This window comes from Microbacterium sp. ZW T5_56 (assembly GCF_044987425.1).
Classification (GTDB): domain Bacteria; phylum Actinomycetota; class Actinomycetes; order Actinomycetales; family Microbacteriaceae; genus Microbacterium.
The window spans coordinates 57,672-113,387 of record NZ_JBJDRI010000001.1 but is presented as its reverse complement, the minus strand read 5'-3'; the positions used below and the strand labels follow the sequence as shown (position 1 = coordinate 113,387).

Here is a 55,716-nt window from a genome sequence, read left to right as displayed (position 1 = left end):
GGTACCACAAGATCGTACTGATGGCCGATGCCGACGTCGACGGTCAGCACATCACCACGCTGCTGCTGACCATGCTGTTCCGCTTCATGCGCGGACTCATCGAGGCGGGCTTCGTGTACCTTGCGATGCCGCCGCTGTACCGCCTGAAGTGGACCCAGGGCGAGCACGAGTACGTGTTCAGCGATGAGGAGCGCGACGCTCGTACGGCCGCGGGATACGCCGACGGTCGGAAGCTCCCGAAGGACGCCGGCATCCAGCGGTACAAGGGTCTCGGCGAGATGAACCCGAGCGAGCTGTGGGAAACCACCATGAACCACTCCACGCGCACGTTGCGACAGGTGACCATCGAGGACGCCGCCGCCGCCGACGAGATCTTCTCGGTGCTGATGGGCGAGGACGTCGAGTCCCGCCGAGACTTCATCCAGCGAAACGCCAAGGACGTCCGCTTCCTGGACATCTGATCCGGAAGCCCACGACGCCCTGCCCACGACGCAGAACTGACGAACGAAGAGAACGAACATGACGGACGAGAACGGCGAGAACATCGTCGACGGGCACGACCACGGCAAGATCGACCAGGTCGACCTGCAGCTGGAGATGCAGCGCAGCTACCTGGACTACGCGATGGCGGTCATCATCGGTCGCGCGCTGCCGGACGTCCGTGACGGCCTGAAGCCGGTGCACCGTCGCGTGATCTACGCGATGTATGACGGCGGCTACCGTCCGGACAAGAAGTTCTCCAAGTGCGCCCGCGTCGTCGGCGAGGTGATGGGTCAGTACCACCCGCACGGTGACTCGGCCATCTACGACGCTCTGGTCCGTCTCGTCCAGCCGTGGTCGCTGCGCTACCCGCTCGCGCTGGGTCAGGGCAACTTCGGCTCGCCCGGCAACATGGGTGCGGCCGCTCCGCGGTACACCGAGACCAAGATGGCGCCGCTCGCGCTGGAGATGGTCCGAGACATCGAAGAAGACACCGTCGACTTCACCGAGAACTACGACGGTGAGACCCAGGAGCCCACGGTCCTTCCGGCCCGGTTCCCGAACCTGCTGGTCAACGGCTCCGTCGGCATCGCCGTGGGTATGGCCACGAACATCCCGCCACACAACCTCCGCGAGGTCGCGGCTGGTGCGCAGTGGGTGCTCGCCAACCCCGAAGCTACGCGCGAGGAGACGCTGGACGCGCTCATGGAGCGCATCCCCGGTCCGGATTTCCCGACCGGTGCGCAGATTCTCGGTACCAAGGGCATCAAGGAGGCGTACCGCACCGGTCGCGGTTCCATCACGATGCGTGCCGTGGTCAACATCGAGGAGATCCAGGGTCGCACCTGCCTCGTGATCACCGAGCTGCCGTACCAGGTGAACCCCGACAACCTCGCGGTGAAGGTCGGCGACCTGGCCCGCGAAGGCAAGATCACCGGCATCGCGGACATCCGCGACGAGACCTCGGACCGCACCGGTCAGCGCCTCGTGATCGTGCTCAAGCGCGATGCCGTGGCGAAGGTCGTGCTCAACAATCTCTACAAGCACACGTCGCTGCAGGAGAACTTCGGCGCCAACATGCTGGCGATCGTCGACGGCGTTCCTCGTACGCTGCCGCTGGATGGCTTCGTCACGCTGTGGGTGGCGCACCAGATGGATGTCATCCGTCGCCGCACCGCATACCGTCTGGCGCAGGCTGAGAAGCGCATGCACATCCTCGATGGCCTCCTCAAAGCGCTCGACGCTCTGGACGAGGTCATCGCCCTGATTCGTCGTTCGTCGACCACCGCCGAGGCGAATGAGGGTCTGCAGGCGCTGCTGGACATCGATGATCTCCAGGCTGACGCCATTCTGCAGCTGCAGCTGCGTCGTCTCGCGGCGCTCGAGCGCCAGAAGATAATCGACGAGGCCAACGAGCTGCGTGCGAAGATCGCGGACTATAAGGACATCCTCGCCTCAGACGCGCGTCAGCGAACAATCGTGTCGGAGGAGCTCACCGCGATCGTCGACAAGTTCGGCGATGAGCGTCGCACGCACATCCTGCACGGCTATGACGGCGACATGAGCGTCGAGGATCTGATCCCCGAGGAGGAGATGGTCATCACCGTCACCCGCGGCGGATACATCAAGCGGACGCGCAGCGACAACTACCGCCAGCAGCACCGCGGCGGCAAGGGCGTGAAGGGTGCACAGCTGCGTGCCGACGACGTGGTGGAGCACTTCTTCGTCACGACCACGCACCACTGGCTGCTGATCTTCACCGACAAGGGCCGGGTGTACCGCACCAAGGCGTACGAGATCCCGGAGGCCGGTCGTGACGCGAAGGGCTCGCACATCGCGAACCTCCTCGCCATGCAGCCGGACGAGCAGATCCGTCAGATCCTCGACCTGCGCGACTACACGTCGGCCGAGTACCTGGTGCTCGCCACGCGTCAGGGCCGCATCAAGAAGACGGCGCTCAGCGACTACGACACCAACCGTCAGGCCGGTGTCATCGCCATCCGTCTGCGTGAGGACGATGAGGTCGTCTCGGCGCTCGCGGTGAACGGCGATGACGACATCCTGCTGATCTCGCGCCACGGCATGTCGGTCCGCTTCACGGCGGACGACGACACGCTGCGTCCGATGGGCCGCACCACAGAGGGCGTCGGCGGCATGAAGTTCCGTGGGGACGACAGCCTCCTGTCCGCCTCGGTCGTGGCATCGGAGAGCTTCGTGTTCGTGGTCACCGAGGGTGGCTACGCGAAGCGGACCGCTGTGAGCGAATATCGGGTCCAGGGACGCAACGGTTTGGGCATCAAGGTGGCCAAGCTGAACGATGACCGTGGAGAACTTGCGGGCGGCCTGATCGTCGCCGAGGACGACGAGGTTCTCGTGGTTCTTGCCAGTGGCAAGGTGGTACGCTCTGCCGTGGCCGAGGTCCCGGCGAAGGGCCGTGACACCATGGGTGTGGTCTTCGCCCGGCTGGGCAAGGACGATCGGATTCTCGCCATCGCTCGCAACAGCGAGCGGGGTCTCGGCGATGAAGAAGACGAATCGAACACCGAGTCGTCCGAGACGTCCGGAGAGGGTGCTGAATGAGCACGGTAGCTGACAAGCTCGCCAAGAAGTCGAGCAACAAGTCCAGCACGAAGCAGGTGCGCCTGCGGCTGGTCTACATCGACTTCTGGTCTGCGGTGAAGCTCTCGTTCCTGGCGGCCGTCGCGGTCGCGGTCGTGACTGTCGTGATGTTCTTCCTGATCTACACGGTGGTCTCCACCACCGGTGTGGTGGACACGGTCTCCTCGCTGATTGCGAGCCTGAGCCCGTCGTTCGTGCTGAAGAGCTACCTGGGCCTGCCGCAGGTGATGGCCTTCGGTGCGGTGGTCGCGATCATCAACCTGATCGTGGTGACAGTGCTCGGCGCCATCGCCGCCGCTGTCTACAACCTCGCGGTCAAGGTGACCGGCGGCCTCCTGGTCGGCTTCACCTCCAACTGACACGAACGAAGCGCCCCTTCCCGCCGCCGCGGGAAGGGGCGCTTCGGCGTTGTCAGAACAGCCCCGTCGTGCCCAGCAGGGTGCCGATGAGCCACGTGGCGAGCAGAGCCAGCGCACCACCGAACACCAGTCGCAGCACCGAGCGCCCGGGTGCGCTGCCGCCGATGCGCGCGGCGATGGTTCCCGTCGTCGCGAGGGCCAGCAGGACCACGGCGAATGTCACCGGGATTCGCCACTCGATGGGCGCCAGCAGGATCGCGAGCAGCGGCAGCAGCGCACCGATCGTGAAGGCGAGAGCGGACGACAGCGCCGCATGCCAGGGATTGACGAGGTCGTCTTGATCGATGTGCAACTCCACCTCGAGGTGCGCGGCGAGAGCGTCGTGCGCGGTCAGCTCCGTCGCCACTTGGTGCGCCGTCTGGTCGGTGAGCCCGCGGTCTCGATAGAGCTGGACCAGCTCCGCGAACTCCTCCTCCGGCATTGTCGCGAGCTCGCGTCGCTCCTTCGCGATGAGTGCACGCTCGCTGTCGCGTTGGCTGCTGACCGACACATACTCGCCGAGTGCCATGGAGATCGCCCCGCCGACGAGCCCGGCGACGCCGGCCGTGACCAGCGCCCCCACGTCGGCGGTGGCGCCGGCGACGCCGACAACGAGGGTGGCGACCGACACGATGCCGTCATTGGCGCCGAGAACGCCTGCGCGCAGCCAGTTCAATCGCTGGCTGAGGCGGGCGTCGTGGGCTTCTCCGGGATGGGGCATGGGGGCGCTCATATCCTCAGTGAACCGCACCGCGCCACGCCCGGGCAACGGGAAACGGCCGTGCAAACTCGACCGATTTCGCGTTGCATCGATCTGTGGGCTAAACTCGTAGGGTTGCCGAGCGCAAGCTCGGGGGTATAGCTCAGGCGGTTAGAGCGCTTCACTGATAATGAAGAGGTCCCAGGTTCAAGTCCTGGTACCCCCACTCCCTCATCTCGGGGCCTTAGCTCAGTTGGTAGAGCGCTTGCTTTGCAAGCAAGATGTCAGGAGTTCGAATCTCCTAGGCTCCACAGTCACACAGATGCCTGGTCAGAAACAGTCTGACCAGGCATCTGTCATTCTGTCGGGTGATCGGAGATCACCACGGTGCACACCTGAGGCCAGCGGGCTTATGCTCGTGCCCAGGGGGAGAACGTGAGTGAAGCAGGAGTACCCGGAGCACCACGGGCGCGGGTGTATGCCTGGGTATCGGTCGTGGGCGGGCTCGCGGGGTTCGCATGGTGGTTCACACAGGACGAGGTCGGCGAGCCGCAGGTCTTCTTGATCTTTCCGTCGCTCGTCGTTTCGATCGTGTCGTTGGTGCTGGGGATCAAGGCGTTTCGTCGCACGCGGCCGCGCCGGGATCGTGCGGTGGCCATCGTGGGCATTGTGCTCGGCGGTGTGGGAACGGCGGTCAGCGGGCTCTACGCCCTCATGTTCGTGGGGATGATGCTGGTGTGGATGGGCGCATCGGCCTAGCGCGTCGACTGAGCGCGCGGGTCAGCGGATCTCGGTGATCGGCTGCGAGATGTCTGCCACCGTCGCTCCGTACGCGGCGATGAGCGCGTCAGCGTCCACGAAGAGGCTGTGGCCGTGTGCTCCGGCACCCATGGCGATGCGGCGTCCGACGATCGACTCGTCGGCGTAGATCGGCCAGTCGGTGCTGCTGCCGATGGGGACGATTGTGCCGCGCTCATAGCCGGTGGCGGCGAGGGCGAGCTCGGGCGAGGGGAGCTTGAGCTTGTTCACTCCCACCACGGCGCGCAGCTTCGGCCACGAGATGGCCTTGTCGCCGGGGATCAGCGCGAACAGGTACGTGTCGTCGGCTCGCTTGACCACGAGGGTCTTGATGATGTCCGCCGGCTGGAGACCGAGAAGTGCGGCCGCTTCCTCCAGCGATCCTGCTTGCGGACGCTCGCGAACATCGACATCGAGGCCGCGCAGACGCGCGGCCTCGATGACTCGATCAGTGGGTTGTGTCACGCGTCGGGCGCAGACAGCGGGTCATCGGCGACCCAGAGCTCATCGTCGGCACGCAGGGTCTGCCAGGCGGCGTACAGCACGCCGATGGCGGCCGCTGCTCCCAGGATGATGGCGATCACGCCACCAGCCCCGACGCCCTTCTTGGCAGGTGCAACCGGCTCGACAGCACGAGCGAACGCACGCTGCACACCGGTGGTGTTGATGCGGTGGCGGGTGTTGTTCGCCGCGTCCCAGGCGGACAGGGCGGTGCCGATGGCCCCACCCACGACGGGGACGACGCGGTGGTCGACGAATTCGCGACTGGCCTTCACACTGCGATCCACAACCGGGCCAACACGCGACTCGTACGCGTGCTGCACGGTGGGAACGACCTGCTCACGGCCGAAGTTTCCGAGCTGGCGACTGGCCTCACGGGCGAGTTCGGCGGCATCGCCTGCGAGGTCCTGCTGGTGGGCCCACAGCTGGTTGGCCGTGTCCTGGAGCTTGCGGAGCTCCTTCTTGCGCTTGCGGCTGAGGTTCATGTGACCCCTCCCTATCAGAACGAACGTCCCCATCTTGCCAGACCAGGCCCGGGAATCGACCCCCTTGACGAGGCTTTCGACCGGTCTCACGGCCAACTCTGCGAGAATCGGCACATGGCTCTTCACTCCGCAGTCGCAACCATCCACACCAACCACGGCGACATCGTGGTCAACCTGTTCGGTGACCATGCACCCGTCACCGTCAAGAACTTCATCGGCCTTGCTGACGGCACCGGTGAGTGGACCGACCCCGCCACCGGCAAGCCGGGCGAGGGTCCCCTCTACACGGACGTCATCTTCCACCGCATCATCCCCAACTTCATGATCCAGGGTGGCGACCCCCTCGGTCAGGGCGTGGGCGGTCCCGGCTACAACTTCAACGATGAGATCCACCCCGAGCTGGACTTCGGCAAGCCTTACCTGCTGGCCATGGCCAACGCCGGCCTGCGTCGCAACGCGATCACAGGCGAGCTCGAGGGCACCAACGGCTCGCAGTTCTTCATCACCACCGACCCCACCCCGTGGCTCACGGGCAAGCACACCATCTTCGGTGAGGTCGCCGACGACGCGTCGCGCAAGGTCGTCGACGAGATCGGTGCTGTGCGCACGGGTGCCGGCGACCGTCCGGTCGAGCCCGTCGTGATCTCCTCGATCGACATCGCAGCGGTCTGACACACGTGACGTCCGCCGAGGTCACCCGCAACAGGGACAACTTCTGCTACCGCCATCCGGATCGGATGAGCTTCGTGCTGTGCCAGAAGTGCATGCGCACGATCTGCCCTGAGTGCCAGACGCAGGGCGCCGTCGGCGTCATCTGCCCGGAGTGCATGAAGCAGCAGGCAGCTCAGCGAACCGCGGCGCAGAAGAAGGCGGAACGTCGATGGGGTCGCGGGAGCGGAGCGGTTGTCACCGCCTCCGCCTCCCGCGCCCCGAATGTGACCTACGTGATCATGGCGGTGACGATCGTCATCTCCCTGGTCCAGATGATTCCGGGGCCGATCGGAGATGCGGTGGGCAACGCGTTGACGTTCGTCGGCTACTACATCTCCCCCGAGCTCGGATCGCGCATGCAACCGTGGCGAGCACTCACCGTGGCGCTGGTGCACGGCAGCTTCCTGCACCTGTTCTTCAACATGCTGTCGCTGTGGATGATGGGCCGGATTCTGGAGCCGCTGCTCGGGCGTTCGCGCTTCCTCGCGCTCTACCTGATCTCCGGGCTGGCGGGATCCATCGTCATGGCGCTCATCGCACCGGGAACGGCCGTCGTCGGCGCCTCGGGCGCGATCTTCGGCACGTTCGGCGCCCTGATCGTGATCACCCGACGCCTCGGCGGTGACATCACGCAGATTCTCGTCATCGTAGGCATCAACCTGCTGATCGGCTTCATTCCTGGCTTCAACGTCGCCTGGCAGGCACACCTCGGCGGGTTGATCGGCGGACTGGCGGTGGGGGCGATCTACGCGGCCACGCGACAGCGATCGCAGCGCGGATTGCAGATCGGCTTGTTGGCCGCTCTCGTGGTCGTGCTGTGCGCCTCCGCGTTCCTCATCCCGGTGCTGCATCCGCTCAGCGCGAGCTGACACGCCCGACCTCGATCGGGTTGTCCACGGCTCGCCCGGGCTTCTACACACGTTGTCCACAGAGTTATCCACAGCCTGGGGATGAAAATCACATCCGTGTGATTTCGTCGACATGGCGGCCCAAATCGTCAGATCCGGCAACGCTCGATAGGATGTCGACATGGCACGACGAGGAACGCCGGAAGAGCGCGAGAACGTACACCCCGACGCGACCCCGAATCCGGTGTGGTTCAAGCCGGTCATGGTCGGCTTTCTGCTGATCGGTCTCGCGTGGATCCTCGTGTTCTACCTGAGCGACCAGCAGTTCCCCATTCCGGGTATCTACGGCTGGAACCTCGCTATCGGCTTCGGAATCGCGCTCATCGGATTCCTGATGACGATGCGGTGGCGTTGATTCCACCACGTGTGGATTCTTCCCAGAGTGTCTGACTAGGCTCGCGCTGTGACCACCGAGCTTCCCACGCGCAAAACTGCGCGCGCCCGCAAACGCGGCCGCGTCACAGTCACCGGCGTCCTCGGCGAACTGCTCATCACGGGCGGTGTGCTCGTGCTGCTGTTCGTCGTATGGCAGATGTGGGTCGGTGACCTGATCCTCGGTGCCGCTGCCAACCAGCAGGCGCAGAGCACCAGCCAGACCTGGGCCGAGGAAGCGCAGCACGGCGACAAGCCTCTGCCCACCTCTGACCCTTCGCAGAAGTACAACACGCTGGTTGCTGACCCGCCCCCCATTGAGGAGCCCGGCAGTGGTGAGGTCTTCGCCACCCTGCACATCCCTCGTCTGAGTCAGCAGGTCGAAATCGCCGAGGGTACGGCGACATGGGAGAGCCTCGATCGCGGCATGGTCGGCCACTACAACGACACCGCCATGCCCGGCGACGTCGGCAACTTCCCCGTTGCCGGTCACCGAGGTAGCCACGGTGCCCCGTTCATGAACCTGCCGGAGATGGAGGTGGGCGATGCGGTCGTCGTCGAGACTCGAGACGGCTGGTACACCTACCGCTACCGCAACATGGTCTACGTGACCCCCGATTCCGTGGACGTCCTGGACCCCACCCCGCAGAACACCTCGGTCGAGGCCACCGGACGCTACCTGACCATGACCACCTGCAGCCCGCGCTACGGCTTCTCGGAGCGCCTCATCGGCTACGCGGTGTTCGAGGCCTTCACCCCACGCGTGGAAGACGGCAAACAGCCGGCGTCGCTCTATCTCGCGAAGGAAAGCTGATGTACGGCGCTCTGTGGCGTGTTCTTCCCGGCCCCTGGTTCGTGAAGCTCTTCATCGTGCTCGTCGTGGTGGCAGCGATCCTCTATGGCCTGTTCTGGTACGCGTTCCCCTGGGTGAGCGCGACGTACTTCCCGCCCGCGGATGCCAACACCATCACGCAATAGCGCCCCGCGCATCCTCGTCGTCGACAACCACGACTCATTCGTCCACACCCTGGTGGGCTATCTCGAAGAACTGGGCGCGCGCGTGGATTTCGTCGAGGCCGACGACCTCACCTCCGTTGTCGCCGGCATTCGCGGCTATGACGGCGTGATGATCTCTCCGGGCCCCGGTCGTCCCGAGGATGCCGGTGCCTCGGTGGAGGTGGTGCAGGCGGCGCTGTCGACGGATACGCCGCTCCTCGGTGTGTGCCTCGGTCATCAGGCCATCGCCGTCGCGCTGGGAGGAACGGTGAGCTCCGCGCCCGAGCCGATGCACGGGCGGGTCTCGACGGTCGCTCACGACGGCACGGGGGTGTTCCGAGGGGTGCGCTCGGATGTCGCGGTCGGCAGGTATCACTCGCTGACCGTCGATGAGAGCTCACTCCCGCCCCAGCTGCGCGTCACCGCACGTGCGGGCGATGTCGTCATGGGGATCGCTCACCGCTCCGCACCGATTCACGGCGTGCAGTTTCACCCGGAGAGCATCCTCACCACCGACGGCTACCTCATGCTGGCGAACTGGCTCGCGCTGACCGGGGATGCGGCGGCCGTGGCGCGGGCGGGATCCCTGACACCGCACCGGTGACCAACCGCGAACGGCGGCAGCGTCGTCAGCCGGCGCAGTACGTCAGATCGACCGTGGAGTGGATGTCGACATCGCCGATCTGCACCTGCGAATGGACGGTCCCCCCCGTGCACGACGGATCCGGTGTCGCGTTCACGGTGAGCTCGAAGTCCGGGCCCTCGAGCTTCGCCTGGGCAGCCTCCAGCGACCATCCCGTGTAGTTGACGACCGCCACCTTGCCGGAGGCCACCAACAGCCGCACGGTGGTTCCCGGCGCCACCTTCTCGCCGGCCGCAGGCTCGGAGGAGATGACGGTGCCCTTCGCCCGCGAGGGGTCGTTCTGAGCGTTCACCGCGCCCAGTTGCAGGCCGGCTGCCTGAAGCGCTGGTCCAGCAGATGTCTGGTCCACCAGTGCGGGAACTTCGACCGTGGCGGCACCGGTGGACACCACGAGGGTGACTGATGACGCCGGCTCGACGGGAGTTCCTGGTGCGGGATCCGTCCGTATCACGTAGCCGGCTGCGACATCCTCGCTGGCCTCTTCGGTCTTCTTGAACCGCAGACCGTTCTCGGTGAGCTCCTGCGTGGCCTGCTCGAACTCCATCGTCACTACGTTCGGCACCAGCAGGCCGGTGGGCGTCGCCGTGGGAGAAGGCTTGCCGAAGCTGACGGCCCAGAACACGACGGACACGACGAGCACGGCGACGACCGCGACGCCCGCCCAGATCCATGCCACGGGCGGCCCCTGCTGGGTCCGCGTCATCGTGGTGTCGGTGGAGAGCTGACGCAGCGATCGCGCGGTCTCGGCGGCGGCGCGCGGGTTGGCGCCGTAGAGCTCGTTGGTGAGGTTCTCCAGGTGACGCTTCGACGGCGTCCGCCCGTCAGCGGCACCGGCCAGCGCGGCGCGGAAGGTCGCCGCATCGGGGTACCGGCTGTACGGATCCTTCGCCAGCGCGCGCAGCACGACCTCGTCGAGCGCACGGGGCACGGCCGGATCCACCTCGGAGGGTGCCACCGGAGTTTCGCTGACGTGCTGATACGCGACAGCCACGGGCGAGTCGCCGCGGAAGGGCTGACGACCCGTGAGCAGTTCGTACAAGACGATGCCGGTGGAGTACAGGTCGGTACGAGCGTCGACCGGCTCGCCCTTCGCTTGCTCGGGGGAGAAGTAGGCGGCAGTTCCGATGATGGACGTGGTCTCAGCGACCGTGGAGGAGGAATCGGACACGGCGCGCGCGATGCCGAAGTCCATCACCTTGACGCGGCCGTCCTCGGTGATCATCACGTTGCCGGGCTTGATGTCGCGGTGGATGACGCCGGCGCGGTGGGAGTACTCCAGCGCTTCGAGGATGCCATCCACATAGCGCAGCGCGTCCGACGTGGTGAGTCGTCCCTCGGCGGCGTGCTGCTTCAGGGTGCGACCCGTCACCAGCTCCATCACGATGTAGGGGACGGCTGTGCCGTTCTCCGTGTCCTCGCCCGCGTCGAACACACGGACGATGGACTGGTTCGCCATGCGTGACGCCGCCTGGGCCTCCATGCGGAAGCGCGTGCGGAACGTGCTGTCGCGGGCCAGATCCTTGTTCAGGATCTTGACGGCGACGGTGCGTCCGAGTTTGAGGTCGTATCCGCCGTACACGGTGGCCATGCCACCGGTGCCGATGACGTCATCGACGCGGTATCGTCCCGACAGGACACGTGACGGTTCCGACACGGACTACGCCCCCCATATCTGTGTGGGACAAGCTTACTGGTTGCCGCCGTCGTTACCCGACCCGCCACCGGTGCCGGTGCCGGTGGTGCCGGTCGGGGTCGGAGTCGGCGTCGACGTGGGTTCGGGAACCGGGGTGATCAGCACCTTCACCTCGGCTGCCGGGCTCGTGCGCTCGCCACAGGTCACGGTGTAGCTGGCGACGGCGGCCTGCGGTGCCATGTCGCCGATCACCACGAGCAGACGCTCGGGGGCCGAGACCTGCTTGGTGGTGGATCCGTCGTCTTCGAACGACGCATTCGTGAGCGTGATCGTGTAGGCCGCGAGAGCCTCATCCGCCGGGCAGGCCTGGTATGCGGGCCAGGTGAGCTCGACGGTGGAGCCTGCTTCGGCCTCCTGCACGGGGTTGCCATTGACCGCGAACGTGGCAGCGGCGGGGGCCGTGAGGTCGGACTGTGCCGCGTACAGCGTGAGCGTCACGGTGGAGCCCTCTTCCACGTTCCCGCCGGCCGGGGCCATCGAGGCCACCGCGCCCACAAGCGACGCGTTGGGAGCCGGGGTGGTTCCGTCGATGCACTCGCCGACCAGGCCGTGCTGCTCCAGCGTCGCCTTGGCGGCGTCGCACGGCTGATCCAGGATGCTGAGGTCTCCGAGCGCCACCAGCTTCTGCGTGGGCGTCGGTGCCGGCGTGGGCGTCTTGGATGGCGCGGCCGAGCTCGGCGGGGCCGATGTGGTGGCCTTGTCCGCGCCGGTGCTGCTCGGGTTCAGCAGTGCGAAGAGCGTCCCGGCCAGCACGATGAGAAGCAGCGCGATGAGCGCGATCAGCGGCCACGTCCATGGGCTCCGCTTGCCCTTGGGCCTGGTGGCGGCGGGTTGCTGCTCGGTGGCGTCCAGCATGCGGGTCGCCGCGACGGTGTCGCCGAACAGCAGCTGCGTCGCGTCGTCTTCCGCGCCAGCCAGCGCCCCCATTCCGGTGGCGATAGCGGGGACGGCCTGAGCCGCGGCTGCCATGTCGCCGCGGCGCAGCGCCGTGGCAGCGCGCGCGACGGCCGCGGAAGATGCCGGACGCTCCTCCGGCTTCTTGGCGATCATCGCCATCACGAGGTTCTGAACCGGCTGCGCCACGGTGGCGGGCAGCGGCGGCGGGGTGTCGTTGATCTGCGCCATGGCGATCGCGACCTGCGACTCGCCGGTGAACGGGCGCTTGCCCGCCAGGCACTCGTACGCCACGATGCCGAGCGAGTAGGTGTCGGTGGCGGGTGATGCGGCGTGGCCGGATGCCTGCTCGGGAGACAGGTACTGCACGGTGCCCATCACCTGACCGGTGGCCGTCAGCGGCACCTGGTCGGCGATACGCGCGATGCCGAAGTCGGTGATCTTGACGCGACCGTCGGGCGTGATCAGCAGATTGCCCGGCTTGATATCGCGGTGCACGAGGCCGGCGGCGTGGGCGGCTTGCAGGGCGGCGGCCGTCTGTGCCACGAAGTCGAGAGTCTTGTCGCTGCTGAGCGCGCCATCGCGTTCCAGGATCGATGAGAGAGCCTCGCCCGGGACGAGCTCCATCACGAGGAAGGCGGAGCCGTTCTCCTCGCCGTAGTCGAAGACGCTCGCGATGCCCTCGTGATTGACGAGAGCGGCGTGACGTGCCTCCGCGCGGAAGCGCTCGAGGAACCCGGGGTCCCCCATGTACTCGTCCTTGAGGATCTTGATCGCGACGGTTCGTCCGATGACGTGATCGGTCGCTTCCCAGACCTCGCCCATGCCGCCGATGGCGATGCGGGACACCAGTTCATACCGTCCACCGAAGGTGACGCCCTGTGTCGGCCTCATTTGTTCAGCACCGCCTCCATGACCTGCTTTGCGATGGGAGCTGCGATGGCATCTCCCGATCCTGACTGCCCCTGCCCGCCGCCGTTTTCTACGACGACAGCAACGGCCACTTCGGGGTTCTCCGCCGGAGCGAAGCCCGTGAACCAGAGGGTGTAGGGATCGTCGGGACCGTTCTGGGCGGTACCGGTCTTACCGCCCACGTCGACTCCGTCTATTCTTGCACCGCCCGCGACGCCATCACTGACATCGGCGACCATCATGCTCTTCAGCGCATCGGCCACTTTCGAGGTGACGGGCTGGGACAGCTGCTGGGGCTCAGTTGCATTATGCACACTAAGGTCCGGTGCCACGATCCCGTCCACCATCGTGGGGGTCATGACGACGCCGTTGTTGGCGATTCCCGCTGCGACGAGAGCCATCTGCAGCGGGGTGGCGCGCAGGTCGCTCTGGCCGAATCCGGCCATACCGGTCTGGGGCACGTCGAGGCTCTGCGGGAACACCGAGGCGGGTGCCTCCAGCGGGAGTTCGAACGAGTGGTTGAAGCCGAACGACTCCGCCATCTCACGAATGGCGTCGTCGCCCAGCTCGATGGCCAGCTCCGCCATCGGCACGTTGCAGCTGAGTCGCAGGGCATCGGCGATCGTGACCGTCTCGCCCGGCCCGCAGGTGCCGCCACTCGCGTTCATGACCGGGTGATTGGTCTGTGGGAGAGTGAAGCTTGCGGGGTTGGGCAGGGTGGACGACGACGTGTACTTGCCGGAAGCCAGCGCGGTGGCCGCCACCACGAGCTTGAACGTGGATCCCGGAGGGTTCATGTCGCCGCCGATCGCGCGGTTGACCAGCGGCTCCGCGTCGTCGGCGGTCAGCGCGTCGTAGGCAGCGTTGGCCGCATCGGTGTCGTGCGTGGCGAGGCTGTTGGTGTCGAAGGTCGGCGAGCTCACCATCGCCAAGATGCGCCCAGTCTTGGGCTCGATGGCCACGACGGCGCCCTGCTGGTCTCCTAGCGCGTCGAAGGCGGCCTTCTGCACCACCGGGTCCAGGGAGAGCGCCACGCTGGATCCGTGCGGTGCCTGGCCCGAGATGAGCTGGTCAAGACGCTCCCAGAACTGCGAGCCCGCGCGGCCGGAGAGCTCGCTGTTCATCGCGGCCTCGATCCCGGTCCACGAGCCCAGTGCCGGATTGTAGTAGCCCGTCACCGACGCCCACATCGCCGCGTCCGTGTAGACGCGCTGGAAGGAGTACAGATCGCTCGTGGGAACCGAGGACGCGATCACCGAACCGCTGGCGATGATCGACCCGCGTTGCACTTCGTAGCTGTCGTACTGGGCTCGCTTGTTGTTCGGGTTCTCCGCGAGCGAATCGCTCTGCACGCCCTGAATCACGGTCACCGAGCAGAACAGGGTGAGGAACATCGCGAGGATGAGGATCGCCAGCCGGCGCACTTCCTTGGTCATCCGATCACCACCCGGGGTTGGCTGCGAACCGCATCGGAGACGCGCAGCAGCAGGCCCACGATGATCCAGTTGGCAACGAGCGAGGACCCACCCGACGCCAGGAACGGCGTGGTGAGGCCGGTGAGCGGGATGACGCGCGTCACGCCGCCGACCATGATGAACACCTGCAGCGCCAGCGTGAACGCGAGTCCCGTGGCCAGCAGTTTGCCGAAGTCGTCCTGACCGGTGAGACCGATGCGCAGACCGCGGCTGATGAACACCATGTACAGGCACAGCAGGGCGAACAGACCGACGAGGCCCAGTTCTTCACCGAGGCTCGGGATGATGTAGTCGCTCTGGGCGAGCGGGGTGAGGTACGGGCGTCCCTGACCGAGACCCGTGCCCACCAGGCCGCCCTGACCCAGTCCGAAGATGCCCTGCACCAGCTGGAAACTGCCGCTCTCCTGGTCGATGACCCCCTGATCGAACGCGTTCAGCCAGTTGTTGAAGCGGTGTCCGACGTAGGGGAGAACGCGGGAGGCGAGGAAGGCTCCGCCGCCGGCGAGCAGCAGACCGATCACGACCCAGCTGGTCTTGCCGGTGGCAACGTAGAGCATCGCCACGAACATCCCGAACATGAGGAGGCCGGTGCCGAGATCGCGCTGGATCACGATGATGCCCATCGAGATGAACCACAGCACCAGCAGCGGACCGAGTTCTCGCGCTCGCGGCCAGGTCACTCCGAGGAAGCGGTGCCCCACGGAGACGAGGCTTTCGCGGGTGCGTACCAGATAGCCGGCGAAGAAGATGGCCAGGCAGATCTTGGCGATCTCGCCGGGCTGGAAGGAGAAGACGCCGGCGATGGACACCCAGACCTGGGCGTTGCCGTCGGCGGCGAGACCGGGCACGAAGGGCAGCAGGAGCAGCAGGATGCCGGCGAGGCCGAACAGGTACGTGTACCGGTACAGCAGTCGATAGTTGCGCAGCAGCAGGATGACGGCGAGCGTGGCGACGAGCGAGATGATCAGCCACACGATCTGCTTGATCGAGTTCTGCTCCCAGCCCGGGCTCATGTCGCCGGTGCTCAACCAGTGCAGATCGATGCGGTAGATCTCCGCGATGCCGATACCGGTGAGCAGCGTGGCGATGGGGACAACGAACGGATCGGCGTTGGGCGCGCGCCAGCGCAGCACCACGTGCAGCACGATCACGAGCAGGGCGCTGGCACCGAGCAGACCGAAGTATCCTGCGTCGAGGGTGCCGCTGGTGGCCATCTGCACGATGTAGACGGCGGCGGCGCTGATCAGCAGTGCGAACAACACGAGCGCCAGTTCGCGGTTGCGCTGCTTCTTCGGCATGCGGATCTTGCGCAGCGCCTTGATGACGGCGGTGTCGCCGGATGCGGGAGCGTCTCGCGTGAGGGCGTCGGACATCAGTTCACCCCCGCGTCCTTGCGCAGGCGTTCCACGATTGCCTGCGCGTCGGAGAGGGAGCGTGCGCTGATCGTCTTCTCGACGTTGGCGCGCTGGAACTCGGTGAGCTCGGCGAGCAGGATGTTGCTGTCCTCGTATGAATGGGACAGCGCGATCGGACCGATCCCCTGTTGGATGCCCTGGTAGATGACGACGGAGTCGTCGTCGGCACCCACGTAGTAGCGCGTCTGCGTCCACTCATAGGCGACGAACAGCGCACCCGCGATGGCGATCAGCACGACCACCAGGCCGGCGAACCAGGCGACGCGACGGCGTTTGGCGCGGCGGCGGTCCTCTTCGATGAGCTCTTCGAGGAACTCGGCGGCGGGTTCGAAGTGCGTCGGCTCGTTGGCGGCCTGGCGTGCGGTGTGCAGCCAGCCGGGACGGGCCGTGCGTGCCGCGGGGATCTCGATGCCGACGGGGTTCGCCGCTGAGCCGACGACGGTGGCGGCGGTCGCGAACGCCGGGTGCTGACCACCGACATCGGCGATGACGATGGTGACGTTGTCGGGGGCACCGCCATCGAGGGCCTGCTTGAGCAGGAGGTCCGCGGTGCGACCTGGAGCGTAGCCGTGATCCAGCACCTTCTGCATGTGGAGTTCGTCGACCACACCGGAGAGGCCGTCGGAGCAGAGCAGCCAGCGATCGCCTTCCTGCGTCTGCATGATGAACGTATCGATCTCGGGGTGCGGATCCTGATCGCCGAGAACGCGCATGAGGACCGAACGGCGCGGGTGATATCGCGCCTCTTCGGGCGTGATCCGACCGGAGTCCACGAGTCGCTGCACGAAGGTGTGATCGGTGGTGATCTGGGTGAGGACACCCTCGCGGTACAGATAGATGCGTGAGTCGCCGATGTGGGCGATCACGGCGTTGTCGTCGACCATCAGGATCGCGTCGACCGTGGTGCCCATACCGGTGAGCTCCGGGCGTCGGCGTGTCATGTCGATGAGGTCGCCGGCCGCCTCGGTGATGGCGTCGCGCAGGTCGTTCTCGGCGTCGCGGGTGCTGGGGTGGGCGACGTCGAGAGCCTGGAGCCTGCTGATGGCCAGGGCTGAGGCCACGTCGCCGCCGGCGTGACCGCCCATCCCGTCGGCGACGACGAACAGGTTGGACCCGGCGTAGCCGGAGTCCTGGTTGTTCGATCGGACCTTCCCGGTGTGGGAGATCGCGACGGCGGAGCCCTGGAAGACCATCGCCCTTACTTCCTCAATTCGAACGTCGTCGCGCCCACCTTGACGGGGGCACCGACGCGGATCGGAACCGGCGAGGCGACGCGATCGCCGTCATGCCAGGTTCCGTTGGTCGAATCGAGGTCTTGGATCATCCATTGATCGCCCCACAGCACGAGGCGAGCGTGGTGGGAGGAGGTGTAGTCGTCGCGGATCACGAGCCCGGATTCGCGCGACCGGCCGATAGTGAGCGGCTGATTGCCCAGCGGGATCTCGAGACCGGTCTTGGGGCCTGACGTGATCACGATGCGTGAGACGGCGGACGTCGTCGCCGGTCCCGTTGCGGGCGTCGAAGCCGGCCGCGGCGTGCGCACCGGCTCGACGGGTGCAGTGCGATCGTTCGACGGTGTCACGGGTGCGGGCACCGCCTGCGCGGGCCGCGGGGGAGTGTCGACCCCTTCCGCGCCGTCGGGAAGCTTGCGCGCCCGTACGCCGAACAGGTCCGAGCGCAGCGAATAGACGACGCCGAAGACGAAGAACCACAGCAGTACCAGGAACCCGATGCGCAGCAGCAGAAGCGTGATGTCGGTCATCAGCTGATCTCCCTCGCGTCGAAGATGCGCGTGGCGTCGTCCCGTGCCGCCGGGCGCGTAGGACGTGACTGCTGCGCGACGACGCGGAACACGATGCGGGTCTTGCCGATCGTGATGGTCGAATCGGGCTCCAGCGCACTGGAGGAGAATTTGACGCCCTCGAGCTTGGAGCCGTTGGTGGATCCGAGGTCGCGCACCATGCCTCGTGTGCCGTCCCACAGGATCTCCACGTGTTTGCGCGACGTGTTCGGGTCGGCGATGGTGATGTCCGCGTCGCTGCCGCGACCGATCACGGTGCGCGCTTTGGTGAGGGCGTGTCGTTGGCCGTCGATGTCGACAACTGCCCGCCAGGAGACGGAGGCCGCCTGTGCGGACTCGGATTCGATGCTCACGGTGCCCGTGGGCGTCGTCGAATCCGCGACGATCGTGATCGACAGCGGCCCGGCGAACGAGTACCCCTGCTGCTTCGCGTGCTTGCGCACGATCTGCTCGAGTTCCGTGGTCAGCGTGCCGCCGTAGTTCGACATCTTCGACTCATCGGCGGGCGACAGCAGCACGGTGAAGGTGTTGGGTGCGAGGATGCGATCCCGACTCACGACGGCTGCGTTCGTGTCCATCTCCCGACGGAGTGCGGAGGCGATCTCGACCGGCTGGATGCCGCTGCGGAAGGTGCGTGCGAAGGCGCCGTTGACGGCGCGTTCCAGGCCCTTCTCGAAGCTGTCCAGCAGTCCCACGTCTCTCCTCCGGCAGGGGCACGGCAGGCGTGCCGTACTGGGCCATGCTAGACGGTGAGGCTGGGACCGGCTGGGAATTCGGGTCACGATGGTCATGGGGACCTCGCGAATCGTGCTAATCTCAACAGGTGCTTCCGGAGCGATTCGGATGCGCGCGAGTGGCGGAATAGGCAGACGCGCTGGCTTCAGGTGCCAGTGCCCGAAAGGGCGTGGGGGTTCAACTCCCCCCTCGCGCACAGACACCCCCGGTCCTGTGGACCGGGGGTTCTTGCGTTGTACCGGGGGCTGGGGCCCATCGGCAGGGGCCTATAACCCGCAGATGCCGATGTGCACCGTTGGGCCATGGCGGGGACATGAGACCGGGGGAGATCTACATAGGGCGTTGATCCTCGACACGTCTCGTGCGCTTCGATCGCACGACGAACTCGTGTCGCTCGTTCGGGCGGTCATCGACGCGAACCCAGAAGACGAGAGCCGCGCGTTGGAGTGGAGTCCGGGTACGCAGACCCGCTCTCGATAGAGGCGTCCTTCGCCCTTGCTCGCGCTGCTCTTGGTCTGGCGAATCGCTCGGTTGAGGTCGCGCAAGCCCAGTTCGAGGGCTTGGGATATGTCGTTGTCGGTGCTGAGCCCGGTGTGGTCAGCAGTCAGGTGATCCCAGACAGTGCGGAGCTTCTGAACTCTATTCGTCGCTTCACTGGGCACTCGCATCCCTCTTGGGACCCACGATCCGTGTCGATCGACGGAATACAGGTGCTGGTCATCATGGTCGACGCTGGACGTTCGCGGGGAAGGATTTCAGTGTCGCCCGGGTCAGAGGTCCTCGGACGACCGCGGCCGTCGCAGACGAGATGAATCTTCGTCGTCAACCCGCCCCGCGACCGGCCGATTCCGTAATCAGCGGGCTCGTTCCACGGGTCGTTGTGATTCGACAGAGCCCCCCTGTGCCCGCGTCACGGCGGAGAGTCGTGCCATGCTGATGCACGCGCGCGATCGTCGAATCTATCGAGACGACCCGGTCAAGGGCCCCCGCCGCATCAGACTGTTTCTGCACCTCGGCGAGGAGCTTCTCCCACGTGCCGTCCTCGGCCCAACGCGCGAACCGCTTATAGATCGCGTTCCACTTCCCGAACCGGTGAGGCACATCCCGCCAAGGCGCGCCGGTACGGTACTTCCACGCCATACCCTCGACCGCGAGGCGATGATCCGCCCCACGGCCGAGACCGCCTCACCGAGACCGGCATCAACGGCTCCAGCACCGCCCACACATCATCCGAGATCTCTTCACGCGCCACACATCAAGACTCGCCGATAAAGCAGCGAAAGAACCTAATCAACACGTTTAGGGCGGTGATCATGATGGCTGTTGTCAGATGAGAGACCTCCGGGTCGAGTTGGAGATGTTTAGATCAACGCCTCGGACCGACGGATGTCTCTCATGTCGCACACTAATGCCGGGCTCACGCCCGCGGGTTGATGGATACTTGTTCGGCGCATCGGATCGGGCCGGGCCGTCGCTCATGTTGCCGCTGAGTTGGGGGCCTCGCGCACGTGGCGTGGCGGTGGTGGCGTCGGTTCCAGGCCGAGGGGCGCGCGGGGCTGGAAGAACGAAATCGCGCCCGAAGTCGAGCGTTCAGCAAGTATGGGCTCGGAGCGCTGTCAGCCATGAACGAACGCGCTAAGTGCACATGGCTACCTAGTCGACACGCCTCAGCCTTAGGCGCTTGGGTGCCGGAGGTGGGTAGCCTGTCTTGCGGGTGCGTGAATCACCGGCCCTCGCTTCAGATGTCATTGAGGCAGCAGACAAGCGGACTTCAGTGATCGTCGTTGGTTGAGAGCCGGTAGCACCGCGGAGGGTGCTGAGTTCACAGCCGTGACAAACTCGCACCACGCACCTTGGAGGTCACATCATGGTCGAGCGGCGGACCGCCTCGCTCAAGCAGCAACGCGCCGTAGAGACACGTGAGGCGATCCTCGCGAGCGCGGCAAGAGCATTCGCTCAGCACTCATACTCGGGCGCCCGTCTGCGAAGCGTCGCAACTGACTCGGGTATCAGCGAAGGGGCGATGTATTTTCACTTCGGCACCAAAGCCGAACTCGCAACCGCGGTGCTCGATGAACAGCAGCGTCGCATGGCCGAAGTGCTCGAGAGCATAGATCGTGAACCGGGTGCGGCGCTGGACAAGCTGCTCCTGGTCATCGCTCGGCTGGCCGATCTAATAGCGGCGGATGGCATCGTTCAAGGCGGGATCCGGCTAGCAGCTGATCCAAAGGTAGAGGTCGCCGATGCCGTGCGAGATCCGTACTTTCAGTGGATCGCGATTGCCCGATCTTTGGTGGAGCGCGGGATTCGCGACGGTTCAATAAGGAACGACCTAGACGTCGACGCCGCAGCGGAGTACGCGAACGTTGTGTTCGTTGGCGCTCAAGTGCTGTCCGGACTTGACGATGGCTGGGCGTCGTTTCCTGCGCGAACGGCTCGGCTCATCCCGTTCCTTAGAGGGGTGCTCGGCGCACGGCCTGAGGACTGAACAGCGCAATCAATTCTCGGTGTTTGGTACCCGCGTGCCGTGAGAAATTGCCGACGAAACTCCGTCCAACGCCGACCTATTTGGGGGATGCTCGGTGGTCACCAGCTTTCAGGTTCTGTGAGGGACGGCGTGCGGCAGGTGCTCATTCACAATCGTTGACAGACGCGACCTAACCACGCCCTGACGACGAGGGGCGACGTGGCGGCAGGTCTCAGCTGACGTTCGCGCGCGCCGCAGAGCGGTGAAAGCCCCGGGGAAAAAATAAGTAGCGTGCGTTGCTAGGTGTATGTTGTGGAGCATCGGGAGACGCGTCGGACCCGACGGCGCGGCTATCCGGCCGAGTTCCATAGCGGTTCGCCGCACGGATGAGGCTGGTCAGCGGCCAGCAGACGCGATGTCGTCGGTCGACGGAGACGTTGTCTTTGTTGCCGGAGTCTGGAAGGAAGGCTGTGCGAGCACACCCACACTTGAGTCCGCGATCCCACGTAGGCCAGCCCTGGAGCAGAGGTCACGTCGAGATGGGGCAGCTCGCTTTGCCAGTCGGGCAGCGAAGATCCGCAGCGGCGAGCTTCCAAGAAGCCCAACTGTTGGCCGCGCGCGGGCGGCGATTGACGCTATTGCTGCCGCGAAACTCAGAGGAGAGCGTTCCGTGACAGTCCTTTCCTTTCGGGCAGAGTCGGCACTTGATGGAGCTGTGCAAGCCACGGAAGTGCACAAGCGGCACGTTGAAAACGTGTGGCTTGATTCGGCTCGAGCCGTGTCTGCGTACACAGTGGGAGCTGTCTTCAAGGTCCCGACGGACACGGCCGGCCATGGACGACTCGTCGAACTGATTGAAGTTCAGCGGCAGGTCGGCATGCTTCAACTTGCGCGCCGGACTGAGCTCCCAGACTCAGACGTGTTCATCCTCAACCGATTGTCGTTACGGCTTCTGGGGCGCGCGAAAGCTCCAGTTCAGGGGACTGTGTACAGTCACCTTGTCAGCAGTGCTGCAACGGGACAGAATAAGCGGAACTTTCATCAACGCTTCGTCTTCGAGGCAAGAGATGGGGTGGTCGCGGCGGGCCGCTCTCATGCCACCTTTCTCCCTCGAACGTTGTATCTGCGTCTCCGTGCCACGGCGAACCTGCACGCGGATCCAGTGAAAGCCGGTGCCACCGGGCATGAGCCACTCGTATTGAACGTTAACGACCCCGTGCTCTTGGACCACGGCTCCGACCACGTTACGGCGATGCAGATCATTGTGGGAATCGAGGAGGCTCTGCGCCGACGGGATCCGCGTGGAGAGTTGACCGCGATACGCCTAAGTTTCGACAACTATATCGAGCTTTCTCCTCGCCCTATGCTCGCGATTGCAGCCGGCGCGCGGGGGAGATTCTCGGGCCAAGTGCGACAGAACGGCGTCGCAAGAGCCTCTTTCGTGGCTTCGGTCGCGCAGGCCGACGTTGTAGGGCCAGCATGAGGGATGCTCCAACGAGCGACCGCGGGGAGTGCACAGACCCGGGAGCGAGAGCGCAGGTACATCAGCAACCCGTCGTTGTGGTGACTGGTGCTTCCGGCGGGATCGGTGCGCACATCTGCGAAACCCTGAGTTTAGAAGGGTATGCCGTAGTCGCTCAGTTCGCCTCGAACCGTCGCCGCGTCGATGAGCTTGCTCGGGTCCTGCGGCTGCGCGGCGGCGCATGCCTTCCAGTTGAGGCTGACCTGACTACCTCTGCTGGCATCGACGGTGTCGTCGCCGCCGTGTCGGGGCAACTCGTCGCAAGCCCAGGTGCCCGACTCCTGGCACTAGTCAATAATGCGGCGTGCATGCAAGGTCCGTCGTTCTCAACGGCCACTCTGGAGGCCTTCGACCGATTCGTGGCCCTAAATGTCAGGGCTCCATTCCTGCTGACGCAAGCGCTGTCGAATGTCATGTGTGCTGGCGCATCGATCGTGAACATTTCATCAGCGAGTGCGCACATTGCGAGTGGGAGCGATCCGATCTATGCCATGACGAAGGCAGCTCTTGAATCGCTGACTCGAAATTTGGCTATCGAGCTCGGGCCGCGCGGTATACGTGTGAATGGCGTTATTCCGGGATACACCGACAACGGCAACGCTCTGTTTCGGGATCCACGTGCGCGCAAGTACATGGGGGCGATGTCGGTACTGGGCGGCGTCGCATCGCCCTCAGCGGTCGCCGACGCTGTCCAATTCCTTGTCTCCGACAGGGCAGCTCGAACCACCGGCACTTTCCTCGACGTAAGCGGCGGCATGACCCTGCATCCTCGCGCTTCGGCGAACGGCGGGGTGCGCGACGCCGCCCAGATCCCATCTGACTCTTAGGGAGCATGACAGGACACTCTGCCGCCCGCGCCACAACTGGGGTGTCGCATCGGGTCGCACAGCACTGAGGGACATTTGTAAGTCAGGTACTTGACTATATATCGACCGCTTGGCTAGCTTGTTCACATCGGGTGCGGAAGAGCCGCCACCCAAGGAGCCAAGGGGGCTGGATATGTCATCACGTGCACGCAGGTCGGGTCGCAGCCGGATCGCGACGTTCGCTGCCGCAGTAGCAGTGGGCTTGGTTGCAACTATCGGGGTCGCAGTCCCGGCAAGTGCGGCCAACTCTCCCGGGTGCGCAAGGGGATACACGTGTCTCTACTCGGGGTATGACTACACCTGGGACGTGATGCAGACGCCCTTGAGCTACACTGGCCAGCTGGGATTCCTTAACTGCATCGACCAGTTGACCCGCTACAGCTACAACGACGTAGTGTCTTCGGTGTACAACGCGGGCTACACCGACCGTGTTTACCTCTACGAGCACGAGTTTCAACTCGGGAAACGAGTTTCGTACGTGGTAAGCACAGGGTCCACGAACCTCGGGAACTGGAACGATAAGATTTCTTCGACGTACTTCGAGTCGGTTCTTAACAAGAAGAACACCAGCACGTGCCGCTAGAATTCAATTCGGCCACGCGACGCGCCGGCGTATTCCTCGGAACCGGTGTACTTCTGCTGGGCGCACTTACCAGTTGTGTGAGCGAACCGCAGGGCACCCCGAATGCTCAGTCGGTGAAGAACCAGGCTCAATGGACTCTTCCGCTCGACGAATTTGCGACGGAGAACACACAGTTGCAGAATTACGCCGAGCAGTTGCTCGTCGGCAAGTGTATGTCTTCGCTCGGCTACGACTGGGTTGTGCCATGGCAGGACCCGGATTTTCCGGCTCCGCCAGATGTTAACGCGGCGGGATTGCGGCTCTTTGACGTTGCCATCGCTGGAAAATGGGGCTATCACTTCGCACCATCTACGAATCCGGAACAAACCCAGGCCTGGTCCGACTATGGCGAACATGTGCGTTCTCTGGCGACCGAACCGAACTTCGATAGTTCTTTCGACTCCTGCATCGAGGATGCCCGCGATGGTGACGATATTCTCGCAGAGCAGGATGGAAACAACTTTCTCTCGGGGCTCGGGATGCAGGCGACGAGCGTAGCTGAGAGCGATCCTCAAGTCGCGGACGCTCTCAAGGAATGGCACCAGTGCCTAAGTTCGGCCGTCGATTTTACGGTCGGCAAAACGCCATGGGAGGGCCTGCTTCCCGATTCGGTGCTTCAGCGATTTGGACTTGTGGGCGAGCAGCTGAGTGAGACTGCATCTGCCGAGGAGATCGCGGTCGCTACGGCAGATGCAGAGTGCCGCGAATCTAGTCAACTGAGCGAGAAGCTATACAACATCGAGTGGGCCGAACAGCAGAAGCTTGTCGACGAGAATCGCGACAAACTTGAGGCCATTCGCGCGGCGGGGATTGCTCGAAACGACAAGAGCCGCGAGATCGTCGCAGAGAATGCGCCTCCAGCGCCGTGATGGGTGCGTCGTTCCGGTCAGTCATGGAGTGGATGACATTGGCGGAGAGTCCGTGAGGGCAAGGTGAAGGTGCAGAGTAAGAGTCGCCGACGGACATGGATGACGGTCGTGGCCGCCGCAAGCGCTGGTGCACTTCTCGCCGGAGGGTGGACTCTAGCTGCGCTGTTCCAATCGCCCGCTCAGCAAGAAGCGAATGCGCGGCCTCCGGTAGCCAAGCCGACTTTCGCCGCCGTACGTGAGGGAGAGCTCATCGACCGACGAACGTTCATCGGTGATGTCGGGCCATCTTCGCGAGTAGCGGTGCTCCTGCAGGCACCTGCGGACGCCGGAATGGCTGTTGTTACTGGTCACCCCGTGGAGTCCGGTGCTTCCGTCGAAGCATCAAGCGTGCTCACTGAAGTCAATGGCCGACCGGTGTTCGTCGCACAGTCGACCTTTGCGTTCTATCGCGATATGGGTTGGGGGGACAGCGGACCAGATGTCGAGGCTCTCCAGCGAATGCTCGCGAGCCGAGGATATGACGTAGTGGCCGACGGTTCATACGGTGCCGAGACCGCGACAGCGGTCTCGGCCTTGTATCGCGACAGCGGTTATGTCGCGCCACTAAGAAAGCGGGCCGACGCTAGCGGAGCGTCGGTGGAGCCCTCTGCGACACAGGGCGCGTCATCTGACCCAGCGGCGGAACCAGTTACGGAGGCGTTCCTACCACTCGCAGAGATCGTGACCATGCCGTTCGGAAAAGCGACTGTGTTGCAGGGCATTGCTCTCGGAGCGCATGCGGGCAGTTCATCAGGTGCCGACCTCGTGCTGGGTTCGACGGACGTAATCGTCACGGTGTCAGGATCACCAGCGGAGACGAGCGGACTCACCACTGGTGCGCGCGCGACGGTGACGCTATCCGGTGCTGAAGTTGAGGCCACTATCGGGCCGATGGAGCCGATCCCTGTGTCGTCGGGCGCAACGAACACGGGCGGCACTACCGATACAGCCTCGTCCCCGAAAGTGCAGTTCGTCGTGACCCCGGTGTCGCCTTGGGAAGGTGGGACGAGCGAACCCACGGCTCGTGTAACGGTGGACACCATCGTTGCGGAGAACGCCTTGCTTGTGCCCGTGATCGCGGTTGTTGAACGCGGATCGGATGACTTCGTCGTTGTCGTTGAAGGGAACGACGGCGAGCTAGATGAGGTGCCTGTGGTGGTAGTCACCTCGCTGGATGGCGAGGCAGCAGTTCAGCCGGTGATAGCTGGCACGTTGGCCGCAGGCGGGAAGGTCCGCGTGGGTTGAGATGGCTCTGATCGAGTTGCGCGGCGTATCGCGGGTGTATCAATCCCGCCGCGAGCCACCTGTTCATGCTCTCGCTGGGATCGATCTGGTCATTAATGAGGGGGAATTTGTTGCAATCGTCGGGCCGTCTGGAGGGGGAAAGACGACCCTCATGAACATCCTTGGGATGCTGGACGTCCCGACTGGCGGAGAGTATCTGATGGACGGGGAACTCGTATCAGAGAGCGATTCGCGCCGACTCGCTACGCTGCGGTCGCAGAACATCGGGTTCGTGTTTCAAGCATTTCACCTTCTGCCCGGGCGCCCAGCGTACGACAGCGTGGAGCTCAACCTTCTCTACCGCGGAGTGCAACGCGATGAGAGGCGCCGTGCGTCGTTGCGGGCGCTTGAGGCAGTGGGACTGGGTGACCACAGCCGGCAGGACACCTCTACTCTGTCTGGCGGACAGCGCCAGCGGGTCGCGATTGCTCGCGCCGTGGCTGGCGACGCGCGACTGGTGCTCGCCGATGAGCCGACCGGAAATCTCGATTCAGTGAACGCCGAGCTCGTCCTCCAGGAATTGGTGAGACTGGGTTCGTCTGGTGCCACCGTTATCGTGGTCACTCACTCTGCTGAGGTGGCGGCACTCGCGCGACGGACCATTCGAATAGCAGACGGTCGCGTGGTGTCAGACTCAGTCGCCTCTCCCGACGTGCCACTTCTGACTGCCGGAACTGAACCCGACGCGGCTTACGACCTTCCCGCCATCTCATCGACTGACGCACCTGTAGAGCAGCTTCGGCATCGCCACGATAAGGCTGCTCGCAACAGCAAGCTACGCGTGGTTGATCTACTAAGAGACGCCTGGGCCTCTGTGACGAGTCGCCCGATGCAGACGACGGGCCAGGCAGTTGCAGTGGCCGTGGCCGTCGCGCTGGTCATCATCACACTCGGGCTCTCCGCGTCGGCACGCTCACAGGTGGCTGCAACTTTCGATGCGCATCTGAACCGTGAAGTGACAGCTCAATGGGCGGGCGCGACACCGCACGCCCCACTCCTGAGCTCAGTTCCCGACGCCATCGCCGACGTAGCCGGCGTTCAATCTGCAGCCGTACTCATAGATCTCAATCCGAGCATCGTGAAGACCTTCGCCGAGAGCCGCACGGTGCGCCCCCACATCGCGGTCGGTGATCTCGAAACCGCCGCTCGTGTCGACGTTCAGTTCGCTTCGTGGCATCGCGGTGACCTGGTTGAAGGAGAAGCCATCGTGGGTGATCTGCTGGCTAGTGACCTACAACTCGCGTCAATCTCTGCTGCACCGACGATCCAGATTGACGGCAAGCGATATCAAGTGGTCGGTCTCATCATCGCGTCGTCACGTCTCCCATTGCTGCGCGGCGAGATCATCATTGGGCCGCCGCAGGACCTGGACGCGCGCCCTTCTGCCGACGGCAACCTTCTGATTTCCACCGACCCGGGCGCCGCGCAACAGGTGGCTCGACAGGTTCCTCTCGTGGTCAATCCGTACCAGCCCGAGTCCGTTCGTGTGTCGGCGCCGACGGACCCGACGCAACTACGTGGTCAGATCGAGCAAGGGGTCCAGATCACGCTGACTGCCTTCACCTTGCTTGCTGTTGCTGTTGCTGTTGCGGCACTCATGAACGCGACCTTGCTCGCGGTCAACGCGCGTCGAGGTGAGATCGGGATGCGCAAAGCGGTTGGTGCGCGCGACCGTCACATTGGTGAGCTCGTCACGGTCGAATCTGCTTACGTTGGTGTCATTGGCGGAGTCGTTGGCCTGTTCCTGGGGATGGTGGTGATCCTGGCAGTGACGATTAGCCAACGGTGGACCCCGGTCTTCGACATCAGTCTCTTGCCATTGGCAATCGCCTCAGGTGTACTCATCGGCGCCACAGGGGGTGGGATTGCAGCCCTGAGAGCCGCGCGGATTCGTCCGGCAGACAATCTCCGTGCATAGCTGTCCCCGGCTCGCTCCTCGGTTTGAGGCATAAGCCGGTCGGAGGCACTGCTCTCACTGAAGGGCAAATCCTCACTAAAGTAAGTTGCATTCCTTACTTATGGGCATCTGATCGAAGGAGTCAACAAATGCCAGCGCACTACCGACCGATAACGCTCGCGCGCGCGGGGGAGCTTGCCGCCGTTGCGCATCTCAGGGCTGCCACCCATGCGGCCATCACGCCGATCTTCCAGGCTCCGCCTCGCGAATGGGATTTTGAGTCGAGCAAGTTCTCGAAGACGCTGGCGGCCCACCTCTCACAGCTGCCGACAAAGCTGTCCAACGCTCGAGGAACCTATCCCGCCTTTCTGGACGCGGGTCTGCTTGACGCGGAAACCCCAATCCGCGGTCTTCACCCACTCGAGCACTTGGTTCGCGAGGCACATGTGCTGGGCCTGCCGTTGACCCCCGCAACGGCCCCGGACCGATCGCCTATGTATGAGACGGCGGTGCGGAACCTCCATCGAGACTTCGGTCGCGGTGTCGCGATCTTGCTCGACGCGTCGCAATGGTTGACGGTGGATTCGTCAGCGCTGCCGGCCACGATGGCACGGCTGGGGATGACGCCCGCGGACATCGACATGGTCATTGACTATGGCGCAGCAGAGGGGCCGCTTATTGAGGCGGCGGCCGCGGCGGAGATCATCGCGGTGAACGCTCTTGGTGCGTTCCGCTCGGTGACGCTCGGTGGCGGATCCTTCCCGGATACCCAGGGCTTGGCGCGAGGGATCACGACGCACCCGCGTACCGACTGGTCGGTCTGGCGCAATGTCGTCACGAAGCTCAACAATGCGAGCCACGCCATCCCGGACTACTCGGACCGGCTTATTCTTCGTCCGGAGAGTATCGAGCTGAGTATCGATCCTCGGTTCATCAGCATCAGTGCGGCACTGAGATACACGACGGAGGAAGACTGGCTTTTCGCGAAGGGGGAGTTGTTCAAGGGGCCCGCGGGAACGAGTAGAGGTGGTGCCGCGCTCATGTCCCCGTTGAATGCACTGATTATGCATCCTGAGTACGCGACGCCGGTTCGCACACAGGCTGAGGACTGGATTGAAGCCGTGCACAGTAGCCAGGCAACCCCCGGGAACCCGACCAAGTGGCGGGAGTGGGGAACCGTCAGGCACTTCGAAGTGATGGAGCATCTTCTCGCCAGGATTCCCTGACCTTTACCCGCTCCCGCACCACGGTCCGCAGCTCATCTAGATCGAGCTGGGCGGCCAGGCGTTCCCAGAGGATGACCTTCGACTTGCTGCGCACGCCAGCCGCCCAGCCGCGTGCCTCGAGTTCTTCCAACACTTCGTCACGCCAGAGCAGGGTACACAGAGTGAATGCATCGACTTGTGTGTTCCAGCGGGCCTTGCGCCGGTGTCGCAGATCGACTTTGTCGCCTGCCGGTACGGCTTCGATAATTCCCCACCATGTGGGCAGAAACTCCCGAGCCTGCTTGACATGGTTCGAAGCGACCACCAGGTAGGCATAGTCAAGCACCGCAGAGTACAACTCGACCTGCTTGGGAAGGCGGCGCAAGGTGTCCGCAGCGCTCTTGATTTCATAGCCGGAGAATGAACCGTTGAAAACGGCGGTGTCCACCCTTACCGTACCGGCGATGCCTAGCTCGTCCACGATGCGAGTGTCCGCAGCTTCGTGTGCATGCAGATCCGCGAGCCACACGTGCAGGGCTGCACGCACGTCACTGTCTCGCACGCCCCGCCTCCAGCCTTGCTACTCCGCGGTCATGTACGCGGCCGTGTGCCAATCTACCCTGGTGCCAGGCGCAAGGGACGTGCGCATCGTGGGTGTTGGCGACTCCAACTCGATGTTGAACATGCCTTTCGGCGCTGCGCTTTCTGATAGCCGGCTCTCCGGGTTCGGTCAATAGCCGCGCGACGCCATCGAACAGGCTCCCGCGAAGCGCGCGGCTGACCATGGCCGAAGACCATGCTGGACCTCTGGCAGGGGACTGGGCTGGCGGGTCGCCCAAGCTCGACAACCTTGTCAGCATGTTCAAAGGTCTAAACGTCGGTGCATACGCTGCTTTGGAGCGAAACTGGAGCAAGGTTCTAAAAGCGGTGCCGCCGGGGACGGTATCGGTCGATGTTAGAGTCGTCACCGATCCAGCTACGGGGCGGCCAACGAAGTTCACCATTGATGAAGTGGTGAACGGTGTCCCCATGAGCTATACCTTTGAGCAGTAGGTGACTGTGTCCGAACAACAAATTCTGAACGACCTGGTCTCGAAGTGGGTTTCGCTCGCGCGCGAGTACGCAGGCGCTGCACCCGACGTCCGGGCCTACTACCTGTACGGCTTGCATGAGCGCGCCGGCGGCACGGGCAGCATGTTCTGTGTGCCGGTCTTTGACCAAGGTGGATCGATTGTCTGGGCTGCTCACCTCGCAGGAACCGACACAAGCATGGGACGCCAGCGGAGTGTCCTTAACTTCATGAACGAAGACCTCAGCGCGTCCACTGCGGCGTTCGACGAGGCGGGAATTCCAGCTCCGACTGAGTACAGGGTGTACTACGAACCCGCGAGTGGCAAGCTCGACGTTCAGCTCTCGCGAGACGTCGTCTACTACGGCTCGAACGACCTCACCCCGCTCGATGGTCTCAAGGCCTGGTTGGGCCCTCGCACTCCCGAGAGGTAGTGCGCTCCTGCGGCAGATGCGCCGCGATTTGTCGGTGACGTGTGACCACGCGGGGCACCGTCCGCATCCGGGTGGCGGGAGCTCCGAGCCGGAGCGTGTCACATCTGTGCGGCCCTGTGAACATGGGCGGACCGCACGTTAGCAGGCTCGAGCCCGCATCGTTTGTGGCGTCTGAGCGTCCCGGCCACTACGCGAAGAACGGCTGATACCGTGCGTGGCGGCGCGATGCGCCTGCCCGCGGATCGACCTTGAGTAGCTCAACCTCAACTGCTGCCGCGATGACCTGAGAGACCACTGCGGCCTTGTGATCCGGCAGTTTAAAACCTGAACACCGTGCATTTCCAGGTGCTGATACACAAGGCCATTGGCGAGGAATTCGTGGATCGCGGTACCTGGGTAGATGGGGCGAACCTCGCGAAAACCGTCGTTGATGACCTCGACAACGGGAACGTGCGCGCGAACTAACTCGAGCAACTCCTCGAAGCAGACGCCATATCCCCGAGGCTCGAAGTGTTCGAAGACGGCGTTCACCCGGTCGGTGAGCCAGTAGGGTAGCCAGGAAGCTGCGATGGAACAGATCGTTAGCAGTCTGGGAAGCGACATCCGCTACTAGCGGTCCGAGAAATACTCTTCTGGTCACACGCGTCATAGCTGGTGAAGCTGTAACGATTCGTGGATCAATCGTTAACGGCATACCGAGGATTGGAACAATGTTTATTCCATGAATTCACTCAAAGGTGAAAAGCTCGACGAGAATGCGCGAGGCCTCATCCGAATTGCAAGCGAGGGCCTAGGTGCTAATCGGATTGCGCTTCTTCAGCAAGCGAGCATTGCGTGCATAGTCAAGTCGACGGCCACGATGATTGATGTCGAGGTCTCTTCAGGCGTCCCTGCAGTCGATCTGCCTAACGGGCCACTCTCTGGCCAGAATCTGGTTGTCAAGAATGATGAGCTCGCTGGTGAGGTGATTGTTTGGGTGCGCGAAGGGCTGCTCATCGGTGTCGAGCAGTCGTGGTGCACGGACGTCCCTCCGACATCTTGGCCCCGCCCTGCTGAGATCGAGCGCACGACTTAGTTTGGCCGTGTGTGTCAAGAAGATGTTTGTGAGACTCTGGCGAGCGAAGTTGGTAGGAACGAATGGATGCGTGAGGCGGCGAACGACGCTGATCGGGAGCGCTGGCGTGCAGAGCACTTCCGCATGATGCGTGAAGTCCGCTCGGTGGACCGAGAGGAACCGAACTGGGACAAGCTCGCAGCAGCGGCTGAGGCCGGTGAGATGCACCCCGCCGAGGGCACAGCAGTGACGGGGGAAGCTGCAGCGCAGACCGGCCGCGATTTTCTGCTCGCAGCCACGGGCGCGGCAACCCTTGACGATGCGATGCGTGTCGCGCTGGGTCGATCGGGGCGGTAGGCGAGAGGCCTACCGCGCTCCCTGTCGGTTCAGGGCACTCCGTTGTTCACTAGAGCAACCAACGCGTCACGCCCTAGAACTCGAACATGCGTATCAGCTCGTCGGAGAGAAATACCGTGACGGGCAGTTTCATCAACGTCTCGGCGTCCACGGAGATGCCGCGAAGCTGGGCCGTTCGTGCATACTCCTCCCAGGGGAACTCGTCGCGGTCCGGCACGTCCCCACGGATGAGGTCCTGGACTTCCTTGAGGACTTCCTCGCCCGAGCTCTTCCATGAGACCGGTTCCTCCTGAGCATTCATCTGTCCTCCTCCGACACCGCGGTCCATATTGAGACGGATCATCGACCTATCGGACAGCCGCACGAACTGTGTCATGGACATGTGCATCGACGGCACCTGGCTACCAGGCACGGGGCCCTGATATTCACAGAGGATGACGATGCCGGTGACCGTCAGCTCCGCCGGGTCGAATGGCTGAACGCGGGGATCGATCCGGTAGTTCGACATCGGGTCGAGAGGCACGTAGCGGGTCGGCTCAGCGTCGGTCATGGCCGACAGTTTAGATCTCGCTCCGGTGTTGCCCACCCCTGATACGGGTGCCAGATATTGGGAGCGAGTCCCGTAGCGTGGTGTCAATTCCTGCGGGGGTTCTCGGCTGCATCCTCGACTCCGCTCACTGCTGAGCGCCGACTAGACCGGTTGCAATCAGCAGCGCGATGGCGAGCAATCGAAGAGGCGTGCCATGATCGGCTCCGCAATGGCGATGGGTGTAAGCGTCACGACATCACCCAGGCCCTTCGCTCCTGGGGTAGAAGTAACAGCGCCTCAGCCAGTTCCCGCGTGTACGGATCGTCCCACTCCCGCGGGTCGATCTGGCGCTGCGCGATGGCGTTCAGCCGGTCCGCTCGTTCGCTTGCGTCGGGGTAGCGAACCGGGACCGTTCTCGTGAGGGCGACGAACGCACTGGCGATCAGCGCGTACCAATCGCCCGCGACAGTACGAGTCGCGCGGCCGGTCTGCAGGACGGATGAGGCGTACTCGGGAGCGAGGTAGTGGATCAGCCCACCCCCGTACGAGCTGCCGGGCGAGCCGGCTTCACCGAAGTCGATGAACAGCGCTGCGTCATCCGCGAACCGAATGTGTGTCGGCTGCACGTCGCCGTGCACCCAGCCGGCCTCGTGGATTCGGTCGAGCTCGTGGGCGACGAGTCGAAGATCTGCACGCCTCGGTTTGGTTTCGAGCGACGGACCTTCCAGCCATCGGGTGCCGATGCTCGCGGCCTCCACCCACCGCAGGCAGAGGGCAGCACTGTCTCCTTCGGAGGAGAAGCCACTGATGCGATGCGCATACCCGTCGCCGAGCTCCTTCAATGCGGCGAATTCGCTTTCCACCTCGCCTGGTCCACCGTCGCCTGAGATCTTCAGAATGTATCGGGATTCGTCGCCGTACGTCAGGAGAAGGACGTAGCCCGCACGCATAGACAGGACTCGGACGGCGAGTGGGTCTGGCCGGGGCAACGACCGTGCGACGCACTTATCTTGCGACGACGTGAACGATGGCCAGTCGGCCGGAGGCAGAACGTGAGAACTCATCGAAGGCCTTCGCTTCGCCAGGTGGTGGCAGTCCGATCAGCCACCTTCGTGCGCTCCGGCAGCTTCGCATCGGGGGGAGCAGTGCGTCGTCATCGTCCCAGTGTGCAGCAACTCCGAGCCTCACCGTCGAGGAGGTGTGGACAGTGTTTCTTCGGCACGCGTGAGCCGGGCACGCCGCCGGTCAGTCATGTCCCCCGTCCCTCCGACAAGGTACGAGTACACTCGTGCTACGTAAACAGGTACACTCGTACTCACAACCTGACGAGTGGAGGGGAATGTCATGGTTCTCGGATTGATCATCGCGTGCGAGGTGGCCTTCTGGCTGGCCGTGTTTGGGGGACTGCTGGCGCGGTATGTCGCCCATCGTCCGCGGTTGAGCATCGTGCTGCTGCTCCTCGCGCCCGTTGTCGACGTCGTGCTGCTGGTGCTAGTGACCGTCGACTTGCTCGGAGGCGGGACGGCATCGTGGCACCACGGGTTGGCGGCGCTGTATATCGGAATTTCCATCGCGTACGGGCATCGGATGATCGCGTGGGCGGACGCGAAGTTCGCCACGCGCTTCCAGGGCGCAGCTCCTCGCCCCAAGCTCACCGGGACGGCCTACACGATCGCGTGCTGGAAGGATGCCGCTCGCACCCTGCTGGCCGTCGCGATCGCCGCGGCGATCCTCGGCGGACTGATCTTCATCGTGGGAGCGCCCGAGCGAACAGAAGAGCTGGGCGGCTTCTTCCCGCTGCTCGGGCTGATCCTCGGAATCGACGTACTCTGGGCGGTGAGCTACACGATCTGGCCGAAGCAGTCGGCACCGGTGAAGGGATGATGCGATGCCTCGCCTGATCGATCACGACGAACGCAATCGCGACATCGCGGCAGCGGCGATGCGCGTGCTGGTGGACAAGGGCCTCGGTGCGCTTTCGGTGCGGAACGTCGCCGCCGAAGCGGGCATCGCCGCCGCTTCGCTTCGGCGGGCCTTTCCCGCCCAGGAGAGTCTGCGACGGTTCTGCTTCGATGCGATCCGCCGGGCGGTGGCGGACCGAATCGAAGCGCTGGAAGGCGAAGGGCTCGCGTTCGTCCTCGCCCTGCTTCGCGAGTTCCTGCCGCTGGATGACGTGCGACGGGGCGAACTCATCGCGCAACTCCAACTGGGAACGCTGGCGCTGACCGATGGGTCGCTGCGAGAGAGCGCGAGCGAGCTGAATCGCGAGGTGCGCGGCGCCTGCGCTGCGGTGATCGCCGAACTCGTGCGCACCGAGGTGGCAGCCTCGACGGTCAACATCGACGACGAGGCGGACCGGTTGCACGCGCTGCTCGACGGCCTCGCGATTCACCTGCTCTGGGAATCGCGCTCGGATGCGGAAGTCTTCGCGGGGCGCATCCTCGAGCGACACCTCCGATCCCTCGGGTCCGCCGCCGCCGATCGCGCCTGAGGGGCCGACCACACAAAGTGGTCGGCCCCTCAGGCACAAACGTCAGGGCACGAGCCCCGCAATAGCCGGCTTGAAGCCGAGGCGCCGGTTCTCGCAGCACCCGGGACGGCACACGTCGAACCAGGGTCCGATCGACGTGGTGTTCTTCCGCTGCCCCACAGGGCGTCCCTCGAGACGCTCCTGAACCAGATCGACGAGAGCACCGACGAACGCCGGGTGCACGCCCGGCGTCGGAGTGCGGGTCACCCAGAGGCCCCGGTTCTGCGCGGTCTCCGTCGCCTCCTCATCGAGGTCCCACATGACCTCCATGTGGTCGCTGACGAAACCGAGCGGCACGATGATCACCGCGGTGCGATCCGTCAGAGCCTCGATCGCGTCGTTGATGTCCGGCTCGAGCCACGGCTGCGACGGAGGGCCGGACCGGGACTGATAGACCAGCTGCCAGGCGAGATCCGGGTCAACGCGGGCGATGATCTCTCGCGCGGCCGCGAGGTGCTGGGCCGCGTATCCGCCGCCGTAGGCATCCCCGAACAGCGACGCTCCGGAGAGCTCCGCGTCCAGCGTCGGAATGCTGTGCGTGGCGAACAGCACCTCGATGGAACCGCGATCGTTCCCCGCGGAGACAGCCTCGCGCACGGCGGATTCGAGTCCTTCGACAAAGGGGGCGATGAAGCCGGGGTGGGAGAAGAACTGGCGCACCTTGTCGATCCGCAGCTCGTCCTGGAGTCCGGACGCTTCGAGAGCATCAGCCCAGTCCTCGCGGTACTGCCGACACGACGAGTACGACGAGTACGCGCTCGTCGGAATGGCGAGAAGGTTTCGAGCGCCGTCGGCGGCCGCTTCCTGAAGCGCTTCGTCCAGGTACGGCGACCAGTTCCGGTTGCCCCAGTAGACCGGGAGATCCAGCCCGGCCTCCTGCAGCGCGCCCGTCAACGCCGCGAGGAGTCGCCGGTTCTGATCGTTGATGGGACTCACGCCGTTGAAGTGGCGGTAGTGGTGCGCGACCTCTTCCAGACGCTCGTCAGGGATGCCGCGACCCCGCGTCACATTCCGGAGGAACGGCAGAACGTCGTCCTGGCCCTCCGGGCCACCGAAACCCGACAGCAGGATGCCGTCATAGGCGAACGGCACGGTGGTGTGCTCCGGACCGTCGGCGGTAGCGGACGTGGCACTGGCCACCCGAGCTCCGGGATCACGGTGGACGCCCGTCGCCGGCGCCGGCTTGAGCTCCCGTCGCGCGGCACCGCGTAGGTCGTCGCCCTGGTGACGCGACTCGTGGCCTTCTGTCATGGCTTTCCTCCGATGAAGTTCCCGCGCCATCATAACCCTTCATCTGATGAAGCTCCCGCACGCTGCTCCCGCAGGACGGGTGAACTCCGTGATGATGGGCGTATGACACATCGCGTGGCCGTCCTCGTGCTGGAAGGTGCGAAGCCCCTCGACGTCGGCATCCCCTCGCAGGTGTTCGCGCAGCGGGCGAGCATGCCGTACGAGGTGCGGGTGTGCGGAGCGGAGCCGGGGCTCGTCACCGGGGGTGACGGCCTGTCGTATCACGTGGCCGAAGGGCTGGAAGCGCTGGAGCGCGCCGACACGATCTTCGTGCCCGGCTATCGCGAACCGGCGAGCACCGAACCCCCCGCTGCGGTCGTCGCCGCGCTGCGTGCCGCGCACGAGCGCGGTGCCCGCCTCGCTGCCATCTCCACCGGCGCCTTCGCGCTCGCGGCCACTGGCCTCCTCGACGGGCGTCGCGCGACAACGCACTGGCACTACACCCGCGCCCTCGCCGAACGTCATCCGCTCATCGATGTGGACGAGAACGTGCTCTTCATCGACGAAGGGGACGTGCTCACTTCCGCGGGTGCTGCTTCGGGCATCGACCTGTGCCTGCATCTCGTGCGGCGTGATCATGGCGTCGGGCTGTCGAACCACGTTGCCCGGCGGCTCGTGGCAGCGCCCTATCGGAGCGGGGGACAGGCGCAGTATGTGCCGCGAAGCGTGCCGGAGCCGCTCGGCGACCTCTTCGCCGACACCCGCGAGTGGGCGCTGGGCCGCCTCGCCGAATCGCTCACACTCGCCGACCTGGCGCGCAACGCGAACGTCTCGGAGCGCACCTTCTCGCGCCGGTTCGTGGAAGACACCGGCTACACGCCGATGCAGTGGGTGCTGCGTGCGCGCATCGATCTGGCGCGCGAGCTGCTGGAGCGCTCGGACCTCGGCGTCGAGCAGATTGCTCATCGCGTGGGCCTCGGGACCAGTGCCAACCTGCGGCTCCACTTCCACCGCATCCTCGGCACCTCGCCCACGGAGTACCGCCACACCTTCTCGAACACCGCAGTGGCGGGATCCTCATCACCGGTGGCGAGCGACGTGGCGTGATCCTTGCGCATGCTGTCTTGCCAGCCACTGGCAGACGCCGACGCTCGGGCTGAGCATGGAAGGCGCACCGGGACTGAAAGGAACACCATGACCCGCATCGCCATCAACGGCTTCGGACGTATCGGCCGCAACACTCTGCGCGCCCTGCTGGAGCGCGAGACCGACCTCGAGGTCGTCGCCGTCAACGATCTGACCGCACCCGACGCCCTCGCCCAGCTGCTGCGATTCGACAGCTCTCTCGGTCGCCTGGGCCGTCCGGTCGAGGTCGACGGTGACGCGCTGATCGTCGACGGTCGTCGCATTCAGGTGCTTGCCGAGCGCGATCCCGAAAACCTGCCCTGGGGCGAGCTGGGCGTCGAGGTGGTGCTGGAGGCCACCGGACGCTTCACCTCCGCGGACGCCGCCCGCGCCCACCTGCGTGCCGGAGCGAAGCGTGTTCTCGTGAGCGCCCCCTCCGACGGCGCGGACGTGACCCTCGCCTACGGTGTGAACACCGAGGCGTACGACCCGACGGCGCACACCATCGTCTCCAATGCCTCCTGCACCACGAACGCTCTGGCGCCGCTCGCGAAGGTGCTCGACGATCTGGCCGGCATCGAGCACGGATTCATGACGACCGTGCACGCCTATACCCAGGAGCAGAACCTCCAGGACGGCCCGCACCGCGACCCGCGCCGTGCTCGCGCTGCCGGGGTGAACATCGTCCCGACCACGACCGGTGCCGCGAAGGCGATCGGACTCGTGCTTCCCGGTCTCGATGGCAAGCTCTCGGGCGACTCCATCCGGGTGCCCGTGCCGGTCGGGTCGATCGTGGAGCTCAACACGACCGTCTCGCGCGAGGTCACGCGCGACGAGATCCTTGCCGCCTACCGCGCGGCAGCAGACGGTGCGCTCGCCGGCATCCTGGAGTACTCGGATGACCCGCTGGTCTCGAGCGACATCACCGGCCAGCCGGCATCGTCGATCTTCGACTCTGCGCTCACCCGGGTGGATGGGAAGCACGTCAAGGTGGTCGCCTGGTACGACAACGAGTGGGGCTTCTCCAACCGCGTGGTCGACACGCTCCTGCTGCTCACGCAGTCCTGAGCGCCCGAGCAGGGGTCCCGCGGTGCGGGGCCCCTACTCATTCCAGCCGCGTGATGTCCACGGTGACGAACATGTCCGACGCGCCCGATCCGGCATACACCCCGCGCAGCGGAGTGATGTCGGAATAGTCGCGGCCCACACCGACGAAGACGTGAGACGGCCCGATCTCCACGAGGTTGGTCGGATCGTAACCACGCCACGCTCCGGAGAACCACTCCACCCAGGCATGGGATTCGCCCACCACGGTGACCCCGACCTGAGGATCCGCATCCGGGTGCAGATACCCCGACACGTAGCGCGCGGGAACACCGGCCGCCCGCAGCATGCCCAGCGTGACGTGCGCGATGTCCTGGCACACTCCCGCCCGCGCCGGCCACGCATCACGAGCGGTGGAGTTGACCGCCGTCACGCCTCGGCGGTAGGTCATCGCCTCGCCGACGATTGTGCAGATGGCACGCGCCGCACCGTCGACGTCCTCATGCTCACCCCGGATCGCCGTGGCGATCTCCCGCATCTGGTCGTCGGGATCCGTGGCGTCCGTCTGGATCAGCATCTCGGCCACATCGAGAGACGTCGATACGGCGTCGGCAAGGTGCTCCCAGTCGACACTCGGGCCGCCGGTGACGATCGTGCGTGTCTCGACGATGCTCGTGGCGACCACGGAGAGCTGCTGGTGCGGTGTGAGCACCTCGAACGCGGTCACCGGCGTTCCCCAGTAGTCGTTGTAGGTGCTCGGATGTGTGGCGGGGCTCGTGTCGACGCGCGCCTGCAGCACGAGCTGGCGGTCCTGTGTGCGCGGCAGCATGCGAGCTTCGTTGTAGGAGGCCGTCGCGGGGGAGGCGTACTGGAAGCCGGTCCGGTGCACGATCTTCAGCCTTGTCATAGCGTCTCCTCGATCCAGACGGGCGCGGCCATCGATGGAAAATACTGATCCTGCACGGCGTTGCTGATCGTGGACACACTGGCCTGCACCTGGTGCATGCTGGTCTCCAGCAGCAGAACAAGGTCGGTCACCGAGCGGTACTCCAGGTCGGAACGGAGCCGTCCGATCGCCCGTCCGACCGCGTCGGGAGGCGACAGCGGTGAGCTCTGACCGATCTGACGCAGGCATTCCTCCGCACGGATCACGCTGGACAGCACGGATCGCGGGAAGTGGCGGTCCACGAGCAGGAACTCCGTCGCCGACTGCGCGGTCGGCATGGACCGATGCACGCGCAGGTGGGCGTCGTACGCGTCGCAGCTGCGCAGCAGGGTCATCCAGTTGATCGCGCTGTCGTCCGCGGTTCGTGCGGCGGACACCAGGAGGCGCGCTGTCATGTCGGCAGCTTCCAGAGCGCGTCCCAACGCGAAGAAGTGCCACGCCTCATCGCGACTCATGGACGTCTCAGCGACCCCGTAGGTCAGTGCCGCGCGCTCACGCACCCACTGGAAGAAGGAATGCGAGCGCTCGAACTCAACCCGCAGGGGCAGCCGCGCGTTGGTGGTGTTGAGGACCTCCCAGAAGTCCTGAGAGATGACCTCGCGGGCACGACGCGCGTTCTCTCGCGCCGCGGAGAGGGAGTGCGCGACCGAGATCGCCCTCGTCCGATCCGTCGCCAGAACCCGAAGTGCATCGCCACGCCGGGGGTTGCTTCCGGCAGCATCCGGCACGCCCATCACGGCCAGCACCGTGCGGCACACCGACTCCTCGTCGGCCCACGGGTCCTCCAGGAGAAGCTGCAGATGCACATCGAGAATGCGCGCGGTGCCGTCGGCGCGCTCGACGTAGCGACCGATCCAGATCAGCCCCTCGGCGATGCGACTCAGCACGACGCCTCCTGTTGTTGCTGTTGTTGTTGCTGCTGGGGATCGTCGAAGAGCGGGACAGGCAGCGGGGCGGGCTCGGGGACGGAGAACTCGATGAGCGGTGGGATCGCCACTCGCGCAGGAGCTGCCAGCACGGATGCGCGCGGAGCTGCGGGATCCTCCAGTACCCAGGTGTCCTTCGATCCGCCACCCTGGCTCGAATTGACGACGAGCTGTCCCTCCGGCAGAGCGACACGAGTGAGGCCACCCGGCAGCACCCAGATCTGCTCTCCGTCGTTGACGGCGAAGGGGCGGAGATCGGCATGCCGTGGTCGGAATCCGTCGTCCACGAGGGTCGGGATCGTGGAGAGCTGAACCACCGGCTGCGCGATCCAGCCGCGCGGGTCCGCGGCCAGGGTCTGTCGTGCGGCGTCCAGCTCGGCTCGTGAGGCGGCGGGGCCCATGATCAGTCCCTTGCCGCCCGACCCATCCACCGGCTTGACCACGAGTTCGTCCAGGCGGTCCAGCACCTCGGCGAGTGCGTCCGGATCCTCGAGACGCCAGGTGTCGACGTTCGGCAGGATCGGATCCTCATGCAGGTAGTACCGGATCAGATCGGGAACGTAGGTGTAGACGAGCTTGTCGTCCGCGACGCCGTTGCCGATGGCGTTCGCGAGTGTCACGTTGCCCAGCCGTGCCGCGTTCATGATCCCGGCAGCACCGAGCATGGAGTCGGGACGGAACTGCTGGGGGTCGAGAAATTCATCGTCCACGCGGCGGTAGATCACATCGACGCGGCGCGGACCTGCTGTCGTGTGCATCCAGACGCGGCCACCGGAGCAGAACAGGTCGCGTCCTTCCACGAGCTCGACACCCATCAGGCGGGCAAGCAGGGTGTGTTCGTAGTAGGCCGAGTTGAAGACGCCGGGTGTCAGCACCACGATCGTCGGGTCGTCGGCACCGTGCGGGGCAGCAGCCCGGAGGGCACCGAGCAGTCGGTTCGGGTAGTCCATCACCGGCAGCACCCGCATGTCCTGGAACATCTCGGGCAACATCTGTGCCAAAGCGCGCCGATTCGCCAGCACGTAGCTCACGCCGCTCGGCACGCGAACGTTGTCCTCGAGCACACGCCAGGAGCCCGACTCGTCTCGGATCACGTCGATGCCGGCAACCTGGATCCGTACGCCGTTGGCGGCGACGATCCCCGCAGCCTGTCGATGGAAGTGGCTGGAGGATGCGATGAGCCGGGCCGGCACGACGCCATCGGAGACGCATCGCCGCGCGCCATAGATGTCATCGAGGAACGCCTCGAGTGCCCTCACGCGCTGCGCGACGCCGAGGTCGACCTCTCGCCATTCGCCGGGAGCGATGACGCGCGGGACCACGTCGAGGGGAAAGGGACGTTCCTCACCCGCGAAGTCGAAGGTCACGCCCTGCGTCAGGTAGGCCCCGGCGAGCGCCTCCACGCGACCGCGGAGGTCCTCCGCAGACATCTGACTGAGCGCGCGGTGAATTGTGCGATACGGATCGCGCGTGGCCAGCGGTGTTCCCGCGGCGTCGCCGTCGAACATCTCGTCCCACGGCGAACGTGAGTGAGATCGCTGAGACGGTCGACTCCAGTAGCCGGCGAAGGACGTTTCCATGGATGGACCATTCCACGCCGACGTTTCGCGCCCATTACGGCCACGAGTCGGCAGCGCGTCAGGGGCGGGGCTCAGTGTGTCGACACGGCCATCAGCGCAGGCCGTCTTCGCAGGTGCTTCCGTCTCGCACTTCCCACCAGAGCTCATACTCGGTGCCCTCCGGCGTCTCGACCGTCCATGCCGGGAACTCGATGTACTCGTCCATCGCGAGAGCCCAGGATGCGTCCGCACGCGTCGATTGCGGGTCGTCTGCGGGCAACTCGTGCTGTGTGGTCCAGGATTCGGCGGGGTGGGACTTCGCCCACTCGTACATGAGCTGACCCGTCTGCGACCAGTCGCGCGCATTCATGTTCTCGGCGACGGCGGCGGGCATGGGCGCGCGGTCGGACGTTCGATAGTCGTACGTGCAGGAGTGGGTCTTCCCGTCATCGCCCACATAGCTGATCGGAATGGTCACGTTCGTGGTGAGCCAGGGTCGCTGACCGATGATGACGATCGCACCAATGATCGCGATGGCGATGACATTCGCGGTCGCCGCGATGAGCCACCACGTGCGACGGCGCGACCGTAGCTGTCCTGCGGGCGAGGGAATCGGGTGAGTCATGAGCGGCTCCTTCCCGGCGCAACGCTCTCGCCTTCCATGGTGCACCTCGGGCGGGCGTCGTGCCAATCGGCCGCCATCGCTCCGGTGGAAGAGAGAAAAAAACACCGGCGACGTGTCGCGGGGATGCCGGATTCAGCTTGCACCGGGCTGTGCGGCGCCCGATGCATCCCGGTAGCGCGTGGCAAGCAGATCGAACGCCGCGGCCAGCTCGGGGGGACCGATCACCTGCAACGGCGCGTCGAAGCGGCCGAAGGACGCGGCAAGTGCCGTCCACGACCACGACCCGGCCTGCAGCGAACACCGCTCGGCGTCGAGAGCGGTAACGATGCCATCGCCCGCGAAGGGACGGACATCCTCCGCGGGCAGGTGCAGGATGACGGAGCCGCGACAGGGCCACTCATTCACGTCGGAACCCTTGAACCGAGCCGCGACGAACTCAGCCACATCGCCGCCCGGTACCGAGCGTGGGGTGAACCGCGGGCCGTTCGTCATTCGCGGTCGAAGTCGGTCGACCCGATACAGACGCCAGTCCTCACGTTCGAGGTCCCAGCCGAGCAGATACCAGCGCCCCTGGGAGGCGATCAGCTGCACCGGCTCCGCGCGTCGGGCTGGCCGATCGTTAGCGTCGCCACTCGGGGAGCGGTAGTCGAACCGCAGCACCTCCCGCACCTGGATGGCGCGTGAGATTCCCTCAAGAACGCCGGGCTCGGCGGCCGCGTCCTTCGTCGTGCGCAGGGCTGCAACCTCGATGGCGTCGAGGCGATGCCGCAACGGCGACGGCATGACCTGGCGAATCGTGGCCAGCGCGCGAACGGCGGCCTCATCCACTCCTGCCCGGATGGCGGGAACGGTCTGCAGCGCGATCGCGATCGCCACCGTCTGGTCCTCGTCGAAGAGCAGCGGCGGCAGCTCGCTTCCCGCGGCAAGGCGATACCCGCCGTCCGGGCCCATCGTGGAGTCGATGCGGTAGCCCATCTCGCGAAGCCGGTCCACGTCCCGACGAACGGTACGGGCGCTGGTCTCCAGACGTTCGGCGAGGACGGGACCCGGCCAGTCGCGATGGGTCTGCAGCAGCGACAGAAGCGCGAGCAGTCGCGAGGTTGTCGTCATGATTCGACCGTAATCGTCATCTAGGACAAAAATCGACCTATATGGCTGTGAGAGTGAGCTCTGCGAGCCGATAGGGACTCGCAGAGCACCCAGGAGCAGACATGTGCATTCAGATCACGACCCACCTCAACTTCCGCGGAGATGCGCGGGCGGCACTTGAGTTCTATCGGTCCGTCTTCGGTGGCCACCTCGTCATGAACACATATGCCGATTTCGGCATGCCCGGGGAGATCCCGGGCGCGGACCGGGTGGTGTTCGGTCTGGTGACCGCACCGAACGGGTTCCGCGTCATGGGCTACGACGTGCTCGGTGAGACCGATCACGGCATTGTCGGTGGCGGATCCACGCATCGGGAGAACAACACGACGCTCACCGATCAGGCGCTGTTCGTGTCGATCGGATCAGACACACTCGACGAGCTCCAGGGGTACTGGAACGTTCTGGCGGACGGAGCCAGCATCGTCGAGCCGCTGGACGCATCGGCGTGGAGCAGTGGCTTCGGGATGCTCACGGACCGCTTCGGTGTCACGTGGAGCTTCACTGTCAGCGCCTAGCCTGTGGCACGGCCGGCCCGCCTCAACGAAATGTGGGGGCGGGTCGGTGATTCACAGGCCGCCTCCGCGCGGCTGTGAGAGCGGATACCGAAGCCGAGGAACTGCCCGGGGACGACATGGCGCTGCGCACGATCGAGACGACGGAAGATGATCAACGCGCGGTGCGCCGCGCCATCGCGTTCGGGATGAGCCGCACCTACCCCAGCATGGAGCCCGTGCCGATCGTGGTGCTGAGAGAGCAGCCGTTGTCGTACAGCGCCTCTATCGATCCCCAATAGGCGATCCAGCGCCAGGTTTCGGGAATCGCCTGGACAGTCGCGCCCTCGGGAAGTGGTCCTTGTGCAGCGAACAATTGCTCCGCGCTGGGCTGGCCACCGAACACCTGAGTGCTGACGCGTGTGAAAGCCAGCGCCTGGCCGGACTGCTCGACATCGAACATCGAGGTCGTGTTCGTCGCGACGCCGTAGGTTCCGAACTCGGTGAGTTGGTTGCCGAAGGCGTCGAACACGCCATAGTCGTACGCCTCGATCGCTTCCGTCGTCAGCGTCATCGAAATCGCGTGGGACGTGAGGAAGTCTGCGACCGCGGAATCGAAGATGTAGCCGGTGCCGACATCAGTCGTCGCGTCGTAGGAGAAGCTCCAGTCGGCCGGTGCTTCCAGGATCGGGACGAAGGACATGTCAAAAGTCCACGATGTCTGGGCCCCCGCGGCCAGGGCGACGTTCTCCAGGCTGTCCTTCAGAGTTGCGGTGACCGTCGTCACATCGCCCTCGCGGACCGTCTCGTAGTCGAAGAACTCACTCTCAGGCACGACGATCAGCGGCGCCTCGCCACACAGGGGCAGAGAAGTGGGGGGCTCGGGGGTGACGAAGGTGGTCGTCGGCGTCGGCGTCGGCGTCGGCGTCGGCGTGGGCGTGGGCGTGGGTGTCGGCGTCGGCGTGGGCGTGGGTGTGGGTGTCGGGCTTGGTGTGGCCGTCGGAGTCGCTGTGGACGTCGGACTCGGTGTCGACGTCGGGCTTGGTGTTGGCGTCGGTGTCGGTGTCTGCGTGGCCGTCGGAGTAGGTGACGGCGTCGGTGTGGACGTTGGCGTGGGCGTGGCCGTGGGCGTGGCCGTGGGTGTGGGTGTCGGAGTGGACGTCGGAGTCGCTGTCAGCGTCGGGGTGGGTGTGGACGTCGGAGTCGCTGTCAGCGTCGGGGTGGGTGTGGACGTCGGAGTCGGCGTCGGCGTCGGGGTGGGTGTGGACGTCGGAGTCGGTGTGGCCGTGGGTGTCGGTGTGGCTGTCGGGCTCGGCGTGGACGTCGGAGTCGGCGTGGCCGTTGGCGTGGACGTCGGTGTCGGTGTGGCCGTGGACGTCGGAGTCGGCGTGGACGTCGGTGTCGGTGTCACCGTGGCGGTCGGCGTGCCAGCCGGCGACGTGGTGGGCGCGGGTGCCGGCGTCGACGGGCGGCAGTCACTCGTCGCCGCGTGGGCGGGCGTGGGGGCCGCGAGCGGCGCGAGCGCGAGCAGGGCGATCACCCCAAAGGTGCCGAGCACGGCTCCGGCGCGTTTGCGCTCCTTGTCCCGTCGAGCGAAGAGCACAACTCCGCAGATCACGACCAGGACGGCCAGGGCCGCGAGACTCCACGGGGGTGCCGCACCTGTGGCGGCAAGACAGTCAGCGAAGCTCATGGCGACTCCAGGTCGAACGATCGATACCCAGGGTGCCGATCTTCAACCGACGACGCACACCCAGGCACTTCTTTGCAGCAGAGATGGTGGTTCGGGTTTCTCCCCACTCCCGACCGGGCCTCCGGCTCGGACAGTACCGGGCCGCGCAGGGCGGTGTCAATCATTCGAGACGTCGAGAAAGCGCCCGACCGAGCGGGAGGACGGGGCTGCGGGAGACACGCGGCTAGGCTTCGACGCATGACGGACGATGTTCGCAACCTGCACGACGCTCTCGCCACGATCACGGCTCATTGGCAGCCGCATCGGCTGGTCAGCGTGAACGACTACGACGTGAAGGTCGTGAAACTGGAGGGCGAGTTCGTGTGGCACACGCACCCTGACACCGACGAGCTGTTCCTTGTCGTAAGCGGTCAGCTGACCATCCAGCTGCGCGATCGCGATGTCGTGCTGGGTCCGAACGACGTGTTCGTCGTGCCGCGGGGAGTCGAGCACTGCCCGAAGGCGGAGGAGGAGGTTCAGGCCGTCCTCTTCGAGCCGAAAGGGACGGTGAACACCGGAGACGCAGGCGGGGACCTGACGTCCGAACTGCGCGAACTCCGCTGACCCACGCCGCTCGCGAGCGCGCCCGCGGCGAGTCAGGTCTCGTGAGACTTCCGTCTGTGGGCGACAAACGCCGCAACGCGCGGATTCTCGCCCACAGACGGAAGTCTCGAGGGGTTGGGGGATGCGTTTTCGGGCTTCCGCGAGATCGGGGCGGCGATTTCGACGATTACGCGTCATAGTCGGGCCGATTCCGCGTCTCATTGATGCACGCCACATACGGGCGTGCCGCTCGCCCGTGGGGACGAGGCGAACGTCACTCTGGGGGAGGCTTCATGTCTGACACGTCACTTCTGGTGTCGCTGAACGAGTTCAGCGCACTCATCACCACCGTCGGCGTCGTGGTGGGACTGCTCGGGGCACTGGGCATGTTCCTGCTCTTCGTTCTCGGACATGCCGAGCTCAGCCTCGTGCCTCTCGGGTTCTGGCTGGTCGGGTCGCTCGCCTGCGTGCCGGGGATCGCGGCCGGAATCGTCACGCCGCTGGTGCTCGTGTTCGGGATCGGAGTCCTGGCGATCACCGCCGGAGTGGTGGTGGACACGCTGCGCCGTCGTGCTCGCCAGCGGCATTCGTCCGTGTGGTTCTGGAGCCACGAAGGCAGCTGGTGAGGTCACGCCTCGCCGGGTGAGCACCGCGCGGAGGATCGGCGGATCTACCATTTCAGGTGATGTCTGCTTCCGCTCCTGTCTCAGCTGACGTCGCCCTCGGCGACCTCGGTGCCCTTCTGCTGGACGCAGGGGTGTCCGTCACCGATGTCCGAGGCACGCTGGAGCGCGTTCGCGAAGTCACCGCGCCTCGCACCGATCTGACGTTCGCGGTCTTCCCGGAGCACGTGTTCGTGAGCCGACCGGGTGTACCCGGGGCTACGACGATCGCGGCCGGCAGCGGACCGGGACTCACTTTCCGGCAGACCGCGCACGCGTCGCAGCTGGCCCGCCGGCTCGAGAGCGGGCAGGTGGCGCTGGACCAGGTGCCCGATCATGTGGCTCGGATCCGTGCCCTGCAGCGTCGACACCCGGCGCTGCAGATGGCCCTCGGCGGTGCGCTGCTGGCGGCAGGGCTCGCGGTGCTGTTCCGCTGTCCCTGGTGGGCTGTGCTGCTCGCGCTGGTCGTGGGTGCGCTCGTCGCGAGCATCGCCATCGTGACCGAACGCGTGCGTGCAGCCTCCGCGATCGTGCCGTTCGTGGCGTCGCTGATCTCCACCCTCATCGTGGGAGTGGTGGCTGCGGGCCTCGACTTCGGTGCCGTACCGCTGTTCGCCGTCTGCGCGCCGGTGGCGCTGCTCGTTCCGGGCGCACTGATCACCAACGCGCTGCTGGAGCTCACCTCTGCCGACATCGTGACCGGGGCCTCGAGACTGGTCTACGGGCTGATCGTGCTGGCGTTCATGGCGGCGGGCATCTACCTCGGCGCCGCCCTCACCGGACTGAGCGTGGACCCGGCATCGGCCGCCCTCGTGGGCGAGACGTCACTGGTCACCGGCCACGGCGGCTGGGAGTCCGTGCCTCCCCTGGCATGGAGCTGGATCGGCGTGGTGGTGCTCGCGATCGGGATCGGCCTCAGCTTCGGCTCGGGCTTCCGCCTGACGGTCGCGACCGTCATCGTCATGAGCTGCACCTACGGCGCGCTGATGCTGCTGAGCCCGTTCACGGGCAGCACCATCGCCACCGGTGTCACGGCCGGACTGCTGTTCATCGTGGCGCGTGTGCTGGAACGTGTGACCCTCGCGGTCCCGGCCACGGTGTCGTTCCAGCCGGCGTTCCTGCTGCTGGTGCCGGGCACGGTGGGACTCGTCGCCCTCGCATCCTTCGATGCCACGGCGCTCGCGGCTGCGCCGATGATCTTCATCAGCCTCTGCATCGGCACCAAGGTGGGCGCGCTCATCGCCGACGCGCTGCGGATCACGCGACCCGTTCCGGTGACGACGGCGACCGGATCGATCCATGTGATCCGCTGACGCTCGCCGAACCGTCTTGTGGTGGTGAGCACGACGAGACGGTGGCGAAGCGTCAGCCGAGGGTGATGGAGAAGCCGGTGCCGCGGACGCGCACCGCGCCGCTTGCCGCCGCCTGGCCACGCTGCGAGCCGTCGGCCTCGTAGGCGCGACCCGAGCCCGGCGCCAGCGGCGCGACCCGAACGTCGGAGCCCGTGCCGTTGGCGTACAGCGCCGCGGATCCGGTCGTGGTGGCGTAGACCGCCGTGGCGACCCGGGGCTGGATGACGAGCGCATTCAGGCGGAGATCGCCGGTGCTCGTGCAGCGCACCGTCACCGGTCCCTCCGGCAGCTCTCCGCCGAGCAGTTGCGGCACGAGCATCCCGTCGGCCTCGGTGAGACCCCGGTCTCCGGTGCCGCCTGCCGCGGTGCGTGAGGTCCACACTCGGCGCGACCCGGAGAACACCTCCCACACCGCATCGCCGGCATCCGCCGCCTGACGCCACACGAGCCCGTGCAAGATCCCGCCCGGTTCCGCCACATCGAATTCCACAGATTCGCCGGCCGGGACACGGACGTACGCGCCCCCAGAGAGGTTGCCCTCCCCGGTCCAGGCGCCGCCGTCCGGCCGCACGACTTCGCATCCGGCCGAGAGGCGCGCGCTTGCGGCATCGATCGATCGCAGTCCACGGAAGGAGCGCAAGCCCGTGATGGAGGTCGCGATGGCCGCGATGTCGGGATCTGCATCGAGCAGCTGCATCGCCAGCAGGCCGTGAATGGTCGACTCCGCCCCGGAGTTGCGATTCACCCGGCCGTCGGTCTCCACACCATCGAACGTGACGCCGGTGGCGGGGTCGTAGACCGGGATGCCGGCCGTGTTCGCCCCGAAGAACCACCCGGCGATCAGCCCCGCGAGAACGCGCAGACCCTCGCCACCCGCCGACGACGCCTGCACCGCGCCGGCGAGACGACCGTGCGCTCCGTACGCGATCTGAGCTTCCGCGGGCAGTGGCGCCCACGCGTTGTGCGGGCCGCCCGAAGCGAGCACCTGCGGCGTGAATCGGCCGGCGTCGGTCAGCGACGCCGCAACCCAGTCCCGACGGCCCAGAACAGATCCAGCTCGACTGAGCGCCTCCGGTGCCGCAGCGCCCCAGGCGTGCCAGAATCCCAGCGATCCGGTCCATGGCAGAACGGCACCGAACGGCCAGCCCTGCGCGGGATCCGTCGCCATCGCGGCGATCCCCTCTGCGTACGTCTGCAGCGCCCGACGGCTGGCAGCATCGCCGGCCTCGGCCGCCGCAGCGAGTCCGAGCACAGCCTCCGCTGTGGCATCGGCACCGCCCGCGATGAGCCAGGCGGGAAGATCACGACCATCACTGCGCACCCACTGTCCCGCACGCCCCAGCGATTCGCGAGCGACCGCGTCGAGACACAGGTGCAGTCGGTCGAGCAGGAACGTGGCGAACGCGGGATCCTCGCGGCGGAAGGCGGCATAGCCCTCGCCGAACGCCCACACCGTGCGAGCCAGCCAATACGACTCGGCCGAATCCGAGGGGTCGGGCAGCTCCACGGGAATGGCGCTGGGGGTCAGCGTTCCATCCTCCTGCTGCCACAGCACCACTCGTCCTGCGTTCTCACCGGTGACGGTCTGCAGGTACGCGAGGGCGCGCAGCACGTCGCGCGCGTCCTCACGGCTCTGTCGGTCGCCGGTCGCCCGCCAGTCCCGCAGGAACACCACGGCAGCCCGGGCGATGTCATCGGCGTTGTAGGCGCCCTGACTCCAGTAGCCGGTCACCGCGTCACGACTGCCACCACCGACCGGTCGATATCCGCCTGCACCGTCCGCGTCGGCGTAGGTCCACGGAGCGCGCACCAGGGGCCGCGCATCGATGCCGTACGTGGTGTGCGCGGCGCTCGCGGTCACGGGGACATCGGCGAGGAGGAACCGCAGGTGCGCCAGGTTGGTGAGCCTGCGTCCGGATCCACCGGCGGCAGACCGTATCGCGCCGGTCGTCTGCGCCCGGGCGGCATCGGCGGGGAACAGGGCGAGCGCCGAAGCACCCGCGGCGAGCGCGAGGAACGTGCGACGAGTGGTCTTCACGTCCTCACCTCTCCCCGTCCGCAGACCGCAGGGCCGCACCCCACGGCTGAGCGGGATCGTGAATGGCGACGGCGAGCGTGGTGTCGGACTGCCCGTAGTACGCGAACCACTTTCCGTGGAACTTCACGAGACCCTCGACGAAGGTCACGTTGGAGACCAGACCGTGCAGGTCCTCGAACGACTGGGGGCGCAGCCACGGCTCCTGCATCCGCGCGATGACCCTGGTCGGCTCATCGGGATCGATGGCGATCTGACCGCAGCGGTAGTCGACATCGACCCTGCCGTCGTCGTGGACGGTTCGGGTCGCGCCGTTGGTGAGCATGACGAGCAGGCCGTTGTCGGTGACGACCGGGGAGGTGCCGATCTCGACGAGCGCCTCGTCCCAAGTGCCGGGGGTGGGGGAGTACATGGGCTCGGTGTCGGCGGTGCCCGGTGTCCAGTGGATGAGGTCGTCGCTGGTCGCCCAGTAGATCGCCCCCTCGCCGAAGTACATCCACCACGTGCCGTGCATTCGCTGCGGCACGATCACGCCCGCTTTGGACCAGTTGAAGCCACGCGGATCAGTGGTCTTGAACGTGTCGAAATCCTGGAACAGTGGTCCGTGCTTGGTCCACGTGCGCAGGTCGGTCGACGTCGCCAGGCACAGCTGCGCGCTGCGACGATCCCATCCCGTGTAGGTGAGGTAGTACGTCCCCTCGATGAGCGCGATGCGGGGATCCTCGCAGCCGTACCGCTCGTAGTCCTCGGTGGGTGAGAGGATCGGCGCGTCCTCGCGCGTGAAGGTCACGCCATCGCGGGAGCGAGCGATGCCGATGTGCGAGACGATGTCGTCGGCGTGCGCGCGGTAGAGGAGGATCACCTCGTCTCCGTCGACGAGGGCGGCCGGGTTGTAGAGGTTTGCCGATTCCCAGCTGTCGCCGCGCGGACGCAGGATGGGGTTGCCCTCATACGGCGTGAACGGGCCGAGGGGGAAGGACGCTCCGGTGAACATGATGGCCTTTCTGGCTAGCCCTTGACGGCCGCGCCGAGGTCGGTGGCGGTGAAGAAACGCTGGAACACGACGAACAGGATCACCACGGGGAACGCCAGCGCGGTGGCGCCGGCGAGGATCGCGCCGTTGGGGTTCGCCGTGGACTGCGCCACGTTGGAGATGTAGTTCGCGAGAGACACCGCGAGGGGCTGCATGGTCGCATCCTTCGTGATCAGGAACGGCCACAGGAACTCGTTCCACGGACCGATGAAGGTGACGAGGACCACCGTCACCAGCACCGGGCGGATCAGCGGGAGCGCGACCGAGGTGAGCAGGCGGATCTCCCCGGCACCGTCGATGCGCGCGGCTTCGAAGATCTCCGCGGGCAGTGCTTTGAAGAACTGCGTGAAGATGAAAACCGCCGTCGTGTTGATGAGGAACGGCAGGATCATGCCCAGATATGAGTCGCCGAGGCCGTAGTTGCGCGTGATCTGCACGTAGAGCGGGATCATCAGGAGTTGGAACGGCACCATCTGCACGAGCAGCATCAGCACCCAGACGACACCGCGACCGCGGAAGTCCAAACGGGCGATCGCGTAACCGGCGAGCAGGCCGAACACGACAGTGCCGAGCAGCACGCCCGCGGTGAAGATCAGCGAGTTGAGCAGAGATCCGGCCAGGTCGATGCGGGAGTCGATCGCCACGAAGTTGTCGATCGTCCACCCGGTGGTGGGCAGGAGAGAGCTGGGCGAGTTCGTCGGGTTCTTCTGGAAGGCGCCGACAAGCATGAAGTAGAACGGAAAAGCGAATCCGACGGCGGCGATGGTGAGCAGGATCGTGCTCAGGATGCGCGGCAGTGAACGGCGTCGACGGGTCATCATCGCTCCCGGGTGGCTCGATTGGCGGCCAGCGACAGCAGGCCGACGAGGACGACGAGGATCATGCCGATCGCCGCTGCGGTGTCGGGATTCTGCTGCTGGATGCCCAGCTGATAGATGAGAAGCACGGGTGTGGTGGAGGCGCCGTCCGGGCCGCCGCCGTTGGTGAGCAGGTAGGGCTCGGTGAAGAGGTTCGCTCCCGTGATGATCGAGAGGATCAGCACCAGGGTGGTCGCGCTGCGCACACCCGGCACTGTTACGTTCCAGAACCGCGAGAGCACACCGGCCCCGTCCGTCTCAGCCGATTCGTACAGTTCCTTCGGCACGTTCTGCAGCGCCGCGAGGTACAGCAGAATGTAGAAGCCGAGCTGCTTCCAGGTCACGTAGAGCGCGATCATCGGCATCGCGAGGCCGCCGTTGACCAGCCAGGACGGATCCGGGGCGAGCGGTCCGAGGATCGTGTTGATGAGACCGCCGCCCGAGAACAGCAGCATCCACACGCCCACGAGCGAGACGCTCGCGGTGAGGTAAGGGACGTAGAACGCCACGCGATAGGCGGAGACCCACCGGATGCCGGTGTTCAGGGCGGCGGCCAGCACGAGGGCGAGCACGGCGGTCAGCGGGACGTTGATCACCAGGAACACCAGTGTGTTGCGGAAGGAATCGAGCACGCGCGAGTCCGTGAGCACGGTGACGAAGTTGTCGAATCCCACGAACGGGCGATCCACCTCGATGCCCGGTGCGGTGAAGAAGTAGTCGTGGAAGGCGATGTAGATCGCGAACCCGAGGGGATACGCGAAGATCGCGAGCACGAAGACGAAGTACGGCAGCGTGAACAGGCCGCCGATGGGCTGCGCACCCAGCAGACGGGTGCGCAGCCGTCGGGTCTCGGTCATGGCGTCACTCGGCGACGAGCTTGTCGATTTCCGACGCGGCGCTGCTGAGGAACTCGTCGATCGTCGTCTTGCCGAAGATCACCGCGGACGAGTAGTCATCACGGAACGCCTGCCAGGCTTCGACCGAGTTCGCGATGCTGGGCACGTCGGCCACGTTCTCGACCTGCTTGGCGAACGCGACGTAATTCGGGTTCTTCGTGAAGTAGTCCGCGTAGGTGGTGGCGAGGTCGGTGCGCATCGGCATCTGACCCGTGAGCTCCAGGAGCTGGCCGTCGCTGTCGACGCTCGTGGAGAACTTCAGGAACTCCCACGCGGTGCCCTGGTTCTGGCACGCCGAGAACATCGACACGCTCTTCGAGTCGGCGAACGTGGTCGGGTTCGCGCGGCCGTCGCTGGTCGGCACGGGCATGAACCCGACATCGACCGTGTCGGCATACGACGGGATCGCCCACGGGCCGGCGAGCTGCATCGCCGTCGTGCCTGCCGACATCGCGTCGTCGGTAGACGCTTCGTTCGGAGCCAGCTTCTCGTCGTAGATCGTCTTCCAGAACTCGGCCACCTCGCGGCCGGCATCTGAATCGAACGTCGCCTTGCCATCCTCGACGAGCATCGTGCCGTCGGTCTGAGCCAGATAGAGCGGGTAGAAATCGAACCAGGGCTGGTAGAACTCGCTGGTGGGGGCGGGCCAGATCGCGCTCTTGACCCCCGAGCCGACGAGGGCCTTCGCGCCGGCGAGGAAGGTGTCGTACGAGTCCATCCCCGGGTTCTCCGGATCGATGCCGGCCGCCTGGAACAGCGTCTTGTTGTACATGACCATGACGGGGTTGGACTTCCACGGCAGTTGGTAATACTCGCCGTCGGTGGCGTAGGCGTCGACCGTGCCCCCGCGGGAGGTGATGTAGTCGGTGCCGTCTGCGATCTTGCTCAGATCGACGAGACCGCCCTGCTTGACCCACCCGGAGACGGCGGCTGGGGCGATGTTGTAGACGAGGCACGGCGCGGTTCCCGCGGTGATCGCGGCAGTAATCGCCTCTTCCGAGGAGGATCCTGCCGGGATCTCCTGTGCCGTGACCTTCTCGTCAGGGTGGGCCGCGTTCCAGGCCTCCACGACAGCCTTGCCCCACGCGAGCTCCTGCTCGTTGTTGGAGAGCCAGACCTTGATGGGTCCCGTCTTGTCGGCGGATCCCGAAGCGGTCCCGCCGCCGCCGCCGGAGCATCCGGTGGCGGTGAGGGCGACGATGCCGATGACTGTTGCTGCTGCGATCTTTTTCATGGTGTCCTCCTCGACACGATGGGTGCGGTGTTCTGGATGCTGCTGGTGCTTTCGCGGAAGTGCACGATGTTGCAGTCGACGACTTCCGTGCGGGGCTCTGCGCCGAGGATGTCGGCGCGCAGAAGCCGTGCGGCCGCGCGGCCTCGGGCCGCGGGGTCCGAGGAGACGCTGGTGAGCGCCGGGGTGAGGTGGGCGGAGAGGTGGTCGTCGTCGAAGCCCGAGATCGCCAGGTCGGCCGGAATCACGAGGCCCTGTGCGCGCGCATAGGAGAGCCCGGCGATGGCCATCGTGTCGTTGGAGTACACGATGGCCGTGGGGCGGTCGGGGATCGCCAGCAGGTCCGCGGTCAGCGCACGACCACTCGCGGCTGTGAAGTCGCCCTCGCGGAGAAGGCGATCATCGCCGCCCACCTCATCCAGGTACGCCTCGGCTCGCGCGCGAGAGTGGACGTAGGTGAGCGGTCCGGAGACGTGCGCGATGCGCTCGTGACCGGCCTCGCGCAGCTGGGCGATGATGTCGCGGATGGGTGTGGCGTCATCCGTGCGCACGCAGGAGAAGGGGTGCGGCCCGTCGTAGGCACCCACGAGGACCGTGGGAAGCTCGAGGTCGTCGAGGAACGGCACGCGCCAGTCGTCGTCGCGGAGGTCCAGCAGGAGAGCGCCGTCGGCGCGTCCGTGCGACAGTGAACGGTAGGCCCGCTCCTCGGCCTCACGGTCAGGAACCACCTGCAGGATCAGCGCCGTCTCCGTCTCTGACAGCACCGACTCCACTCCGGCGATGAAGGCCGGGAAGAAGGAGTCGTTCGCGATGACATCGGGGTCGCGGGCGAGGACCACGGCGACGGCGTTGGCCCGTCGGTTGGCGAGCGCCCGTGCGCTCTGGCTGGGTACCCAGCCGAGCTTCTCAGCGGCGGCGAGGACCTTGGCCCGCGTCTCCTCCGAAATGGGCCGGTTGCCGCTCAGCGCATGGGACACCGTCGCCTTGGCGACTCCGGCCT

The 55,716-nt window shown here is 65.5% G+C and carries 55 protein-coding genes, 3 tRNA genes and 1 pseudogene (2 of these 59 running past the window's edge); 32 read left to right on the top strand and 27 right to left on the bottom strand.

Annotated elements, in window-relative coordinates; genetic code table 11:
• The 3 genes in view from gyrB to ACI3KU_RS00510 are tightly spaced (at most 58 nt apart) and all read left to right on the top strand, a layout consistent with a single transcriptional unit that may run on beyond the window.
• Positions 1-461: the end of a DNA topoisomerase (ATP-hydrolyzing) subunit B gene (gene gyrB / locus ACI3KU_RS00520; RefSeq protein ID WP_404920326.1), read on the top strand. Its footprint begins 1,591 nt before the window's first position; the window shows 461 of its 2,052 coding nt (coding positions 1,592-2,052); the start codon falls outside the window, past its left edge; its stop codon occupies positions 459-461.
• Positions 462-519: 58 nt separating this feature from the next.
• Positions 520-3,060 carry a DNA gyrase subunit A gene (gene gyrA, locus ACI3KU_RS00515; protein WP_404920325.1) on the top strand — a complete coding sequence of 847 codons (2,541 nt, stop codon included), beginning with the start codon at positions 520-522 and terminating at the stop codon, positions 3,058-3,060.
• Positions 3,057-3,458 carry a DUF3566 domain-containing protein gene (locus ACI3KU_RS00510; RefSeq protein ID WP_404920324.1) on the top strand — a complete coding sequence of 134 codons (402 nt, stop codon included), beginning with the start codon at positions 3,057-3,059 and terminating at the stop codon, positions 3,456-3,458. Before gyrA ends, ACI3KU_RS00510 begins: the two co-directional genes overlap by 4 nt.
• A gap of 52 nt (positions 3,459-3,510) precedes the next feature.
• Here the strand turns inward: ACI3KU_RS00510 and ACI3KU_RS00505 are convergent, their stop codons facing one another.
• Positions 3,511-4,230 (bottom strand): VIT family protein, encoded by a 720-nt coding sequence (locus ACI3KU_RS00505; protein WP_404920323.1) that lies wholly within the window; start codon positions 4,228-4,230, stop codon positions 3,511-3,513.
• Between the two features lie 119 nt (positions 4,231-4,349).
• Here ACI3KU_RS00505 and ACI3KU_RS00500 point away from each other — a divergent pair.
• The 3 genes from ACI3KU_RS00500 to ACI3KU_RS00490 all read left to right on the top strand — a co-directional run bounded on the left by ACI3KU_RS00500 (position 4,350) and on the right by ACI3KU_RS00490 (position 4,956).
• A tRNA-Ile gene (locus tag ACI3KU_RS00500) sits at positions 4,350-4,423 on the top strand.
• Between the two features lie 12 nt (positions 4,424-4,435).
• A tRNA-Ala gene (locus tag ACI3KU_RS00495) sits at positions 4,436-4,508 on the top strand.
• 124 nt (positions 4,509-4,632) lie between these two features.
• Complete coding sequence (locus ACI3KU_RS00490; RefSeq protein ID WP_404920322.1) at positions 4,633-4,956, top strand: hypothetical protein; 324 nt, start codon at positions 4,633-4,635, stop codon at positions 4,954-4,956.
• A gap of 21 nt (positions 4,957-4,977) precedes the next feature.
• On the opposite strand, the gene ACI3KU_RS00485 is transcribed toward ACI3KU_RS00490, so the two are convergent.
• Positions 4,978-5,460, bottom strand: coding sequence for an aminoacyl-tRNA deacylase (locus ACI3KU_RS00485; protein ID WP_404920321.1), 483 nt, complete (start codon positions 5,458-5,460; stop codon positions 4,978-4,980).
• Complete coding sequence (locus ACI3KU_RS00480) at positions 5,457-5,981, bottom strand: DNA helicase (protein ID WP_404920320.1); 525 nt, start codon at positions 5,979-5,981, stop codon at positions 5,457-5,459. Before ACI3KU_RS00480 ends, ACI3KU_RS00485 begins: the two co-directional genes overlap by 4 nt.
• Before the next feature lie 114 nt (positions 5,982-6,095).
• On the opposite strand from ACI3KU_RS00480, the gene ACI3KU_RS00475 reads away from it, so the two are divergent.
• From ACI3KU_RS00475 to ACI3KU_RS00450, 6 genes are all read left to right on the top strand, one after another.
• Positions 6,096-6,653, top strand: coding sequence for a peptidylprolyl isomerase (locus ACI3KU_RS00475; protein WP_404920319.1), 558 nt, complete (start codon positions 6,096-6,098; stop codon positions 6,651-6,653).
• A gap of 5 nt (positions 6,654-6,658) precedes the next feature.
• Positions 6,659-7,561: a rhomboid family intramembrane serine protease gene (locus ACI3KU_RS00470; protein WP_404920318.1), complete on the top strand. Its 903-nt coding sequence runs from the start codon at positions 6,659-6,661 to the stop codon at positions 7,559-7,561.
• 160 nt (positions 7,562-7,721) lie between these two features.
• Positions 7,722-7,955: a cell division protein CrgA gene (locus ACI3KU_RS00465; protein ID WP_404920317.1), complete on the top strand. Its 234-nt coding sequence runs from the start codon at positions 7,722-7,724 to the stop codon at positions 7,953-7,955.
• A gap of 48 nt (positions 7,956-8,003) precedes the next feature.
• Positions 8,004-8,786, top strand: coding sequence for a class E sortase (locus ACI3KU_RS00460; protein ID WP_404920316.1), 783 nt, complete (start codon positions 8,004-8,006; stop codon positions 8,784-8,786).
• Positions 8,786-8,950 carry a hypothetical protein gene (locus tag ACI3KU_RS00455; RefSeq protein WP_404920315.1) on the top strand — a complete coding sequence of 55 codons (165 nt, stop codon included), beginning with the start codon at positions 8,786-8,788 and terminating at the stop codon, positions 8,948-8,950. The genes ACI3KU_RS00460 and ACI3KU_RS00455 overlap by 1 nt, the downstream gene beginning before the upstream one ends.
• Complete coding sequence (locus tag ACI3KU_RS00450; RefSeq protein ID WP_404920314.1) at positions 8,928-9,572, top strand: anthranilate synthase component II; 645 nt, start codon at positions 8,928-8,930, stop codon at positions 9,570-9,572. Before ACI3KU_RS00455 ends, ACI3KU_RS00450 begins: the two co-directional genes overlap by 23 nt.
• A gap of 25 nt (positions 9,573-9,597) precedes the next feature.
• On the opposite strand, the gene pknB is transcribed toward ACI3KU_RS00450, so the two are convergent.
• From pknB to ACI3KU_RS00415, 7 genes are read right to left on the bottom strand one after another with little or no spacing between them, the layout of a single operon-like run.
• Entirely contained in the window at positions 9,598-11,265 is a 1,668-nt protein-coding gene (pknB, locus tag ACI3KU_RS00445; RefSeq protein WP_404920313.1) for a Stk1 family PASTA domain-containing Ser/Thr kinase, read from the bottom strand.
• 33 nt (positions 11,266-11,298) lie between these two features.
• Positions 11,299-13,092, bottom strand: a complete 1,794-nt coding sequence (locus ACI3KU_RS00440) for a serine/threonine protein kinase (RefSeq protein ID WP_404920312.1) — start codon at positions 13,090-13,092, stop codon at positions 11,299-11,301.
• Entirely contained in the window at positions 13,089-14,546 is a 1,458-nt protein-coding gene (locus ACI3KU_RS00435; RefSeq protein WP_404920311.1) for a peptidoglycan D,D-transpeptidase FtsI family protein, read from the bottom strand. The genes ACI3KU_RS00440 and ACI3KU_RS00435 overlap by 4 nt, the downstream gene beginning before the upstream one ends.
• On the bottom strand, positions 14,543-15,958 hold the full coding sequence (locus ACI3KU_RS00430) for an FtsW/RodA/SpoVE family cell cycle protein (RefSeq protein ID WP_404920310.1): 1,416 nt from the start codon (positions 15,956-15,958) through the stop codon (positions 14,543-14,545). Before ACI3KU_RS00430 ends, ACI3KU_RS00435 begins: the two co-directional genes overlap by 4 nt.
• The gene (locus ACI3KU_RS00425; protein WP_404920309.1) at positions 15,958-17,193 is read right to left on the bottom strand and encodes a Stp1/IreP family PP2C-type Ser/Thr phosphatase; all 1,236 of its coding nucleotides are present in this window, start codon (positions 17,191-17,193) and stop codon (positions 15,958-15,960) included. Before ACI3KU_RS00425 ends, ACI3KU_RS00430 begins: the two co-directional genes overlap by 1 nt.
• 5 nt (positions 17,194-17,198) lie before the next feature.
• Positions 17,199-17,762 (bottom strand): FHA domain-containing protein, encoded by a 564-nt coding sequence (locus ACI3KU_RS00420; RefSeq protein ID WP_404920308.1) that lies wholly within the window; start codon positions 17,760-17,762, stop codon positions 17,199-17,201.
• Positions 17,762-18,496 (bottom strand): FhaA domain-containing protein, encoded by a 735-nt coding sequence (locus ACI3KU_RS00415; protein WP_404920307.1) that lies wholly within the window; start codon positions 18,494-18,496, stop codon positions 17,762-17,764. Before ACI3KU_RS00415 ends, ACI3KU_RS00420 begins: the two co-directional genes overlap by 1 nt.
• Before the next feature lie 152 nt (positions 18,497-18,648).
• On the opposite strand from ACI3KU_RS00415, the gene ACI3KU_RS00410 reads away from it, so the two are divergent.
• Positions 18,649-18,732 (top strand) — tRNA-Leu (locus ACI3KU_RS00410).
• Positions 18,733-19,358: 626 nt separating this feature from the next.
• Here the strand turns inward: ACI3KU_RS00410 and ACI3KU_RS00405 are convergent.
• Positions 19,359-19,697: pseudogene (locus tag ACI3KU_RS00405) on the bottom strand (transposase); the annotation flags it as partial.
• Between the two features lie 706 nt (positions 19,698-20,403).
• On the opposite strand from ACI3KU_RS00405, the gene ACI3KU_RS00400 reads away from it, so the two are divergent.
• The 7 genes from ACI3KU_RS00400 (at position 20,404) to ACI3KU_RS00370 (ending at position 29,328) form a co-directional block, all read left to right on the top strand.
• Positions 20,404-21,024 (top strand): TetR family transcriptional regulator, encoded by a 621-nt coding sequence (locus tag ACI3KU_RS00400; RefSeq protein WP_404920306.1) that lies wholly within the window; start codon positions 20,404-20,406, stop codon positions 21,022-21,024.
• 1,542 nt (positions 21,025-22,566) lie between these two features.
• The gene (locus tag ACI3KU_RS00395) at positions 22,567-23,352 is read left to right on the top strand and encodes an SDR family NAD(P)-dependent oxidoreductase (RefSeq protein ID WP_404920305.1); all 786 of its coding nucleotides are present in this window, start codon (positions 22,567-22,569) and stop codon (positions 23,350-23,352) included.
• A 172-nt stretch (positions 23,353-23,524) separates the two neighbouring features.
• On the top strand, positions 23,525-23,974 hold the full coding sequence (locus tag ACI3KU_RS00390) for a peptidase inhibitor family I36 protein (protein ID WP_404920304.1): 450 nt from the start codon (positions 23,525-23,527) through the stop codon (positions 23,972-23,974).
• 113 nt (positions 23,975-24,087) lie between these two features.
• Positions 24,088-24,882 carry a hypothetical protein gene (locus ACI3KU_RS00385; protein ID WP_404920303.1) on the top strand — a complete coding sequence of 265 codons (795 nt, stop codon included), beginning with the start codon at positions 24,088-24,090 and terminating at the stop codon, positions 24,880-24,882.
• Between the two features lie 387 nt (positions 24,883-25,269).
• Positions 25,270-26,166, top strand: a complete 897-nt coding sequence (locus ACI3KU_RS00380) for a peptidoglycan-binding protein (protein WP_404920302.1) — start codon at positions 25,270-25,272, stop codon at positions 26,164-26,166.
• A gap of 1 nt (position 26,167) precedes the next feature.
• Complete coding sequence (locus tag ACI3KU_RS00375; RefSeq protein WP_404920301.1) at positions 26,168-28,123, top strand: ATP-binding cassette domain-containing protein; 1,956 nt, start codon at positions 26,168-26,170, stop codon at positions 28,121-28,123.
• Between the two features lie 128 nt (positions 28,124-28,251).
• Complete coding sequence (locus ACI3KU_RS00370) at positions 28,252-29,328, top strand: beta family protein (RefSeq protein ID WP_404920300.1); 1,077 nt, start codon at positions 28,252-28,254, stop codon at positions 29,326-29,328.
• On the opposite strand, the gene ACI3KU_RS00365 is transcribed toward ACI3KU_RS00370, so the two are convergent.
• Entirely contained in the window at positions 29,282-29,836 is a 555-nt protein-coding gene (locus ACI3KU_RS00365; protein WP_404920487.1) for a sce7726 family protein, read from the bottom strand. The two genes, ACI3KU_RS00370 and ACI3KU_RS00365, sit on opposite strands and share 47 nt — an antisense overlap.
• A gap of 254 nt (positions 29,837-30,090) precedes the next feature.
• Between ACI3KU_RS00365 and ACI3KU_RS00360 the strand changes: the two genes are divergently transcribed.
• The 3 genes from ACI3KU_RS00360 (at position 30,091) to ACI3KU_RS00350 (ending at position 32,221) form a co-directional block, all read left to right on the top strand.
• A complete protein-coding gene (locus ACI3KU_RS00360) occupies positions 30,091-30,360 on the top strand; it encodes a DNA/RNA non-specific endonuclease (protein ID WP_404920299.1) in 270 nt (89 codons plus the stop codon).
• Positions 30,361-30,606: 246 nt separating this feature from the next.
• Positions 30,607-30,810, top strand: a complete 204-nt coding sequence (locus ACI3KU_RS00355; RefSeq protein ID WP_404920298.1) for a hypothetical protein — start codon at positions 30,607-30,609, stop codon at positions 30,808-30,810.
• 1,141 nt (positions 30,811-31,951) lie between these two features.
• The gene (locus ACI3KU_RS00350) at positions 31,952-32,221 is read left to right on the top strand and encodes a hypothetical protein (protein WP_404920297.1); all 270 of its coding nucleotides are present in this window, start codon (positions 31,952-31,954) and stop codon (positions 32,219-32,221) included.
• A gap of 73 nt (positions 32,222-32,294) precedes the next feature.
• Here the strand turns inward: ACI3KU_RS00350 and ACI3KU_RS00345 are convergent, their stop codons facing one another.
• Both ACI3KU_RS00345 and ACI3KU_RS00340 read right to left on the bottom strand, forming a co-directional pair.
• Positions 32,295-32,771 carry a hypothetical protein gene (locus ACI3KU_RS00345; protein ID WP_404920296.1) on the bottom strand — a complete coding sequence of 159 codons (477 nt, stop codon included), beginning with the start codon at positions 32,769-32,771 and terminating at the stop codon, positions 32,295-32,297.
• Between the two features lie 227 nt (positions 32,772-32,998).
• A complete protein-coding gene (locus ACI3KU_RS00340) occupies positions 32,999-33,613 on the bottom strand; it encodes a hypothetical protein (protein WP_404920295.1) in 615 nt (204 codons plus the stop codon).
• Between the two features lie 481 nt (positions 33,614-34,094).
• Between ACI3KU_RS00340 and ACI3KU_RS00335 the strand changes: the two genes are divergently transcribed.
• Both ACI3KU_RS00335 and ACI3KU_RS00330 read left to right on the top strand, forming a co-directional pair.
• Entirely contained in the window at positions 34,095-34,634 is a 540-nt protein-coding gene (locus ACI3KU_RS00335; protein ID WP_404920294.1) for a hypothetical protein, read from the top strand.
• Between the two features lie 4 nt (positions 34,635-34,638).
• Positions 34,639-35,241 (top strand): TetR/AcrR family transcriptional regulator, encoded by a 603-nt coding sequence (locus tag ACI3KU_RS00330; RefSeq protein WP_404920293.1) that lies wholly within the window; start codon positions 34,639-34,641, stop codon positions 35,239-35,241.
• A gap of 42 nt (positions 35,242-35,283) precedes the next feature.
• Here ACI3KU_RS00330 and ACI3KU_RS00325 read toward each other — a convergent pair whose 3' ends face one another.
• Complete coding sequence (locus tag ACI3KU_RS00325; protein ID WP_404920292.1) at positions 35,284-36,531, bottom strand: ferrochelatase; 1,248 nt, start codon at positions 36,529-36,531, stop codon at positions 35,284-35,286.
• A gap of 102 nt (positions 36,532-36,633) precedes the next feature.
• On the opposite strand from ACI3KU_RS00325, the gene ACI3KU_RS00320 reads away from it, so the two are divergent.
• Positions 36,634-37,617, top strand: a complete 984-nt coding sequence (locus tag ACI3KU_RS00320) for a GlxA family transcriptional regulator (RefSeq protein WP_404920291.1) — start codon at positions 36,634-36,636, stop codon at positions 37,615-37,617.
• Between the two features lie 87 nt (positions 37,618-37,704).
• The gene (gene gap / locus ACI3KU_RS00315) at positions 37,705-38,703 is read left to right on the top strand and encodes a type I glyceraldehyde-3-phosphate dehydrogenase (RefSeq protein ID WP_404920290.1); all 999 of its coding nucleotides are present in this window, start codon (positions 37,705-37,707) and stop codon (positions 38,701-38,703) included.
• 37 nt (positions 38,704-38,740) lie between these two features.
• On the opposite strand, the gene ACI3KU_RS00310 is transcribed toward gap, so the two are convergent.
• The 5 genes from ACI3KU_RS00310 to ACI3KU_RS00290 form a co-directional block, all read right to left on the bottom strand.
• Positions 38,741-39,586, bottom strand: a complete 846-nt coding sequence (locus ACI3KU_RS00310) for a transglutaminase N-terminal domain-containing protein (protein WP_404920289.1) — start codon at positions 39,584-39,586, stop codon at positions 38,741-38,743.
• Positions 39,583-40,512, bottom strand: coding sequence for an alpha-E domain-containing protein (locus tag ACI3KU_RS00305; RefSeq protein ID WP_404920288.1), 930 nt, complete (start codon positions 40,510-40,512; stop codon positions 39,583-39,585). Before ACI3KU_RS00305 ends, ACI3KU_RS00310 begins: the two co-directional genes overlap by 4 nt.
• Positions 40,506-42,131 (bottom strand): circularly permuted type 2 ATP-grasp protein, encoded by a 1,626-nt coding sequence (locus ACI3KU_RS00300; protein ID WP_404920287.1) that lies wholly within the window; start codon positions 42,129-42,131, stop codon positions 40,506-40,508. Before ACI3KU_RS00300 ends, ACI3KU_RS00305 begins: the two co-directional genes overlap by 7 nt.
• A gap of 91 nt (positions 42,132-42,222) precedes the next feature.
• The gene (locus ACI3KU_RS00295; RefSeq protein ID WP_404920286.1) at positions 42,223-42,735 is read right to left on the bottom strand and encodes a hypothetical protein; all 513 of its coding nucleotides are present in this window, start codon (positions 42,733-42,735) and stop codon (positions 42,223-42,225) included.
• A 132-nt stretch (positions 42,736-42,867) separates the two neighbouring features.
• The gene (locus ACI3KU_RS00290; RefSeq protein ID WP_404920285.1) at positions 42,868-43,845 is read right to left on the bottom strand and encodes a helix-turn-helix transcriptional regulator; all 978 of its coding nucleotides are present in this window, start codon (positions 43,843-43,845) and stop codon (positions 42,868-42,870) included.
• Between the two features lie 101 nt (positions 43,846-43,946).
• On the opposite strand from ACI3KU_RS00290, the gene ACI3KU_RS00285 reads away from it, so the two are divergent.
• The gene (locus ACI3KU_RS00285; protein WP_404920284.1) at positions 43,947-44,399 is read left to right on the top strand and encodes a VOC family protein; all 453 of its coding nucleotides are present in this window, start codon (positions 43,947-43,949) and stop codon (positions 44,397-44,399) included.
• A 196-nt stretch (positions 44,400-44,595) separates the two neighbouring features.
• Here ACI3KU_RS00285 and ACI3KU_RS00280 read toward each other — a convergent pair whose 3' ends face one another.
• A complete protein-coding gene (locus ACI3KU_RS00280; protein ID WP_404920283.1) occupies positions 44,596-45,210 on the bottom strand; it encodes a hypothetical protein in 615 nt (204 codons plus the stop codon).
• 52 nt (positions 45,211-45,262) lie between these two features.
• Between ACI3KU_RS00280 and ACI3KU_RS00275 the strand changes: the two genes are divergently transcribed.
• From ACI3KU_RS00275 to ACI3KU_RS00260, 4 genes are all read left to right on the top strand, one after another.
• Positions 45,263-46,309 (top strand): hypothetical protein, encoded by a 1,047-nt coding sequence (locus ACI3KU_RS00275; RefSeq protein WP_404920282.1) that lies wholly within the window; start codon positions 45,263-45,265, stop codon positions 46,307-46,309.
• Entirely contained in the window at positions 46,306-46,671 is a 366-nt protein-coding gene (locus ACI3KU_RS00270; protein WP_404920281.1) for a cupin domain-containing protein, read from the top strand. Before ACI3KU_RS00275 ends, ACI3KU_RS00270 begins: the two co-directional genes overlap by 4 nt.
• A 272-nt stretch (positions 46,672-46,943) precedes the next feature.
• On the top strand, positions 46,944-47,276 hold the full coding sequence (locus ACI3KU_RS00265; RefSeq protein ID WP_404920280.1) for a hypothetical protein: 333 nt from the start codon (positions 46,944-46,946) through the stop codon (positions 47,274-47,276).
• A gap of 59 nt (positions 47,277-47,335) precedes the next feature.
• Complete coding sequence (locus ACI3KU_RS00260; RefSeq protein ID WP_404920279.1) at positions 47,336-48,625, top strand: threonine/serine exporter family protein; 1,290 nt, start codon at positions 47,336-47,338, stop codon at positions 48,623-48,625.
• Between the two features lie 52 nt (positions 48,626-48,677).
• Here ACI3KU_RS00260 and ACI3KU_RS00255 read toward each other — a convergent pair whose 3' ends face one another.
• The 6 genes in view from ACI3KU_RS00255 to ACI3KU_RS00230 are tightly spaced (at most 14 nt apart) and all read right to left on the bottom strand, a layout consistent with a single transcriptional unit that may run on beyond the window.
• A complete protein-coding gene (locus tag ACI3KU_RS00255) occupies positions 48,678-50,702 on the bottom strand; it encodes a hypothetical protein (RefSeq protein WP_404920278.1) in 2,025 nt (674 codons plus the stop codon).
• Positions 50,703-50,706: 4 nt separating this feature from the next.
• Positions 50,707-51,693 carry a glycoside hydrolase family 130 protein gene (locus tag ACI3KU_RS00250; protein ID WP_404920277.1) on the bottom strand — a complete coding sequence of 329 codons (987 nt, stop codon included), beginning with the start codon at positions 51,691-51,693 and terminating at the stop codon, positions 50,707-50,709.
• Between the two features lie 14 nt (positions 51,694-51,707).
• Positions 51,708-52,550 carry a carbohydrate ABC transporter permease gene (locus ACI3KU_RS00245; protein WP_404920276.1) on the bottom strand — a complete coding sequence of 281 codons (843 nt, stop codon included), beginning with the start codon at positions 52,548-52,550 and terminating at the stop codon, positions 51,708-51,710.
• Positions 52,550-53,446: a carbohydrate ABC transporter permease gene (locus ACI3KU_RS00240; RefSeq protein WP_404920275.1), complete on the bottom strand. Its 897-nt coding sequence runs from the start codon at positions 53,444-53,446 to the stop codon at positions 52,550-52,552. The genes ACI3KU_RS00245 and ACI3KU_RS00240 overlap by 1 nt, the downstream gene beginning before the upstream one ends.
• A gap of 4 nt (positions 53,447-53,450) precedes the next feature.
• Positions 53,451-54,719 carry an extracellular solute-binding protein gene (locus ACI3KU_RS00235; protein ID WP_404920274.1) on the bottom strand — a complete coding sequence of 423 codons (1,269 nt, stop codon included), beginning with the start codon at positions 54,717-54,719 and terminating at the stop codon, positions 53,451-53,453.
• A protein-coding gene (locus ACI3KU_RS00230) for a LacI family DNA-binding transcriptional regulator (protein ID WP_404920273.1) crosses the window boundary here: on the bottom strand, positions 54,716-55,716 show its 3' portion. Its footprint extends 34 nt past the window's final position; 1,001 of the gene's 1,035 nt are visible here — the last part of the coding sequence; its start codon lies off the right edge, out of view; its stop codon occupies positions 54,716-54,718. Before ACI3KU_RS00230 ends, ACI3KU_RS00235 begins: the two co-directional genes overlap by 4 nt.

What these genes read in the sequence shown, in the direction of transcription:
- gyrA (WP_404920325.1), top strand. Translation starts at nt 520, where the DNA reads ATGACGGACGAGAACGGCGAGAACATCGTCGACGGGCACGACCACGGC.
- ACI3KU_RS00510 (WP_404920324.1), top strand. Translation starts at nt 3,057, where the DNA reads ATGAGCACGGTAGCTGACAAGCTCGCCAAGAAGTCGAGCAACAAGTCC.
- ACI3KU_RS00505 (WP_404920323.1), bottom strand. Translation starts at nt 4,230, where the DNA reads ATGAGCGCCCCCATGCCCCATCCCGGAGAAGCCCACGACGCCCGCCTC.
- ACI3KU_RS00480 (WP_404920320.1), bottom strand. Translation starts at nt 5,981, where the DNA reads ATGAACCTCAGCCGCAAGCGCAAGAAGGAGCTCCGCAAGCTCCAGGAC.
- ACI3KU_RS00475 (WP_404920319.1), top strand. Translation starts at nt 6,096, where the DNA reads ATGGCTCTTCACTCCGCAGTCGCAACCATCCACACCAACCACGGCGAC.
- ACI3KU_RS00465 (WP_404920317.1), top strand. Translation starts at nt 7,722, where the DNA reads ATGGCACGACGAGGAACGCCGGAAGAGCGCGAGAACGTACACCCCGAC.
- ACI3KU_RS00455 (WP_404920315.1), top strand. Translation starts at nt 8,786, where the DNA reads ATGTACGGCGCTCTGTGGCGTGTTCTTCCCGGCCCCTGGTTCGTGAAG.
- ACI3KU_RS00450 (WP_404920314.1), top strand. Translation starts at nt 8,928, where the DNA reads ATGCCAACACCATCACGCAATAGCGCCCCGCGCATCCTCGTCGTCGAC.
- ACI3KU_RS00440 (WP_404920312.1), bottom strand. Translation starts at nt 13,092, where the DNA reads ATGAGGCCGACACAGGGCGTCACCTTCGGTGGACGGTATGAACTGGTG.
- ACI3KU_RS00435 (WP_404920311.1), bottom strand. Translation starts at nt 14,546, where the DNA reads ATGACCAAGGAAGTGCGCCGGCTGGCGATCCTCATCCTCGCGATGTTC.
- ACI3KU_RS00430 (WP_404920310.1), bottom strand. Translation starts at nt 15,958, where the DNA reads ATGTCCGACGCCCTCACGCGAGACGCTCCCGCATCCGGCGACACCGCC.
- ACI3KU_RS00425 (WP_404920309.1), bottom strand. Translation starts at nt 17,193, where the DNA reads ATGGTCTTCCAGGGCTCCGCCGTCGCGATCTCCCACACCGGGAAGGTC.
- ACI3KU_RS00420 (WP_404920308.1), bottom strand. Translation starts at nt 17,762, where the DNA reads ATGACCGACATCACGCTTCTGCTGCTGCGCATCGGGTTCCTGGTACTG.
- ACI3KU_RS00400 (WP_404920306.1), top strand. Translation starts at nt 20,404, where the DNA reads ATGGTCGAGCGGCGGACCGCCTCGCTCAAGCAGCAACGCGCCGTAGAG.
- ACI3KU_RS00390 (WP_404920304.1), top strand. Translation starts at nt 23,525, where the DNA reads ATGTCATCACGTGCACGCAGGTCGGGTCGCAGCCGGATCGCGACGTTC.
- ACI3KU_RS00375 (WP_404920301.1), top strand. Translation starts at nt 26,168, where the DNA reads ATGGCTCTGATCGAGTTGCGCGGCGTATCGCGGGTGTATCAATCCCGC.
- ACI3KU_RS00370 (WP_404920300.1), top strand. Translation starts at nt 28,252, where the DNA reads ATGCCAGCGCACTACCGACCGATAACGCTCGCGCGCGCGGGGGAGCTT.
- ACI3KU_RS00360 (WP_404920299.1), top strand. Translation starts at nt 30,091, where the DNA reads ATGGCCGAAGACCATGCTGGACCTCTGGCAGGGGACTGGGCTGGCGGG.
- ACI3KU_RS00355 (WP_404920298.1), top strand. Translation starts at nt 30,607, where the DNA reads ATGAACGAAGACCTCAGCGCGTCCACTGCGGCGTTCGACGAGGCGGGA.
- ACI3KU_RS00350 (WP_404920297.1), top strand. Translation starts at nt 31,952, where the DNA reads ATGCGTGAGGCGGCGAACGACGCTGATCGGGAGCGCTGGCGTGCAGAG.
- ACI3KU_RS00345 (WP_404920296.1), bottom strand. Translation starts at nt 32,771, where the DNA reads ATGACCGACGCTGAGCCGACCCGCTACGTGCCTCTCGACCCGATGTCG.
- ACI3KU_RS00335 (WP_404920294.1), top strand. Translation starts at nt 34,095, where the DNA reads ATGGTTCTCGGATTGATCATCGCGTGCGAGGTGGCCTTCTGGCTGGCC.
- ACI3KU_RS00330 (WP_404920293.1), top strand. Translation starts at nt 34,639, where the DNA reads ATGCCTCGCCTGATCGATCACGACGAACGCAATCGCGACATCGCGGCA.
- ACI3KU_RS00325 (WP_404920292.1), bottom strand. Translation starts at nt 36,531, where the DNA reads ATGACAGAAGGCCACGAGTCGCGTCACCAGGGCGACGACCTACGCGGT.
- ACI3KU_RS00320 (WP_404920291.1), top strand. Translation starts at nt 36,634, where the DNA reads ATGACACATCGCGTGGCCGTCCTCGTGCTGGAAGGTGCGAAGCCCCTC.
- gap (WP_404920290.1), top strand. Translation starts at nt 37,705, where the DNA reads ATGACCCGCATCGCCATCAACGGCTTCGGACGTATCGGCCGCAACACT.
- ACI3KU_RS00310 (WP_404920289.1), bottom strand. Translation starts at nt 39,586, where the DNA reads ATGACAAGGCTGAAGATCGTGCACCGGACCGGCTTCCAGTACGCCTCC.
- ACI3KU_RS00300 (WP_404920287.1), bottom strand. Translation starts at nt 42,131, where the DNA reads ATGGAAACGTCCTTCGCCGGCTACTGGAGTCGACCGTCTCAGCGATCT.
- ACI3KU_RS00295 (WP_404920286.1), bottom strand. Translation starts at nt 42,735, where the DNA reads ATGACTCACCCGATTCCCTCGCCCGCAGGACAGCTACGGTCGCGCCGT.
- ACI3KU_RS00290 (WP_404920285.1), bottom strand. Translation starts at nt 43,845, where the DNA reads ATGACGACAACCTCGCGACTGCTCGCGCTTCTGTCGCTGCTGCAGACC.
- ACI3KU_RS00285 (WP_404920284.1), top strand. Translation starts at nt 43,947, where the DNA reads ATGTGCATTCAGATCACGACCCACCTCAACTTCCGCGGAGATGCGCGG.
- ACI3KU_RS00270 (WP_404920281.1), top strand. Translation starts at nt 46,306, where the DNA reads ATGACGGACGATGTTCGCAACCTGCACGACGCTCTCGCCACGATCACG.
- ACI3KU_RS00265 (WP_404920280.1), top strand. Translation starts at nt 46,944, where the DNA reads ATGTCTGACACGTCACTTCTGGTGTCGCTGAACGAGTTCAGCGCACTC.
- ACI3KU_RS00260 (WP_404920279.1), top strand. Translation starts at nt 47,336, where the DNA reads ATGTCTGCTTCCGCTCCTGTCTCAGCTGACGTCGCCCTCGGCGACCTC.
- ACI3KU_RS00250 (WP_404920277.1), bottom strand. Translation starts at nt 51,693, where the DNA reads ATGTTCACCGGAGCGTCCTTCCCCCTCGGCCCGTTCACGCCGTATGAG.
- ACI3KU_RS00245 (WP_404920276.1), bottom strand. Translation starts at nt 52,550, where the DNA reads ATGACCCGTCGACGCCGTTCACTGCCGCGCATCCTGAGCACGATCCTG.
- ACI3KU_RS00240 (WP_404920275.1), bottom strand. Translation starts at nt 53,446, where the DNA reads ATGACCGAGACCCGACGGCTGCGCACCCGTCTGCTGGGTGCGCAGCCC.
- ACI3KU_RS00235 (WP_404920274.1), bottom strand. Translation starts at nt 54,719, where the DNA reads ATGAAAAAGATCGCAGCAGCAACAGTCATCGGCATCGTCGCCCTCACC.